Source organism: Candidatus Hydrogenedentota bacterium, from assembly GCA_013359265.1.
Classification (GTDB): Bacteria; Hydrogenedentota; Hydrogenedentia; order Hydrogenedentales; family SLHB01; genus JABWCD01.
This window is the reverse complement of record JABWCD010000011.1, coordinates 114897-172567: the sequence shown is the minus strand read 5'-3', so window position 1 is coordinate 172567 and position 57671 is coordinate 114897. Positions and strand designations below refer to the sequence as shown.

50 protein-coding genes (2 of these 50 cut by a window edge) are annotated in these 57671 nt (G+C 60.2%); 29 read left to right on the top strand and 21 right to left on the bottom strand.

What is annotated here, in order from left to right; translation table 11 throughout:
• From HUU46_12115 to HUU46_12105, 3 genes are all read right to left on the bottom strand, one after another.
• A protein-coding gene (locus HUU46_12115) for a hypothetical protein (protein ID NUM54383.1) crosses the window boundary here: on the bottom strand, positions 1-2959 show its 5' portion. 509 nt of this gene lie to the left of the window's left edge; only the first 2959 of its 3468 coding nucleotides appear in the window; its start codon is at positions 2957-2959; its stop codon lies beyond the left edge, outside the window.
• Positions 2956-3672, bottom strand: coding sequence for a hypothetical protein (locus tag HUU46_12110; GenBank protein ID NUM54382.1), 717 nt, complete (start codon positions 3670-3672; stop codon positions 2956-2958). The genes HUU46_12115 and HUU46_12110 overlap by 4 nt, the downstream gene beginning before the upstream one ends.
• 81 nt (positions 3673-3753) lie before the next feature.
• Positions 3754-5166 carry an Hsp70 family protein gene (locus HUU46_12105; protein ID NUM54381.1) on the bottom strand — a complete coding sequence of 471 codons (1413 nt, stop codon included), beginning with the start codon at positions 5164-5166 and terminating at the stop codon, positions 3754-3756.
• A 604-nt stretch (positions 5167-5770) separates the two neighbouring features.
• On the opposite strand from HUU46_12105, the gene HUU46_12100 reads away from it, so the two are divergent.
• The 4 genes from HUU46_12100 (at position 5771) to HUU46_12085 (ending at position 11478) form a co-directional block, all read left to right on the top strand.
• A complete protein-coding gene (locus HUU46_12100) occupies positions 5771-6550 on the top strand; it encodes a hypothetical protein (protein NUM54380.1) in 780 nt (259 codons plus the stop codon).
• A gap of 396 nt (positions 6551-6946) precedes the next feature.
• Entirely contained in the window at positions 6947-9850 is a 2904-nt protein-coding gene (locus tag HUU46_12095) for a ribonucleoside-diphosphate reductase subunit alpha (GenBank protein ID NUM54379.1), read from the top strand.
• 45 nt (positions 9851-9895) lie between these two features.
• Positions 9896-10318 (top strand): hypothetical protein, encoded by a 423-nt coding sequence (locus HUU46_12090; protein NUM54378.1) that lies wholly within the window; start codon positions 9896-9898, stop codon positions 10316-10318.
• Between the two features lie 122 nt (positions 10319-10440).
• A complete protein-coding gene (locus tag HUU46_12085; GenBank protein NUM54377.1) occupies positions 10441-11478 on the top strand; it encodes a ribonucleotide-diphosphate reductase subunit beta in 1038 nt (345 codons plus the stop codon).
• A gap of 183 nt (positions 11479-11661) precedes the next feature.
• On the opposite strand, the gene HUU46_12080 is transcribed toward HUU46_12085, so the two are convergent.
• The 3 genes from HUU46_12080 to HUU46_12070 form a co-directional block, all read right to left on the bottom strand.
• Complete coding sequence (locus tag HUU46_12080) at positions 11662-12867, bottom strand: HYR domain-containing protein (GenBank protein NUM54376.1); 1206 nt, start codon at positions 12865-12867, stop codon at positions 11662-11664.
• 770 nt (positions 12868-13637) lie between these two features.
• The gene (locus HUU46_12075) at positions 13638-13862 is read right to left on the bottom strand and encodes a hypothetical protein (GenBank protein ID NUM54375.1); all 225 of its coding nucleotides are present in this window, start codon (positions 13860-13862) and stop codon (positions 13638-13640) included.
• Positions 13843-14127 (bottom strand): BrnT family toxin, encoded by a 285-nt coding sequence (locus HUU46_12070; protein ID NUM54374.1) that lies wholly within the window; start codon positions 14125-14127, stop codon positions 13843-13845. Before HUU46_12070 ends, HUU46_12075 begins: the two co-directional genes overlap by 20 nt.
• 150 nt (positions 14128-14277) lie before the next feature.
• Between HUU46_12070 and HUU46_12065 the strand changes: the two genes are divergently transcribed.
• A complete protein-coding gene (locus HUU46_12065) occupies positions 14278-14460 on the top strand; it encodes a hypothetical protein (protein ID NUM54373.1) in 183 nt (60 codons plus the stop codon).
• Here the strand turns inward: HUU46_12065 and HUU46_12060 are convergent.
• Both HUU46_12060 and HUU46_12055 read right to left on the bottom strand, forming a co-directional pair.
• The gene (locus tag HUU46_12060) at positions 14435-14656 is read right to left on the bottom strand and encodes a hypothetical protein (protein ID NUM54372.1); all 222 of its coding nucleotides are present in this window, start codon (positions 14654-14656) and stop codon (positions 14435-14437) included. The genes HUU46_12065 and HUU46_12060 overlap by 26 nt on opposite strands.
• Positions 14657-14672: 16 nt before the next feature.
• Positions 14673-14960: a BrnT family toxin gene (locus HUU46_12055; GenBank protein NUM54371.1), complete on the bottom strand. Its 288-nt coding sequence runs from the start codon at positions 14958-14960 to the stop codon at positions 14673-14675.
• A 177-nt stretch (positions 14961-15137) separates the two neighbouring features.
• Here HUU46_12055 and HUU46_12050 point away from each other — a divergent pair, with 177 nt between their 5' ends.
• From HUU46_12050 to HUU46_12000, 11 genes are all read left to right on the top strand, one after another.
• Positions 15138-15545, top strand: a complete 408-nt coding sequence (locus HUU46_12050; GenBank protein ID NUM54370.1) for a hypothetical protein — start codon at positions 15138-15140, stop codon at positions 15543-15545.
• Positions 15546-15743: 198 nt separating this feature from the next.
• Positions 15744-16793 carry a phage major capsid protein gene (locus HUU46_12045; GenBank protein ID NUM54369.1) on the top strand — a complete coding sequence of 350 codons (1050 nt, stop codon included), beginning with the start codon at positions 15744-15746 and terminating at the stop codon, positions 16791-16793.
• Between the two features lie 154 nt (positions 16794-16947).
• Positions 16948-17364 (top strand): hypothetical protein, encoded by a 417-nt coding sequence (locus tag HUU46_12040; GenBank protein ID NUM54368.1) that lies wholly within the window; start codon positions 16948-16950, stop codon positions 17362-17364.
• Between the two features lie 2 nt (positions 17365-17366).
• Positions 17367-18053: a phage tail family protein gene (locus HUU46_12035; GenBank protein NUM54367.1), complete on the top strand. Its 687-nt coding sequence runs from the start codon at positions 17367-17369 to the stop codon at positions 18051-18053.
• Between the two features lie 4 nt (positions 18054-18057).
• Positions 18058-19797: a hypothetical protein gene (locus tag HUU46_12030; protein ID NUM54366.1), complete on the top strand. Its 1740-nt coding sequence runs from the start codon at positions 18058-18060 to the stop codon at positions 19795-19797.
• Positions 19798-19807: 10 nt separating this feature from the next.
• A complete protein-coding gene (locus HUU46_12025) occupies positions 19808-20329 on the top strand; it encodes a hypothetical protein (protein NUM54365.1) in 522 nt (173 codons plus the stop codon).
• 54 nt (positions 20330-20383) lie between these two features.
• The gene (locus HUU46_12020; GenBank protein NUM54364.1) at positions 20384-20743 is read left to right on the top strand and encodes a hypothetical protein; all 360 of its coding nucleotides are present in this window, start codon (positions 20384-20386) and stop codon (positions 20741-20743) included.
• Positions 20744-21106: 363 nt separating this feature from the next.
• A complete protein-coding gene (locus HUU46_12015) occupies positions 21107-22894 on the top strand; it encodes a glycosyltransferase family 39 protein (protein ID NUM54363.1) in 1788 nt (595 codons plus the stop codon).
• Positions 22878-24521: a polysaccharide biosynthesis C-terminal domain-containing protein gene (locus tag HUU46_12010; protein NUM54362.1), complete on the top strand. Its 1644-nt coding sequence runs from the start codon at positions 22878-22880 to the stop codon at positions 24519-24521. Before HUU46_12015 ends, HUU46_12010 begins: the two co-directional genes overlap by 17 nt.
• A complete protein-coding gene (locus HUU46_12005) occupies positions 24518-25483 on the top strand; it encodes a glycosyltransferase family 2 protein (GenBank protein ID NUM54361.1) in 966 nt (321 codons plus the stop codon). The genes HUU46_12010 and HUU46_12005 overlap by 4 nt, the downstream gene beginning before the upstream one ends.
• Positions 25480-27318, top strand: coding sequence for a hypothetical protein (locus HUU46_12000; protein ID NUM54360.1), 1839 nt, complete (start codon positions 25480-25482; stop codon positions 27316-27318). The genes HUU46_12005 and HUU46_12000 overlap by 4 nt, the downstream gene beginning before the upstream one ends.
• A 6-nt stretch (positions 27319-27324) precedes the next feature.
• On the opposite strand, the gene HUU46_11995 is transcribed toward HUU46_12000, so the two are convergent.
• Positions 27325-28281 carry an SGNH/GDSL hydrolase family protein gene (locus HUU46_11995; protein NUM54359.1) on the bottom strand — a complete coding sequence of 319 codons (957 nt, stop codon included), beginning with the start codon at positions 28279-28281 and terminating at the stop codon, positions 27325-27327.
• 167 nt (positions 28282-28448) lie between these two features.
• Here HUU46_11995 and HUU46_11990 point away from each other — a divergent pair, with 167 nt between their 5' ends.
• From HUU46_11990 to HUU46_11975, 4 genes are all read left to right on the top strand, one after another.
• A complete protein-coding gene (locus HUU46_11990) occupies positions 28449-29792 on the top strand; it encodes an MFS transporter (protein ID NUM54358.1) in 1344 nt (447 codons plus the stop codon).
• Between the two features lie 20 nt (positions 29793-29812).
• Entirely contained in the window at positions 29813-32209 is a 2397-nt protein-coding gene (locus HUU46_11985; protein ID NUM54357.1) for a hypothetical protein, read from the top strand.
• A gap of 66 nt (positions 32210-32275) precedes the next feature.
• Positions 32276-33370, top strand: coding sequence for an AAA family ATPase (locus tag HUU46_11980; protein ID NUM54356.1), 1095 nt, complete (start codon positions 32276-32278; stop codon positions 33368-33370).
• Positions 33367-34041, top strand: a complete 675-nt coding sequence (locus tag HUU46_11975) for a DUF4276 family protein (GenBank protein NUM54355.1) — start codon at positions 33367-33369, stop codon at positions 34039-34041. Before HUU46_11980 ends, HUU46_11975 begins: the two co-directional genes overlap by 4 nt.
• 72 nt (positions 34042-34113) lie before the next feature.
• Here the strand turns inward: HUU46_11975 and HUU46_11970 are convergent, their stop codons facing one another.
• The gene (locus tag HUU46_11970; GenBank protein NUM54354.1) at positions 34114-35829 is read right to left on the bottom strand and encodes a DEAD/DEAH box helicase; all 1716 of its coding nucleotides are present in this window, start codon (positions 35827-35829) and stop codon (positions 34114-34116) included.
• Between the two features lie 351 nt (positions 35830-36180).
• Here HUU46_11970 and mdh point away from each other — a divergent pair, with 351 nt between their 5' ends.
• From mdh to HUU46_11940, 6 genes are all read left to right on the top strand, one after another.
• The gene (gene mdh, locus HUU46_11965) at positions 36181-37131 is read left to right on the top strand and encodes a malate dehydrogenase (protein NUM54353.1); all 951 of its coding nucleotides are present in this window, start codon (positions 36181-36183) and stop codon (positions 37129-37131) included.
• Positions 37131-37973, top strand: coding sequence for a BON domain-containing protein (locus HUU46_11960; GenBank protein NUM54352.1), 843 nt, complete (start codon positions 37131-37133; stop codon positions 37971-37973). Before mdh ends, HUU46_11960 begins: the two co-directional genes overlap by 1 nt.
• Positions 37974-38030: 57 nt before the next feature.
• Positions 38031-38396 carry a type II toxin-antitoxin system RelE/ParE family toxin gene (locus HUU46_11955; GenBank protein NUM54351.1) on the top strand — a complete coding sequence of 122 codons (366 nt, stop codon included), beginning with the start codon at positions 38031-38033 and terminating at the stop codon, positions 38394-38396.
• A 2-nt stretch (positions 38397-38398) separates the two neighbouring features.
• Positions 38399-38728 (top strand): helix-turn-helix transcriptional regulator, encoded by a 330-nt coding sequence (locus HUU46_11950; protein ID NUM54350.1) that lies wholly within the window; start codon positions 38399-38401, stop codon positions 38726-38728.
• Between the two features lie 21 nt (positions 38729-38749).
• Positions 38750-40036 carry a glycosyltransferase gene (locus tag HUU46_11945; protein ID NUM54349.1) on the top strand — a complete coding sequence of 429 codons (1287 nt, stop codon included), beginning with the start codon at positions 38750-38752 and terminating at the stop codon, positions 40034-40036.
• 98 nt (positions 40037-40134) lie between these two features.
• On the top strand, positions 40135-41544 hold the full coding sequence (locus tag HUU46_11940) for a BNR-4 repeat-containing protein (protein NUM54348.1): 1410 nt from the start codon (positions 40135-40137) through the stop codon (positions 41542-41544).
• 135 nt (positions 41545-41679) lie between these two features.
• On the opposite strand, the gene HUU46_11935 is transcribed toward HUU46_11940, so the two are convergent.
• The gene (locus HUU46_11935; protein NUM54347.1) at positions 41680-42615 is read right to left on the bottom strand and encodes a metallophosphoesterase; all 936 of its coding nucleotides are present in this window, start codon (positions 42613-42615) and stop codon (positions 41680-41682) included.
• A gap of 334 nt (positions 42616-42949) precedes the next feature.
• On the opposite strand from HUU46_11935, the gene HUU46_11930 reads away from it, so the two are divergent.
• Together HUU46_11930 and HUU46_11925 are read left to right on the top strand one after the other, a co-directional pair.
• Complete coding sequence (locus tag HUU46_11930; protein ID NUM54346.1) at positions 42950-45409, top strand: protein kinase; 2460 nt, start codon at positions 42950-42952, stop codon at positions 45407-45409.
• A 241-nt stretch (positions 45410-45650) separates the two neighbouring features.
• Positions 45651-47585: an acyl-CoA dehydrogenase family protein gene (locus HUU46_11925; GenBank protein ID NUM54345.1), complete on the top strand. Its 1935-nt coding sequence runs from the start codon at positions 45651-45653 to the stop codon at positions 47583-47585.
• A gap of 144 nt (positions 47586-47729) precedes the next feature.
• Here the strand turns inward: HUU46_11925 and HUU46_11920 are convergent, their stop codons facing one another.
• The 10 genes from HUU46_11920 to HUU46_11875 form a co-directional block, all read right to left on the bottom strand.
• A complete protein-coding gene (locus HUU46_11920; protein NUM54344.1) occupies positions 47730-48812 on the bottom strand; it encodes an NAD-dependent epimerase/dehydratase family protein in 1083 nt (360 codons plus the stop codon).
• Positions 48813-48833: 21 nt separating this feature from the next.
• Complete coding sequence (locus HUU46_11915; GenBank protein NUM54343.1) at positions 48834-49067, bottom strand: hypothetical protein; 234 nt, start codon at positions 49065-49067, stop codon at positions 48834-48836.
• Between the two features lie 33 nt (positions 49068-49100).
• Positions 49101-49571, bottom strand: coding sequence for a hypothetical protein (locus tag HUU46_11910; protein NUM54342.1), 471 nt, complete (start codon positions 49569-49571; stop codon positions 49101-49103).
• Positions 49547-50590 (bottom strand): FAD:protein FMN transferase, encoded by a 1044-nt coding sequence (locus HUU46_11905; protein ID NUM54341.1) that lies wholly within the window; start codon positions 50588-50590, stop codon positions 49547-49549. Before HUU46_11905 ends, HUU46_11910 begins: the two co-directional genes overlap by 25 nt.
• A 173-nt stretch (positions 50591-50763) precedes the next feature.
• A complete protein-coding gene (locus HUU46_11900) occupies positions 50764-51999 on the bottom strand; it encodes an NADH:ubiquinone reductase (Na(+)-transporting) subunit F (GenBank protein NUM54340.1) in 1236 nt (411 codons plus the stop codon).
• Positions 52000-52027: 28 nt separating this feature from the next.
• Positions 52028-52645 carry an NADH:ubiquinone reductase (Na(+)-transporting) subunit E gene (gene nqrE / locus HUU46_11895; protein ID NUM54339.1) on the bottom strand — a complete coding sequence of 206 codons (618 nt, stop codon included), beginning with the start codon at positions 52643-52645 and terminating at the stop codon, positions 52028-52030.
• A 2-nt stretch (positions 52646-52647) separates the two neighbouring features.
• A complete protein-coding gene (locus HUU46_11890) occupies positions 52648-53283 on the bottom strand; it encodes an NADH:ubiquinone reductase (Na(+)-transporting) subunit D (GenBank protein NUM54338.1) in 636 nt (211 codons plus the stop codon).
• A gap of 2 nt (positions 53284-53285) precedes the next feature.
• Complete coding sequence (locus HUU46_11885) at positions 53286-54068, bottom strand: Na(+)-translocating NADH-quinone reductase subunit C (GenBank protein ID NUM54337.1); 783 nt, start codon at positions 54066-54068, stop codon at positions 53286-53288.
• Positions 54058-55293: an NADH:ubiquinone reductase (Na(+)-transporting) subunit B gene (locus HUU46_11880; protein ID NUM54336.1), complete on the bottom strand. Its 1236-nt coding sequence runs from the start codon at positions 55291-55293 to the stop codon at positions 54058-54060. The genes HUU46_11885 and HUU46_11880 overlap by 11 nt, the downstream gene beginning before the upstream one ends.
• Complete coding sequence (locus HUU46_11875) at positions 55293-56660, bottom strand: Na(+)-translocating NADH-quinone reductase subunit A (GenBank protein NUM54335.1); 1368 nt, start codon at positions 56658-56660, stop codon at positions 55293-55295. The genes HUU46_11880 and HUU46_11875 overlap by 1 nt, the downstream gene beginning before the upstream one ends.
• 672 nt (positions 56661-57332) lie before the next feature.
• Between HUU46_11875 and HUU46_11870 the strand changes: the two genes are divergently transcribed.
• On the top strand, positions 57333-57671 hold the 5' portion of the coding sequence (locus HUU46_11870; GenBank protein NUM54334.1) for a ribosome maturation factor RimP. 117 nt of this gene lie beyond the right edge of the window; only the first 339 of its 456 coding nucleotides appear in the window; it begins with the start codon at positions 57333-57335; its stop codon lies beyond the right edge, outside the window.

Here is a 57671-nt window from a genome sequence, read left to right as displayed (position 1 = left end):
GCATGGCGCGTTTCAGCAAAGGGAGCGCGTCCATGTCTTCGAATCGCGCGGCGAGCGCAGCCAAGAGACCCAGTTCCTTATCGCGCACACCGGAATCCTGCGAGAGACCGACTGCACTGTCGAGCGCGCTGCGTACGACCGGAATGACATTGGCCGTGCGGGATTTGGACATACCGGCTATCGCCGTTTCGACTTCATCGGGAAGCTTCCCGGCAGAGGCTGACGAAAATCTCCGCCACGTTTGCAGCAGCCATTCGGGATCGGACGGGTCTGTCGTCAGTTTCACGGCGAGTTGCTTCGTTTCGCCGTCCCGAAGCGAGATCGACACGAGCCGACGGTCGACATGGTATGTGCCCACCGCAAACGCGTGAGTGCCGGGGGCAACGCGATCGATGCGGAATTGCCCGTCCTGGCCGGTTACCCCAATCTTGCGTACTTCGGTGTTGTCGTGGCCGTGTTCCCAGGCCAGTTCCGCGACGCAGATTGGAACGTTCGCGGCGGGTTCGCCCGCGGCATCGAGCACGCTGAATTCGATGGTACACGCGGGGCGCAGTACGACGTCGCGAACGGGGTCGGCGTCACTCGTCCACTCGGGCATGCCCGATACCCGGCCCATGCCTTCCGCCCAAATAACCCAGCCGTAAGAATTGCCCCCGAACGCCACGTCCAACGTCTTGTACGTGCCGTTCTCGCTGGACAGCTTCGTAGGGGTTACTGACTTCATCGGCAAGTATGCCGCCATTTCCGGAGTGTGCAGGCTATTTACAGGCAGCGCGAAAATCTGCTTGATGGGCCCGCCTTGCGCATCGACGACGCGCAGCGGACGTGTGTACGAGGGCTGCGGCATTGGCGCGTCGGCGGGCGGTTCCTTCCGCGGGATCGCAATGCGGTAGTACTGTTGTTCGTTCTTACGAACGTATCCGGAAAACGGCATCGCTTCGACCTCGGCGTCGGTGGCGGGCCTTCCGGTGACAGAGGACCACACTGATTCGCCGATTGCGAAGGGCCCCGCATCAAGCGAGATTCTCAGCGGCCCGATTTCCGGCGCCATGTTCGCATCGATTACCACGACGCGCGGCTTGAAGCCTTGTTCCATCGCCTCGACGATGAACGGCGGGTCGGGCGTACGCGGGAAGTTGAAGTAACCGCCCGTGTCGGTGTGGCCGTATTCGGATTTCTCGCCGTTGTGGATTAGCCGCACTTGCGCGGACAGACCGTTACCGGAAGAGTCCGTAACCTGCCCCTGCAACACGCCGACGCCCTGCTTCACAAGGACAATTTCGATCTCGGAATCCTTGGAGGCGTCGAGATCGAAAGTCTCGTTGCCGACGACCTTGAAGAACTCCTGCGTGCTGTATCGGTTGCCTTGCCGTTCGACGTACACGGACGTAGACGCGCTGATCTTCATCCGCCCGCTATTAATGACTTCTACCGAGAATCGTCCCGCGTCATCGGTTACCGGCCAGTTGGGGACGGGCTTGCCGCGATGGTCTTCGTACGTGAGCATGACCTTCACGTTGGCGATAGGCTCGCCATTCGGCGCGCGCACCGTGCCGCGCAGGAGATGCGGCTCGACCGGCGCGGGAAGAACGAGTTCAACGCCTTCGCGCAGTTCGCCGTTCTTTAGCGGGCCAACTTCAACCGTGGCTTCCCGGCGGAATTCGTCGTACACCGAAAGGCGGAACGGCGTGCCCAGATTCTCGAGGTTGCCGATCGTGAAACGCCCATCGTCGCGGGTTTGTGCGGGAGGGAAGAATTTTCGTCCGGGAGTGACTTGGACCCATGTCTTGCCGACAGGCTTGCCGTCGGCGGTGACGACGCGGCCCCGAATGGCGCACCCTTCGGCTGCTTTGAGCACGACGCCATCCACCGAGCCTTTCGATGCGTCGACAGCTACGGGACCATCGACAACGTAGAGCAGCGGGTTCACGGGCAGCGCGGAAATCCAGTGCGTGCCGTAGACGTTATTGTCGATCAGGAATGCGCCCTGTTGGTCGGTCGCACCGGGATTGGAGTCGGGGTTGTGTTGTGAGTAGCCCATAAACATCTGCGCGGTGACCGGCTTGCCCGTGTCGGCGCGGACGACCTTGCCCGTGATGGTGCGCTTGTCGGCCGGAGACGCGGGTGGGCGTTCCTTTAAGACAATTCTGAGCGTTGCCGGCGGCTCGGCGCCGAGGGCCAGCTCGAGATTCCCCGCAAGGTGGCGTTGCGGTTCTTCGCGGTAATGGTTGGCGCTCAATTGAAGTTGCGAATTGGCCGGAATACCGTAGACGCGAAACGTGCCGTCGCCGGCTGAGACACTGGATTCGTTTCGCCCCGAGATATAGATATTCGCATTCGCCAGGGGCGTTTCGTCCGGGCCGAGCGCGACACCATCAATGTTGAATCCTTTTTTAAGGACCACATCGACTGTCTTCATATCGTCGCGCGGGCTTTCGCTGAGCCAAGCGTAGCCAACTTTGTAGAAACCGAACGAGTGCGAAGAACCGATTCCGATATTGGGCACGGCGTAGGCGCCGCCTGTGTCGGTCTCGACTGCGGCCAGGCAGCCGTCGACGGATACCAGCACACCGGCGATCGGTTCTCCCTGTTCGTCCTTCACGACGCCGCGCACCGTGCGGCCAAGGCCGACGGTGACAGTACCCACGGTACCCTGCGCTTGCGAATCATGAATGCGGAACCAGCCGCCGAGCTTTCCGTGGACGACGCGCGCAAAGGCCTGGCCCCGGAATTTGTTCTGAAACGAGGCGTTTCCTTGCGCGTCGGTCTTGCCCTGCTCGTCCGGCTGCAACGGCGTCGCGCGCGGACCGTAATGCCAACTCACGCAGTGCACCGTCGCGTCCGGAATGGGCGCGCCCGATTCGTCGAACACGGTGATGTGGACATCGGCCAATGGGTACTGCGCGAAGGCCGCGGCGCAGCATGCAAGAATCCAGTACGCGGTGCGTAGCGCGGTCATGGCTGTTTCTCCTTGCCGCGTTCGGCGTCGAGGATACGCTGCATGGGTTCGTCGGCGCGGAGGCGCGTTTCGTAGTTCGTTAATGCGCTGCCGATGATCTGTCTTTCTTTTTCGTCCGTGGACGAATCACGTATGGCGCGCAGGCGAGTTGCGCACGCGGCCGCCTGGGTGTCGTTCAAAAGGTCAGCCGTGAACACATACAGCAAAGGCTTTCGCGCTTCCGCGCCCGCGCCGGGAAAAACTTCGTCGAACAATTCGCGAAACCGGACTGCGTTCACGCGGCGCAATTGGTGCAGCGCGTTTTGGAGCGCGTTGCCATCCGGCGTTTGCGCGGTTGGCGTTTCCAGCGCGTTGCGCGCCCTGGTCTCGAAATAGTCGAGCGCTTCTTCCGATACAACCTCCTGCATAAGCGATTCGATGTCGGGGCGAAACGCCGCCCACGCCGGGTCCTCTGCCAGGGCTTTCAAGACACCAAACGCGTTCGGGCCCCAGGACGCGATGATTTCCTTGCGCGACTTCGCGCTTTCCTCGCCATAGCCCGGTTGCGCGTACACGATCTCGTACTCGATCGGTGGGTCGAACCCGGGTGTAATTCGCGTCTCCCACCCGATAGGCGCAGCGCGTTGCACCGGAACGGGAGGAGAAAGGGCCTGAACGCCGCCCACGCCAAATCCCAACATGAAAATAGATGCGACCGGAACAAGTCGACGCACGTTTGGTCCTCCCGGTAACTCCCATAATTCCCGAACCAGCGTACGGGTTGCCTGAAACAAGTCTAGATCGCGGCAATGGAATTAGACGAATTGGCTGACAACGGCGAGACCCGTGGCGACGGAGGTGAAGGTGTCGCGTTCGAGGAGTTTTTCCTGGCCGAAGCGCTGGGCGAGCATGGCGCGCACGGCGGGGATAAGGCTGGTGCCGCCGGTGGTGAGGACGTAGTCGATTTCCGGCGATTTCACCTGCGCCACCTTTTCGGCTTCGTCGATGCTCGCGAACATGTCGTCGAGCGTGGGTTCGATGATGTGGGTGAACTCGTCGCGGTCGAGCCGCTCGCAAATGTTGAGCGCCTCTTTCTGGATTTCGAGCATGGCTTCGAGTTCGTAGGAGAGCAATTTCTTTGCGGCCTCGACTTTCCGCACGAGCGGATATCCGAAGTTTCGCTGAATCAAGCACCGCAGCGATCGGATCGCCTCCGGGTGGGTCGAACTCGCTTCGGTCGCGATCAGCCAGTTGATGGTTTCTTCGGTGTTGAGCTTGTACAGGTTTTGCCAATCGATGATCGCGTTGTACACGTACATCGGCATGGGCAACTGCGAGGGGCCGTACCGCGACCGGCTGCCGAGACAGGGGAACACCTTCGCGCGGATGATTTCCTTGTCGATCGCGTCGCCGGCGATCGGGACACCGGCAACGCCGAGGATTTTGCTTTCCGCGAGGCGTTCGGCGGCGCCGTGGCCGCCGCCGAATTCCATGATGCAGATGTCGCAGGTGCCGCCGCCGATGTCGACGACCATCAACCGTTGGCGGCGGTCGGTCAACACGGCGTATTCGACGCAGGCCGCGACCGGTTCGTAGAAAAACGTTACGTCCTTAAACCCGGCCAAACTTGCGGCGCGGCGGAGCCGGCCTTCTGCGACGTCGTCCTCGCCCGGGGTCATCGAGAAATGTACCGGCCGGCCGAATACCGCCGTCTCGACGGGCGCGCCCGCTTCCGCGTCGACCGCCTCTTTGATCCGGCCCAGGATCATGGCGGTCAGTTCTTCGATCTGGTACTGCGTGCCGAAGACCTCGGTGCCCTTGAAGTCGCGGTACCGGAGACTGCTCTTGATGGATTGGAACAGGCGGCCGGGGGAATTCACCTCGACGGTGGCGTGGGCGCGCAGGGCCTCACGCTTCTGCTCGCGGTCATCGCGAGGACGGTAGCCCTCGGACTTGTCCGGCTCGGAGCCGACGTACCCTTCGATTTCGATGCCGAGATCGACCTGTTTTAGGATGACCTCGCGATCGACGTTGCGCTCGATAAACGCGTTGGCTGCGGACCGGCCGACCAGCACGTCACCCTCGCGCGCCATATATAGGAGGGAGGGCAGGGATCGCGGGCTGTCGTTTTCCGAATCCAATTCAAGCACGCGAACGCCGTTCTCGTCGGCGACCGCAACGCTGGAATTGGTCGTGCCGAAATCAATGCCACAATGTAACTTAGGCATGTGGACGCCAGTCATCCTCACCCGTAACAGCCAATATGACGAATGACGCTACCGGGTCGCCTTCAGGACCTGGCAGCGTCGTACAGACAAAAGGTGAACCACACCCCTCGCGGGCGTGGCTATCTAGGCATACGATATCACAACACGGCTTCACGTGACTACCATTTCCTTTCCTGGGCATTGGTGTGAAACGCCGAAGTAACCACCCAATTACTAGGCCCAGTCTGTTGCACTGCGGGTGACCAAAGAAGACACGCACGACACGAAAGGGGATTTTGCAAAACGAGGGGTAGACTATTGACGCGGTGTTGTGTAAGTGGCTTGGACACAGGAAGATGGGCGCCTTGACGTTTCGGGCGTGTTGCGTTGCGCTTCCAGCGCGCGATGAGCTTGGGCGGGCTGGTTTCCAGGGGCGACTGCCCCTGGCTAGGGTTGCGGTGCGCCTACGGCGCGGAGATGGGTATGTGGTCCCGGAGACTGCACGTTTTTACAATTTCCTCACCAATCGACAGATGTTGCGAGCTACAATTGGGTGTCGCGATGAAGTAGCGTGGGAATCGTTGTGCACCTGTAAGCGGGCATTCGCGGCAGGAGGGAGGACCCGATGCGCGTACCAACCTTTACGAACGTAATGCTTCCGAGCTTGATCATTTGTTTGTCCGCGGTGGGCGCGGACGTTTCGACGACGCCCGAAAATGTTTCGAACGGTACCGCGGTCACGCAGTTCGGGCCGATTACGGACGCCGAGCTTCGGGAGGGACTTTCGGATTCGGAGCTTGCCCGATTGGAAGAACTCATCCCGCACGGCAAAGAGCACAACGCGCGATTCGACCTGACCGAAGACGAACTGAGCCGCGCTACAAGCGCCCAACTGGTCCAACATTACCTGACAAGCCCGATGCCCGTTGCATTCGGATTGTATAGCAAGAGCGAGATCGGCCTTTACCGGGCGTACCGCGAATCGGCAACGTTGACCGAGCTCCTCGAACGAGATGACTTCGTCGATGGCTTCATCGCGTTTTACGCGAATACCAAGAAAGCGATCACCAACCCGGACAGCACGCAGAGAACGTCGGGAGCAATCTCCCTGTCCTTAATGCACGCGGACCATTTGCTCTTGTACGCTCCGCTTTTCAAGCGAACGGCGGGGCATGAGAGGCGCCTGCTTGCGGAGTTGGTCGATCTGTGCCGAACGATTGCCGACCTGAACGCCAAGAACCGCGCGCGGACCGGCGAGGACCTTTACAACAATCCTATCCATTTGTGTCTCCACTTGCTCAAGCGAATCGATCCCGATGGGTTTTCGCGCTGGGACGCCGATGCTGCCTTCATCAAGGACGAACACGCGTTCCTTGAATATGTAGCGCTGCAAGTCAATACGTAGGCATCCCAATCGGAAATGGGGCGCACACGCGGTTTCATGCGTCCCGCTCACCCTTCGTCAGGCGGATAGCCGATCAGTCTAACAAACGGCTAACAGTTGACGAACCGTCATCAAATAACGGGTAAACTAGAGTGGAAAGCCGGAGTTATCTCGAAAACCCATAACCGCTAAATTTAGTATTGACAATTCGAGACACCACAGTATATTGTGTGTTTTACGCCGCAGTGGCTGGTCAATCGGTCGCTGATGACGCTGGGAAGTTGGGGCCGATCCGGCAGGGGTGGCTGGGCTCGGGCGGCTCCTGCAACCTCTTTTCTATGACCATTTGAAAATACGCCTGCGCTAGCTCCGTCTCTACTCGGCGGTTTGGCGTGGGTGGCGGCGGGACGTTTGTCGATTGTACGGGTCGGTCCCCTAGCGGAGGGGCGGACCCGAGACCGTTGCGGAAGGAGGAATTCGGGAGTGATCGAGGCACAGGCGGCACAGACGGTTACCAAGCGGGACGGGCGGACGGTCTCGTTCGATGGGGAGCGCATCCTTCGCGCGATCGAGAAGGCATTCAAGGCGGACCTGTCGCTCGAGCCGAACGACCGGCTCGATGAAGTGACGGCTATTCGTGCTACGGAGATTTCGAATGCCGTGATCGAGGACGCGCTGAACCGCGCGGCGGGCGGGGAAGACCTCGATGTCGAGTCGATTCAGGACTCGGTCGAGCGGCACCTGATGAAGGCGGGCTACTACACGGTTGCGCGCCGGTACATCGTCTATCGCGAAGACCGCAAAAAGGCACGCGCGCTGCGGGGCGACACGACGCTGGGCGGGTTGCCGCAGGCGGAATATCACGTCACCGCGCCGGACGGTTCGCGCGAGCGCCTTCAACCCAACCGCATCCGCCGCAAATTGATCGAGGCGTCGCAGGGGTACGAGGCCCTGGTCGCCGTCGAGCAGATGAATGACGAGGTCATTCAGTCGCTGTACGACGGGATATCGCCGAACGAGATAGCGAAGGCGTGCATTTTCGCGGCGAAGGCGCGGATCGAGCGCGATCCGGCGTACACCTACGTCGCGGCGCGATTGTTGCTCAATGTCATTTATTCGGAAGTATTGCCGTCGGGTGTGGAAGTCGGCTCGGTCGAGGCGGTACACCGTTCGCAATTCAAGCATTATCTCGCCGAGGGCGTGAAGTTGGAACGCCTGAGTCCGGCGCTGCTGGAGTTCGATATCGAGCGCATCGCGGGGGCGCTCGATATCGAACGCGATTTGCAGTTCACGTACATGGGTTTGCAGACGCTGTACGACCGCTATCTCATTCACAACCGCGGGCGGCGCATCGAGACGCCGCAGTATTTCTGGATGCGCGTGGCGATGGGGCTTGCGATCAACGAAGGCGCGCAGAAAGAAGACCGCGCGATCGAATTCTACGAGGTGCTGTCGCGCTTCCTGTTCACATCGAGCACGCCGACGCTGTTCAACAGCGGGACGCTGCATCCGCAACTCAGTTCGTGCTACTTGTCGACGATCGAGGACGATCTCGAGCACATCTTCAAGGTGATTTCCGACGATGCGCGGTTGTCGAAATGGGCCGGCGGCCTCGGGAACGATTGGACCAACGTGCGCGCGACCGGGGGCTATATCAAGGGGACGAACGGGCAGAGCCAGGGCGTGATTCCGTTCCTGAAAGTCGCGAACGACACGGCGGTTGCGGTGAACCAGGGGGGCAAGCGCAAGGGCGCGATGTGCGCGTACATCGAGACGTGGCACCTCGATATCGAGGACTTCCTCGAACTGCGCAAGAACACCGGCGACGAGCGGCGCCGCACGCACGACATGCACACGGCGAACTGGATTCCCGATCTGTTCATGAAGCGCGTTGCCGCGGAATCGCACTGGACGCTGTTCAATCCGTACGAGACGCCGGACTTGCATCACTTGTACGGCGCGGCGTTCGAACAGCGCTACCTCGAATACGAGGCGATGGCCGAGCGCGGGGAAATGCGCCAGCACAAGCGCGTTGAAGCGTTGACGCTGTGGCGCAAGATGCTGTCGATGCTGTTCGAGACGGGGCATCCGTGGATCACGTTCAAGGACCCTTCGAACATTCGTTCGCCGCAGGACCATGCGGGTGTGGTGCATTGCTCGAACCTGTGCACGGAGATTCTGCTGAATACGTCCGCGGACGAGACGGCGGTGTGCAACCTCGGTTCGATCAACCTCGGCGCGCACACGACGGCGAACGGACTGGATGAAGAACTGCTTGCGGGCACTGTGCGCACGGCGGTGCGCATGCTCGACAACGTCATCGACATCAACTACTACCCGACGGCGGAAGCGCGAAACGCGAACCTGAAGCACCGGCCCATCGGCCTCGGCATCATGGGCTTCCAGGACGCGTTGTACCACCAGGACATCAGCTACGCGAGCGAAGCGGCGGTCGAGTTTGCTGACCGCAGCATGGAGATGATCTCGTACTACGCGATCCTCGCGTCGACGGAACTGGCCGCGGAGCGCGGGAAGTATCCGAGCTACGAGGGATCGAAGTGGAGCCGCGGGCTGTTGCCGATAGACACGGTCGCGTTGCTGGCGCGGGAGCGCGGCGGCGACGTAGATGTTGATACCTCCGCGGCGATGGACTGGGCAGTGGTGCGCGCGGCCATTGCGAAGAACGGCATGCGCAACAGCAACACAATGGCGATCGCGCCGACGGCGACGATCTCGAACATCACCGGCGTGACGCAGTCAATCGAGCCGATGTACCGTCACCTTTTCGCGAAGTCGAACCTCAGCGGCGAGTTCACATGGGTGAATACGTATTTGGTGAACGACCTGAAAACGCTCGGTTTGTGGGACGCGGAAATGGTCGAGGACCTGAAGTATTTCGACGGGAGCCTGTCGGAAATCGAGCGCGTGCCGGAGCACATCAAACAGAAATACGTGACGGCGTTCGAGATGGATTCGATGTGGCTGGTCGAGTGTGCGAGCCGGCGGCAGAAGTGGATCGACATGGGCCAGTCGCTGAACCTCTACCTGGCGACGCCGAGCGGCAAGAAATTGAACGAGATGTATTTGCTGGCGTGGCGCAAGGGCCTGAAAACGACGTACTACCTGCGCAGCCTCGGCGCGACACAGGTGGAGAAGTCGACGCTGGACATAAACAAGCGCGGCATTCAGCCCCGTTGGATGAAGAGCAAGTCGGCGTCGTCGAATATTGCCGTGCAGCGGGACGACAACGATGCGCCCGCGCAGGCGTCCGCGCCGAAGGTGTGCAGCATTTTGGATCCGGATTGCGAGGCGTGCCAATAAGGGGCCGGACCGCGGATCGCACGGATCGCGCGGATCGGTACGAAGATGGAAAAGCAGTTGACGGCAGTACAACGGATTGTTGTGGCGACGTGTGTTCTGGTTATTGTGGCGACGTTGCCGGGTTGTCCGCTGGCGAACGGGTTCTTCGTTCGGATCGAGAACAAGGCGGCGGACATCGCAGTGACGGTTGTGAAGCTGCGCGATTTTGACGCGCAGGAGAACGTCGGCGGGAACGTCTTGTTGATACCGGTACAGCCGGGGCATACGCAGTTGAATTTTGTGTCGATGGACAGGGTCGGGAGCGCGGACGCGGTGAAAGTGCGGGTCGAAGGGACCAACCCGCAGCAGCCGATCGGGTTCGCGGTGACGCGCGTGATCGACGGCGGGTTCGAAGCGGGAAAGACCGTGGTCGTTACGGTGGAAGGAAGTCCGACGCAGAGTGTGGATATTGAGATCGAGCCGTCGTAGCAATAATTCGAGTACGAGTACGACGACGAGCAGGAGCACGAGCACGGGGTCTCGTGAAACTTGTAAAGCGGTTTAGCGCAAGGAGAACATTGACGATGTCAGCATGTTGTACAGCGACAGGGATGGCGCCGCAGCCCTACGATTTGACGAAGCGGATCAACGCCGAGGACAAGCGTCTGCTGAACTGCAAGCAGGTGGACGTGAACCAGCTCATGCCGCTGAAGTATCACTGGGCGTGGGAGCATTACCTGAACGGCTGCAACAACAACTGGCTGCCGAGCGAAGTGCCGATGCAGCGGGACATCGAGTTGTGGAAGTCAGACGCGTTGAGCGACGCCGAGCGCCAAGTGATTATGCGCAACCTCGGGTTCTTCAGCACGGGCGAGAGCCTGGTGGGGAACAACATCGTGCTGGCCATCTTCAAGCACATCACGAACCCCGAGGCGCGGCAGTATCTCCTGCGGCAGGCATTCGAGGAGGCCGTGCACACCCACACGTTCCATTACATCGTCGAATCGCTCGGCCTGGACGAGCGCGAAGTGTTCAACATGTACCACGAAGTGGACTCGATCGAGGGCAAGGACCAGTTCGTGATGAAACTGACGGCGGACGTGCTGCGCGACGGGTTTTCGACGGAAACGACGGAGGGCATCCAGCAGTTTTTGAAGAACCTCGTCGGGTTCTATGTGATCATGGAGGGGATCTTTTTTTACAGCGGGTTCGTGATGATCCTTTCGTTCCTCCGGCAGAACCGCATGACGGGCATCGGCGAGCAGTTCCAGTACATCCTGCGGGACGAGACGATTCACCTGAACTTCGGCGTCGATCTCATCAACACGATCAAGGAAGAGAATCCGGGCGTTTGGACGCCGCAGTTGCAGGAAGAAATCTGCGAGATGATCCGCGAAGCTGTGGGATACGAAATTAAATATGCGGAGGATTGCCTGCCGAAAGGTATTTTGGGCTTGAATGCGAACCTGTTCCGCGAGTATGTTCAACACATCGCCGATCGCCGGCTTGAGCGGATCGGGTTACGTGCGATTTACGGATCGCGCAATCCGTTCCCGTGGATGAGCGAGACGATCGACCTGAGCAAAGAGAAGAATTTCTTCGAGACGCGCGTGACGGAGTACCAGACGGCGGCGAGTCTCGAATGGTAGAGATTCCGGAAATCGCGTAGGAGGCGAGGACGGATATGGGGCCCCGGCGGCGACGCCGGGGCCTTTCGTTCTTTCGGGTTTTCTAAAGCGGTCCAGGCTTGGGTGCTTCGCTCCGGAGAGCAGTCTACATCTGACAAGAGAACGAAAAGCGTGATATGGCGATACACTCTGCTTTGACGCGCTCTAATTGGGGTCACGAATTCTGAAGGCCTCGGCGCTCTGTCCAAACACGGACGGAACCTCCAGCGAAGAAACCCTGGTTTTGAATCCTCGGCCTGTTGGCAGCGAATCGGAGACATTCCAACGCAATTTGCCGTCGTTCGGGGTTGATTCCCTTATGGTGGCCACAAACTCTCCGTTGCGATAGAGATCGATCTTCACTCGATCGCCGAGATTTCCGACAGCGTTCCAACGGATACTCGTCCGAAATCCCTGAAACACGTCGCCTCCGCTGGGTCTCTTCACGTTGATGGAGGCCTCGACCGTCACGTTGAAGGTGCAGGTTGAATCGGGCGAGTTGGGAGAGGCATCCGACGCAGTGGTTGTGACTGTCGTCGTGCCAATTGGGAAGAGCGAACCGGACGGCGGGTCGGACACGACCATTACGCCGGCGCAGTTGTCGGTTAAAATCGGTGGCACGAATTCGACCACGGCGCCGGCGACGCCCACGTCGTTCAAAGTCACGATGTCAGCCGGGCACTCGAGAACGGGCGCCTCTGTGTCACGTACGGTGACCGTGAAATTGCACGTTGACGTATTTCCGGTCACATCGGTCGCCGTAGCGGTAACAGTCGTTGTGCCGATGGGAAAACTGCTTCCCGATTCGAAATCTGTCGTCACGATTGCGCCGGGGCAGTTGTCGGTAACTATCGGGGGACCGAAATCTACAATCGCGCTACACTCGCCGGGATCGGTGGACTTTGTGATATTTGCGGAGCAGATTATCGTCGGCGGCTGGGTATCGTTGACCGTAACCGTGAACGAGCAACTTGCCGTATTTCCGGCGTCATCGGTGCCAACGGCTGTCACCGTTGTCGTGCCGACGGGGAAGGTGCTGCCGGAGGCAGGCGATGTAGTCAAAAAGAGGAAGCCCGGGCAGTTGTCCGATATCGACGGTGCCGGATAATTCACGATCGCACCGCATGCGTTTGGAGCGCTCGATGTGGTTATGTTTGCGGGGCACGCAATGGTTGGCGGCTGCGTGTCCACAACGGTAATGTCGAAGGAACATTGGGCCCCGGTACCAGTGGTACACGTCACCGTCGTTGTCCCGACGGGAAAAAACGAGCCCGAGGCGGGAGAGCAGGTAACACCGCGGCAAGCCGCGGTAATCAACGGCGATGGGTACGTGACAACCGCACCGCACTGATTAAGATCGTTGGAACGCACAATATCATCTGGGCAGCGCAGGAGGCACAGGTTGATTCCATCTGGATCAATAGGGGTTCGTAGGCTCGAGTCGGAAGTAACGGCTGCTACCGCAAGGATTGACGGCAATACGATCCACACATTTCGCTTGACGTTCATCGAAGCACCCTCCGCGCCGAGCGCGGCCCGCAACGCCGCGTAACGCGAGTACCCCTGCGATATTCAAAGGTTCCAGGATGTGACCGAAAATACGCAACTCGATAATAACGCGCATTTCGCGTTATTGCAAGAGGCGAAATGCAGTCGACCGGCCTCACGACTTCATTTCCCATCGTTCGGATGTTCGCGTCGCCGTCCGAGTTGAACTATGTGCGCCGAGCGACCCGAGGCGATTTGCAGGGGCCTTCAGCATATCCATACGAGTGCAGCGCGATGGACGCAGGACATGCAAGATCATTTCGCTGAGTGCGTGGCGGCGGCGTGCTCGAGAGGCAGGAGTTCCGGAAATCGCGTAGGAGGCGAGGACGGATATGGGGCCCCGGCGTCGCCGCCGGGGCCTTCTGCGTTTATGAACGCACAATACCGCATGCGAAGCGGAGCTTCCGGCGCGCGTGCGTTCCCAAGCAGGGAGCTTGGGAACGAGTTGATGACGCCACGTGCTCCTGCTTCGTCATCGTACTCGATCTTTTCGAGTATCGAGTGCGAGTACGATGACGAGGCAGGAGCACGAGCACGAAACAGGCGATGTGCTCAAACTGGAATTGCTCCAGGTTGGCACCGCGGTATGACGGTTACCTTGCTTTAGGCTTCACGGCGGAAATGACCGAACGCAGGAGTTTGTTCACCGATTCCGCGTTCTTGAAGACCGCGGCGACATCCGGTTCGAGGACTACCGCGATTGTCCCCGATTCCATTTTCTTTGCGAAACGATTCGATTTGGATTTCGAATAGTCGAATCGATACTCGTCACGCATTTCCGCGGACGCGGGCTTCTTCTTACGAGCGGTGTTCTTCATAGTCCAATCGTTCCCTTTTTGTCGTCTTCCGCGCGCTCACGATTCTGACCCTGTCGCCGCGAGCGGCGAAGCAAACAAGGAGTAGGCGGCGCCGACTCGAGTAGCCGACGATGATCTCGCGGTGCTCGTTTGCCGAATGGTCGAGATCGTCGTGAATCCGCGCCAATCCGTCCGAGAAAACCGTCAGGGACTCCTCGAAACGCACTCCATGTTTTGATTCGTTCGAGTCTGCCTTGTCCGGGTCCCATTCGAATCGCAATGCCACGGTAGCGGGACCCTCCAACCATCCATACAGCGATTCTGCGCTTCCAATCGCGACCATCGTAGTCGATCGAAAGCCAATAACCAAGCGTATTTCGGAGTCGATTCGATGGTCGCCCAGGCGGCACAGGAGTGCAACGCCGTGGGCTAGGAAGTGAAAGGCCGATTCGCCGACTTCGTGGCGGCGGCAAGGACAACCTACGAGGAGATTGACGCTACGGCGTATGGAGACGTTGGCGGGGCGGTGACGGAGTTGGTGATGAGGTGCAAGACGCCGAGCGGCACGGTCAGTTTCATATTTCCGATAACCGTCAGCGTTGTTGCAGGTATGACCTGAGAGCCTTGTTCACTGCGTCGGAATCGGGGAATTGATCGCGGAGATCCGGGTCCAGCATGACTGCGCCATCCTGCAGCGTGAAATGTAGTTCTTCAACGACACCGCTTTCTTTGGCGATCCGGACGCGATGTCCTTCCCGGTACGCGCGATAATGTTTACCGCGAACGCCGTTGGAGAAGTCGTACTCCTCCTGCATGTCGTCTTTGCTCTCGTCAGAATTGTTCATTTTCATAGTACCTGCGTTCGGCATTCGTTGCCATGCGGCAGCCAATAATCCGAATGTGATCCTGTCGTTCAGTATACCAGACAACCAAGAGCCGTTCCCTATCCGAAATCCCTATGTCCAGCCAGCGTTCTTCGCCGCTGGAGTGGCCGAAATCCGGTATTGTGAGCGCGAACTTGTCGTTAAACACCGATTTCGCTTCGTCGAATCCAACGCCGTGCTTCAGCACGTTTGACCGCGCCTTTACCTCGTCCCATTCGAAGACCAGTTCAGACATTGCCACTCCTTGCGGCGTTCCGCGCCAACGAGTTACGAGCGTGGAACATTGCGTGCCATGCGGCAACTAATGCGTAAATATCCGTCAAAAAAGTGCAACGCCGTGGGCTAGGAAGTGAAAGGCCGATTCGCCGAATTCGTGGCGGCGGCAAGGACAACCTACGAGGAGATTGACGCTATGGCGTATGGAGATGTCGGCGGTGCAGTGACGGAGTTGGTGGTTACGTGCAGGACGCCCGCGAGCGGCGCCGTGAACATTGCCGCGGGCGACGCGGTGAAGTTGACGGGCGCGTACACGGTGGACAACGCGACGGCGGACGAAGACGCCGTGTTCGGCCAGGCGCTGGCGGACGCGGATGCAAACAACGTGGCGATTCCCGTGAAGGTGCGGGGCATCTGCGTGTTCAGCTACGCGGGCACGGCGCCGACGGTGGACGGCGTGAAGGGCATTGTCGCGTCGGCGACGGACGGAAAGGTGAAGACGCCGGCGAGCGGCAACGGCCAGGGCGTGAACGTGAAGGTGGATACCGGCGCGGCGCAGGTGCACGGGTCTGTCGTGCGCAAAGCAATTGCTGGATGGACGTAATGAACTCAATGGACTTGATGGACAGCATTGACGCGGTGAATCCGGGTTTTAGATTGCGGTGCACTCTGAATTGTCGACGAGCGGCACTGCGAAGAAGGCGTCGTGAATTCTCGACGGACCCGAGACCCGTCAGACCCGACAGACCCGAGACCCGGAACCGAAGACAACGAACAAAACAATAAACAGGAGTCAATTTCCATGACATACGGAGATCACATGGTTAAGGCGCGCGTCGCGTTCTTGAGTCAGGAACCCGATCGGCTGCGGGCGGTGAAGGGCCGCACGCTGTACGAAACGCTGGGTTCGCTGGGGTTGACGCATGCGCAGTACTTCCGCGCGCTGGGCACGAATGTGTCGGACTATTGCGCGCAGGAGTTTGGAATCGACCTGCACAAGATCACGGTCGATCGGTTTTTTCAAAGCGATCCAAACGCGAAGTGGCTGTTTCCCGACATGGTGCGCGAGGCGGTCGTCGCGGGGTTGAAGCGGCGTCCGGCGTATCCGGAGCTGATCATCCGCGACGAACCGATCGCTAGCACGGCGTTTGACGTGCCGTACGTGGAGGAGACCGCGGCGGAAGAGGAGCTGCGCACCGTCGCGGAAGGCGCGGCGATCCCGGAATCGGAGATCGTCTACGGCGACCGCATCGTTCGGTTGGACAAGAAAGGCCGCGGGATCATCGCGTCGTACGAGGTGATCCGGCGCATGTCCGTGGACATGTTGCGCGTGCACTTGCAGCGCATCGGCGAGCGGCTCGGCCGCAACCTGGACGCGCGGCTGGCGACCGTGCTGGTGAGCGGGGATTCGTCCGGCGCGGGCACGGCGGCGACGACGGTGAACACGGCCTCCGCGGGCACATGGACCTACGCGGACATCGTGAAGGGATACATGACGCTGACGCTCGACCATTACTTCACGCCGACACACATGCTCGCGAACTCGGCACTGGCGCAGACGATTCTCAACCTCGCGGAGTTCAAGGACGCGGCGTTGTTCGATTTCGCGAAGACCGGTAATCCGGTGACGCCGCTTGGCGTGAAACTGATTCCGATGGTCGATCAACCCGCGAACAAGCTGACGATTCTCGATTCGGGCTACGCCGTCGAGAAGTTGACGGAACAGGACGTGCTCGTCGAGAACGAAAAGCTGATCAACCAGCAGTGGGACCGCACGTACCTTACCGTTGTGACGGACTTTGCGGTCATCTATCAGAAGGCGCGCGTGGTCGTCCAGAGCGACTGGACGTAGCGGGCGCTGCGGCGGGGGCGCGCTCGGGCGCCTCCGCCGCCGAGATTTCCAGATTTTCGGCACCTATCCGTGCTCGTGCCCGTATGTCGTCACCTGACGTGCGAGAGCACGAGCACGGCAATGGAGCGAAAAGAATTCCTCTAAGGAGTAAACAATGCCGAACTTCGCTACAGAATCCGACGTGCGCTTGCGGTTTCAGTTGAACGACGCGGCACTCGTGCCCGCGGATTTGATTGAGGCGTGCATCGACGACGCGCACAGAGAGATTGAGCGGTTTCTCGATCCGGAGGTGGACGCCGACCCGCCCGACCAGGAACTGGTAACAGGCGAGACGCTGCTTGCGGGCGCGTACCTGTACCGCGCGCTGGCGGCGAAGGACGCGTTTTGCCAGCGCAACGTGACCATTGGCGGGCAGCGCATCGAGGAGGGCGAGCGGTTCCGCGCGCTGATGGCTATCGCGGCGCTAACCGAGAAACAGGCGTGGTTCGTGCTGGAACCGTATCTCGCGGCGCAACCCGTGCGGCTCGTCGTGGAATGCACCGAATCGGCTCCAGTGCTGGGAGACGCGTAACAATGGCCGTGACGCTGGGCGCAATCATCTTCGACCCCGATTCGACGGCCGTGCGCGAAACGCACGACGAAGTCGGCGGACGGCGCGAACGTGTTATCGAGATTTCCGGAATCGTCGCGGGCGTATCGGACGCGACCGCGATACACGACGCACTGGACACCATCCTGAATGCGGCGTCGGTCGACGATTACGGCGCGGAGCTGTCGGTGCGACCGGGCCGGCGGATGTTCGTGCGGCGGTCGGAATTTGTCCGGAACGTGGCCGCGCGTCCGCTGACCGGGGCGTTTGTATTGAAGCTGGCCGCGCGCGATCCGTTCGAGGAGTCGACCGCGCTGCACAGCGTCGCATGGCCGATCACGGCGTCGGGCGCGACACTCGAGTTGACGACTGCGGGCAACGCGCCCGCGCGTCCAGTCATTCGGCTTACCGCAACGGACACGATAGTAAACCCGGCATTCTCCGACGGCACGCGCATTTTGTCGTACAGCGGAACGCTCTCCGCGGGCGATGAACTCGTCTTCGATGGCGCATCCGCATCGGCAACTTTGAACGGCGGCGATGTATTGCCGTACGTCTCCGGCGAATTCCCTGAATTGAGTCCGGGGGGAACAACGCTGACGTACTCGGACGACGCAACCAGCACGCACAACGCCAGCGTGACGGTCGAATACCGCGATCGGTGGTGGTAGCGCGATGACGTACCGATTAGAGATTCTCGACACTTTTGGGCGCCGCATCGCGTCGTTCGACGACGTGCCGCTTGTCGAGGCGGTCCGCCGCTCGCCCGATCAGCGCGACAGCGTGCGCGGAATTCTGTCGGCACGCTTCGGCAATCTCAGTCCGGGGTACCGAATCAAGGTCTTTGTCGAGGGCCGGTTGTTTTGCGATGTCCGCGTGACGGAGGTTGTCCCGCGTTGGAGCGACACGCGAAAACTGATCCTCGACCGGTACGTGCGGTTTCACGAGGCCGTCGAGTTTCTCGCGGAAAGCGAAACCGCCGCGGGCAATTCGATTGTGTCGCGCGCGTACGCGAACCAAAGCATCAGCGCGATCGTGAAGGACGCGATCAACCGCGCGTTGGGATCGATTCATTACACCGTGGCGCACAGCGCGTATCCGCAGGGCGCGGAGCGGGAGTACTTGAAATTTCTCGCGCGTAAGACGCCGGAGAACGAACTGCAGATCGGCGGCATCGCGACCGGTCAATGGGTTGGAGGCGTGCGCGTGGACACGAGCGCGGCATATGCGAAAGACGGCGACACGATCGCCGGGATCGTCGTGGACGGCGCGGCGTGGCCGGACCTGCGCATGCTGATGATCGATTGCGAAGAGTCGTCGCGCAACAGCCACGCGATTACGCGGCACCCGGAGGTTGCCGATTGGACGAACGCGCAGTACGACGCGAGCGGGTACAAGCTGCGGGCGGACGCCGCCACGGCGTCGCTGCAATCGCTCATCGATACGCACGGCATCGACTACATCGAGTTGAATCCGCACAAAAACGCGCTGGGCGAGTACGACGATCGCGTGGATGCATTCGGGCGATACATTGGCATGGTGTACGGCAACGGGCAGTGTTTCAACGCGGCGCAAGTCGAATTGGGCCATGCGGACGTGTACCTGTACCAAGATGGCCTTTACCACGACCCAGACATGGCGTTAAAGGATTTCTATTCGTATCGCGGTACGTCCGCCGATTCGATTGAGGACGCGCCGACAGCGTTGATCGCGTTGGACACATCGGTCGGCATACTCGAGGCGCTGACGGCGCTGGCATATGCGGCGGGCGGCTACGTGTGGTCGGTCGACGAAGAAATGGCGGTGCAGTTCTACAAGGCCGTGCGGCCGGCGCGGGTGTGGTACTTCGACCCCGTGCGCATCGGCGTGGCCTACGGCGCCAATCGGACGGAACTTGCGAACGCCATCTATTTCGACGGCAACCCCGTTTCCGGCGCCGTGAGCAAGACCTACGCGCGCGGTGAGAGCATCGACGAGTATGGCTTCGCCGCGCGGTCGCTCGAGTACTTCGGCATCTCGCGCGAGGAGGACGCGGACAAGCTGGCGGCCGGGCTGCTGGACGACCTGTCGTACCCCGAGCGCGTGGGCAGTGTCGAATTCTTTCACGGCAACGCGGAGGTGGCGGCCGGCGATCTAATCGAGGTGCGCGGCGGGCCGTTGCAGCGGAGCGATCGCGAACTGGAACACGAGTTCGGCGGCCGTTTCGCGGGAAAGTTGATCGCCCGCGTGAGGGAAGTTGTGCACCGGTTCTCCGGAGCGCACGTTTCGACGCGCGTCGAGCTCACGTCGCCGCTGCGCAGCGTGGCGGCGCCGCTGAGCTTCATGGTGCGCAGCCAGCCGATCGGTTCCGCGGTATTTCAGTTCCGGCTCGACGACGCAGGCGTCGCGCTCGACGGCGTACATCACTTGGACTAGGAGACAACGAATGGCCATCAAAGGTTTGGGATACACGAAGACCACGTGGTCGTTTGAAGAGCGGCCTGTGTCGTCCGCGAAGTTGAACACATGGGACAACCGGATCGAGTTGGCGCTCGAACTCGCTTTCTATTTGTTGAGCCACGCGTGGGGCGGCGGCGACGGCGTGATTCGCAAGGCCACAGCGGACGATCTGAAAGTCGTCGCGAACGCAACGCCGAACCTGTCCGTCGTGGTGAAGCCGGGCTACGCGTTTATCTCGAAGTTTCCGTACAAGCTCGCCGCCGACGCGTCGACGGCAGACGTGGTCCCGCCGGTAACGCAGCCGCGGATCGATCTCGTGCAGGCGCGGCTCAACACGTGGGACGTGAGCATCGTGACGGGGACGGAGGCGGCGTCTCCGAGCGCACCGGCTGCGCAGTCGGACTGCATTCCGCTGGCGAGTCTCTATCTGCGCCCGGGCATGACGTCGATCAAGAACACCGACGACGCGACGAACGGATACATCGTGGACGCACGAAACTTTATCTAAGAGGACCTATTGAAACGACGAAATACAACCAAGTAAGGAGGAGTTATGAACGACATGAGTCAATTGGTTTCGGAGCCGGCGCTGACGACGTTGGGCGCGGTCCTGGGCGGATTGTGGGCCTTCTTCAAGGCGAGCGATTGGTATCAGCGCGCGCGTGACAACCGGTTTGCCGAGGCGTTAAACGCACTCGAGGCCGGCGTGCAACAGACGTACGACGTCTACGTGCGCGCGGTGAAAGAGGCGAGCGCGGACGGAAAGTTGTCGAGCGAGGAACGCCGCCGGGCCCGCGAACTCGCGCGCGACGCTGCGATTGCGTTCGGCCGCACGCGTGGCGTGGATGTCATCGGATCGATCGGACACGACTACATCGACCTGTGGATCACGAAGTTGGTGAAGCAGCGGAAGGCGGCGTAGTACGGGGCAGAAACTCGATTACGATTGTGAATTGTTATGGAGCCTTGCTTCACCCGAAGTCGATGCGAATTGCAGAGATGACACTTTCGTGATCGTGCTCCTGCTCGCCACGCGTAATCGATACTCGATAATCGAGAAACGAGCCACGAGTACTATGGCGACGCACGAGCACGAGCACGAGTAGTCGGGAAAGTGGGGATTTGCAGGGTAGCACGAGTGTACCGTCGCTCGAAAAACTCGATTTACAGAGCCTCACACCCCACCTCTCCCCAACCCCGGAAGGGACGCTTCGGCGTCCCTTCTCCGTTTTTCTTGGTCGAAAAGATTATGATGGCGCGTTTGCATTCGGGGATTGCCGGGGTCGTGATAAGTCTGTCCATTACATCCGTCGTGATTGCGTGGGCGCTACTGCGCGTCCTTGCGTTGCCGCGCACGCTGGAATCCTATATTGCCGCTACGTTGGCCGGGTTGTGCATTCAGAGCGCGGGTTTACTCGCCATCGGCTCCGTCAACTTGGTGGCCGCGCAATTGGCGACCCTGCTCGTTGCGCTGGGCGGAATTGCGTTTGCCGTGTATCGGCTGCTTCACGGCCAATCTCTCCTCGTGCCGGTCCCGTTTCGTCCCGCGCGCGGATTTATTGGCGTCGCGAGCATAGTGGCGATGGGTGCGGCGTTTGCCGCGATAGTCGTTTCGGCGCGCGCGCCGGCGACAAGTTGGGACGCGGGCGTCGCGCATCTCGCTCTTCCCGCGGAATACGCGCGGGCGGGCCGCATTGTTGCCGTGCCGGGCAACAACTATTCGGCGTATCCGCAGTTGGTCCATACCTTGTTCGCCGCGGCCCCTGGTTCGTTGGAGAAAGAGTCTGCGCAGCTTGCGTGGTTTTTCGGCCTGTTGCTTTGCGGCGGCGCATCGTTTCTGGCGCTGCGCATCGGCGGGGAACGCTGCGCGGTCGTCGCGCCCGCAATCATTTCAACGACGCCACTCTTTCTCGAACAATGCCCGGCGCCGGGAATCGATGTGCCGTACACCGCGACGGTCATCGGTGCGCTCGGTGCGCTCGCGGCGTGGAAGAACGACCGGCGCACGGGCTGGCTCCTGCTCGCGGGAATTCTTGCGGGCAGCGGGTGCGGAATCCGGCACACGGCGTATCTCGTTAACGCGATGCTCCTTTTCGGTGTCCTGCTGCTCTCTGACCGCAGGCGGCTGCGCGACAGCGCGATCTTCTCCGGCACGATGGTGGTGTGCGCGGCGCCGTGGCTGGTTCGCACCGCTGTCGTCAGCGGAAATCCGGTGTACCCATTCTTCTCATCTGTGCTGGGCGCAAACGCCGCGCCGGACGTGGATGTAGCGGCAATCGGTGCGCACAGCTCGATTCAGGGCAGCGGACTCCTGCAGTTGCTCGCCTTCCCCTGGTCGTTGACGATGAATCCGGCGCACTACGGCGGGTGGAGCACGTCGCCCGGCGCGTTGTGGCTTGTGCTGGGCGTGATCGGCGTTATTGTGGGCGGACGCGCGGCGCATTTGCTGGGTGCGTTCGGCGTGGCGGGCTTGATCGCGATTTTTTTCTTCCAACGGTTCGCGCGGTACGCGTTCCCTTTTCTTGCGCCGCTCATGGTGGTCGCATCGTTGCCCGTCGAGAAACTGCCCGCGTTGCGGCGCGTGACCGGCGCGGCGCTTGTTGTTTCGTATGCGCTCGGTCTTGCGCCGTCGCTGGCGGGCGCGGCACTGAAGCTGCCTGTGGCGCTGGGAATCGAGCCGCGGGAGGCCTATCTCGCCGCGCGCGTCGAGCGCTTCCCGGCGATGGCCTGGGCGGCGGCAACTTTCCCGAAGGATGCGGTCGTGCTCTCGCTCGATCCGCGCGGCTATTATTTGGATCGGAGTGCCCACACTAACTTCGAGGCACTCAAGGGAATCGCATCGGGCGATGCCGAGTCACAGCGCGCGTGGTTGCGCGAGAACCGGATTGGGTATCTCCTTTATCCGAACAAGTACGTGACCGACTCGCCCGCGTTTCGGGAGACGGGCGTCGGCGCAATGGTTGACGCCTGGCGCGCGGACATGGCGCACTTCACATTGATCAAAGAATTCGAGTTGCCCAACCCGCGCGACGGCGGGACGGAGCGCGTGGAGTTTTATGAGTTCAAGCCCTGACAGCAACCACGAAGAGTTGACGCCGCCGCCCGTGCAGCGCGTGATCGCGCGCAACACGCTGTGGAACGTGGCGGGCCGCGCGTGGGACGCGATCAGCGTGCTGGTGCTGACGCCGTACATCGTGTGGCGCATTGGATTGACCGATTACGGCGTATGGGGCCTTGTTGCGTCGTTCTCCGGTTACGTCATGCTGTTCGATCTCGGGTTGTGCAGCGGATACGCGAAGTTTATTGCCGAATACGCGGCGCGCGGCGAACGCGAGCGCATATCGCGGTTGTTGTCCACGGCGGTGTTTGTGTACGCGGCCTTGGGAATCGCGCTCGCTGCGATCGGGTTTCCCGCGCTTGGAATTGCGACCGACTGGTTCGCGACCTTCATGGGTATCGCCACGGAAGACCGGGCTACGCTCGTGTTGCTCGTTCAGTTTGCATTCACGTTGTTCCTTGTGAACAACTGCGTCGTTCCGCTCACCGCCGTGCAGCCGGGGCTTCAGCGGATGGACCTGTCGAACGCGATCGGCTTCGGTGTGTCCGTTGTGAAGATGATCGCGACGTTCGCGCTGCTCGAAGCCGGATACGGATTGATTGGCCTGATGTACACTTCCGGTTTTGTCGCGGCGATCTTTGCGCTAACCAGTCTCGTCATCGCCTACAGGCTGGTGCCGGGGCTCAAACTTTCCCCCATACAATTCGACCGCGACGAGTTTCGCGCGATGTTCAGCTACGGGTGGCGCGCGCAAATTGCGCGGCTCTCGAATTTAGTGACCTTCGAGACCGATCTCGTTATTGTCAGTTTTCTGTATCGAACGCTCGGGCTCGTAGGCATGTACAAAGTCGGCCTGGAACTAGCGAATAAGGTTCGGCAGATTCCGCTGATGTTCATCGGCGCACTGCTACCCGCGGCTTCTGAACTTGACGCGCGCGAAGACGAAGCTCGGCTGCGGCGCCTGTATCTGATCAGCACCAAGTACATATCCGCGATCACGGTCCCGCTCTCGATTTTTTGCGCCGCGTTCGGCGGCGTGATCATGCAAGCGTGGATGGGCAGCGGTCTGGGCGATGCCGCGTGGGTGTTTCGCATACTCATCGTCGGCTACGCGGCGAACATTCTTCAGGGACCGGGAACGAGCATTGCGCTGGGCAGGGGCAGGCCCGACGTGCAGATGAAACTTGGCCTGATTTCGATGTTCTCGAATATCGCGCTGACTATCGCGCTCGCCATCGCGATTGGCTATTTTGGCATCGCCATCGCGACCGCCGCATCCATGTTCGTGAGCATGTTCTGGTTCTTACGGGCGATGCGTGGCGTCGCGGGCGCGGGCGGCGCGCGGGTGTGGCGCGACGCGATCCTGTGGCCGTTGTTGGCGTCACTGCCCGGCGCGCTGGCGTGTGTCGCGATCGAAATCCTCTTTGCCAGCGGCGCAACCCGGATGACGAGCGTTGCGCTGCTCGGCGCCGGCGCCGTGGTCTTCGGACTCACGTACCTGGCGCTGATTCGCTATCTGCCTTTTCTCGATGCGTTCGACGCGCATTTTCTCGAACACACCCTTAAGCTTGAGCGTGTGCCGGGATTCTCCCTGGTCACGCGCCGCGCACGGCGCCGCACGGCGCACGCACCGGCCGAATGAACGCCGCGCTTACGGTCGTCGTGCCGACGTTCAATCGCGTGGACCTGTTGCGCGAGTGTCTCCAATCGATCCGAGAGCAATCCATGCGCCCTGCCGAGACAATTGTCGTCGACGACGGTTCTACAGAGGACGTCGCCGGGTTCATCTCGCGCGAGTTTTCCGAGGTGCGCCTGGTGCGAATGGACAAGAATGGCGGGTTCTGCCGCGCGGCGAACGCGGGGTTTCGCGCGGCGACTTCTGAATTCATATTTCTTCTGAACAACGACATGACGCTCGACCACGACTGTATCGAGCACCTGATGCGTGGCGCCGACGCGCGGACGCTCCGTACGCCGCTCGTGCTCTTCAAGTCCGATCCGGACACGATTTACTGCGCGGGCGACCGCATTTTGACGAATGGCCGGCCGGAACCGATAGGGTTTCGCAAACCTCTGGCGGGTTCCACGATGCCAGCTCGCGTGTTTGGCGTGACCTTCGGCGCCGCGCTGATCCCACACGCGGCGCTTCGCCGCGTTGGATATCTTGACGAAAAGTTCGTCGCGTACTTCGAGGACGCGGATTTCTGCATGCGCGCGCGATGGGCGGGACTTGACTGCATGCTCGTGCCCGAGGCCGTCGCGTATCACGTCGGCTCCGCAAGTCTTGGTGGCAAGACATCGCGGCGCTCGATGCTCTGCTACCGCAATCACGCGCTGCTCGTGGCGAAGAACTTTCCACTTGCCGTAATCCTGCGCTTTCTTCCCGCGCTAGTCCTCGAGCGATGGCACCAGGCGGGCATGATGCTTTCGTCCGCGCGCGCGGAGCGCGGGGCAATCGGCGCGTTGGCGGTGTTGCTTGCGGGGACGAACAGCCTGCTGGCGACGATGGCGCACGCGATTCGCGGGCGTTCGCACTTGCGGTCCAGGGCGATAACCAATCGCGAGTTCATTGCGCTGCTGACGCGCCCGGACGAGCGGCAATGAATTGGGTGCGCACTACGCCGCGCCGCGTGTGGATCATCTGCGCGCTTTTCGCGCTGCTGCAACCGTTGACGCACGCGCTTGTCATCTACTGCGCGCCGGACGATGTAATTCCGACGGGATTGCACAAACCGGACAGCGCAATCTTCGTTCATACAATGCGCATGTTCGAGACGGGGTTCTACTCACCGTACGTCACGTGCCGGTCGGAGTTGGGCGATCATTCGTGGCGGCTTTTCACGACGCCGTTTTTCTTGTTGTACGGCATCGCCGGAGCGCTGGGTTCGCTCGCGGATATAGGCGCGTTTACGATGCTGGGCCTCGCAAACGGGTTCTGCGCGGCGTGTTATCTGCTCGCGGTGTACCATTTCATGCGGACGATTCTGCCGAAACACGCGGACCGGGCATTCGTGCTGTTTACATTCAGCGGCGGCCTTGGCGGCGTGACGTATGCCGCATGCGCCGTGTTTGGCGTCGCGGACACGCCGGCGTTTTCGCAGTGGTTCTACCGGTTCGCCATCTACGACCTTGTCGAAGGCACCAACCTTGCGCCGTACCTGCTGATGCCCCGGTTGTATTACACGCTTCCGCTCGCGCTCGGGTTTGCCGGACTCACCTCGCTGTTGGTGTCGTGGCGCATACAATGTCCCGTGCATCTCGCCTATTCGCAGGCGCTCTTGTTTGTTTGCGTGCTGCTTAACGCGCGGCTGGGTCCGCCGCTGGGCGGGATCGCCCTTCTGTATTTGGCGCACGAACGGTCATTTGCGTGGCGACGCCTGGCGCACGCCGCGCTGCCGATCGCGCTTGGCGTTGCATGCGCGTCCGGGATTATGCGGCTCAATCCGTCATTTGTCGCAAACGTTCACTCGGTGGTGCGCCAGCAGATGTGGTTCACGTCGTTTGTCAGCGCGGGCTTTCCGCTCCTCATGTTTGCGTGCCCGTTAATCGTGCGCGACGCCCGCGCGCTTACCGGGGCGCTGCGCGCCGTGACGTTTGGCGGACTGGGTTTTCTCGGCGTGTTCACGGCGCTGTTCTTCTTCTACCAGTTCTACTACGGCACGGTGCTTACCGGCGCGGACCACGCCGCATCGGTGAGCGTGTCCGACATCGCGTTAACGGGCGTTGCGCTCGGTCTGGTGTGGAGCGCCCTGGGACCACGCGCGCACGGGCGGCCGGAGCACGGCTGGCTCATCGCGTGGGCGGTATTGTTTACGGCGGTGGCGGTGTCCGCGTTCGGACAGGGATGGTTCCTGCGATTTTCGCCGCAACGGTTGATGGTCTTTCTTGGGGTCCCGCTGTCGTTACTCGCGGCGGAGGCGATTCGTTGCGTCGAGACCGTGCGGCCACGCCTGGCGACGGCGTGCGTTGCTTTCGTAATCGGTATAGGGGTCCCGGCGATCGCGGTTTCGTCGCTTGTGTTTCAGGGTCCGCTCGGCATGCGGCCGGGGCTGGCGTCGGACATCGGAATGCATACCGCGTACCTTCGCGAGGAAGACGCGGAATGTCTGGCGGAACTCGGACCGGGCGTGGTCGCCGCGCCGTGGCCGTACAACGACATCCTATCGACGCGCGACGGCGTGCGCGTACTCGGTGGATACGGCGCGGCGGACTTGTCGGGCGAGGATGCCGGCGAACTGGCCGCGCAGGTCGCGGAGTTTTTCACGCCGGGCACAAATGCTGTAAAGCGCGGCGAGTTCCTCGAGAGGTGGTGCGTGAACCATGTGTACCTGCCGTCGGACGCGAAGGCGCGGGATATTCTGGAAGTAGAATTGGATCGGTTACAGGCGATCCATCGAATCTACTCGATCGATGGCGCGGTGCTATACGCGGTCAACTGAGCCGCGCTACTTCGCGGCGCCAATCTCGGACTTGATTCGCGCCGTGATTTCCTCGCGCTTCGCGCGCGCCTCATCCATCGGCACGCCGGGCGGCACGTAGGGATGGTTGTGCCCCGTGTACGTCAGCCAAGCATCGCGCATGAGCGACATGCGTTCGCTGATAACGGGCAGCAGCGGCGCGTGCTGTCCAAGCAATTCCTGCACGGACCGCAATGACGCGGCTTTCGCGTCGCCACAATACGCGATGAACTGTTGCGCCATGAACCAGTGGCCGTCGTCCCCGGGGTGTACGCCGTCCTGGGCGAAGGTGAACTTGGGGTCGCGTTCGCGCCGGCGCTGCACCTCATTCGCCATGGGACCGTGAAGATCGATCACCTCCCAGCCGCCGGCGCGCTTCGACAACAGCCATTCGCCGTACCGCGCCAACACCGCGTCGTACGCCGCGACGTGCGACGAGGCGTACTCCGCGTCGTAGACCGGCGGGGTCACGTGAACAACGCGCGCGCCGCGCTTCACTACGGTGTCGTGCAACGTCGTAATCCCGTCGCGGTAGCGCGCAAAACGGTCCTCGTCGAACGGCTTGTAAACGCCACAGTTCATTCCGTAACACGCGAAAACGAGATCGGGGTCCGTCTTCTCGAGCACACTTTCGAGTCGATCCATAAGATAAGGGCGGTCGAACTTGCCGTCGGCGTGGCCTTCTTCGGTGAGACCGGAGACCGTTTCGCTCGACAGCCCGACATCGATCACTTCGATATCGCGTTCCGAATATCGCGTGAGCAGCCACGACTCGAAATTCGTCACGTAGCGGCCGTCGTAGGTAATGCTGTCGCCGAGGAACAGAATGCGTTGGACGTTGCCCTGCGCCAGTTCGTCCGCGATTGATTTGGGTTGCGCAGTGGCGCACGCCGCCGTCAGGGCGAGCGCAGCCAGCGAAGTTGCCGATATTTTCGGTCGTAGCATGCTCTATTGCTTTCCTGTGTTGTGGTTGCCGATTGCGACCGTGGAGCGAAAGACGCCCATTGTACGCGAAGTGTACGCGATTACGAACCCCGCGATTGGACTTCGCGGAGCAACACGCTACACTCTCCTCCGGTCTGGGTAATGCGACTTGGGGTCAAGAGGGCCGAATCGTGTATGGATGGTTTGCACCTGCGCCGCACATCGAGCGCCTTCCCGAAGAGGAAGTGAAGCGGCGCTATCCGCTGTTCCGCTGGCAGATTCTCGAAGCGACCTTCATCGGGTACGCGACGTATTACCTCGTGCGGAACAACGTCGGCGTCGTCGCGAAGGACATGAAGGCCGCGCTGAACTACGACGACGCGATGCTCGGCAACATTCTCGCCGCAACGGCGATCAGCTACGGCGTCGGCAAATTCCTTATGGGTGCGCTGTCGGACAGAAGCAATCCACGCGTGTTCATGAGCGTGGGCCTGATGCTGACCGCGATCTGCAATTTCGCATTCGGCGCAACGGCGGATTACAGCACGCATTTTTACCTTTGGGTTCTCAACGGTCTGTTTCAAGGCATGGGGTGGTCGCCGTGCGGAAGGTCGATGGGGCATTGGTTCAGCGAAAAGGAGCGCGGACTGACCTTCAGCATTTGGAACACGTCGCACAACGTCGGCGGCGGGATTGCGGGCGTGATTGCGGCGGAGGCCGCGGTCCGGCTTGGCGGATGGCAATACGCGTTCTTCGTTCCGGGTGTGTTGGCGGTGATCGGTTCGGCGTACCTGTTGCTGCGGCTGCGCGACACGCCGCAGTCCGTGGGTCTTCCACCGGTTGAGGAGTATCGCGACGATTACACGGAGTACGAGCGCGTTCACGGTGTGAACGAGCGCGAGCTGTCGTTTTACGACCTGTTTGTCCACAATGTGCTGTTGCACAAATGGATTTGGCTCCTCGCCATCGCGAACTTCTTCGCGTACATCACACGCTACGCGATGATCGATTGGGGTCCGCTCTACCTCCAGGAAGTGAAGGGCGCGACCGTCTCGAAGGGCGGCATCGCGGTGCTGCTGCTCGAATGGGGCGGCATTCCCTCGACCATCTTCCTCGGCTGGATATCGGACAGACTGGGCGGGCGCCGCGGGATGATCGCCGCGCTGGCGATGATTCCCATTATCGCGGCGTACGCGATGATTCTGGTAATCCCGCCGGGGTATCTCGCGATCGACATGGCCATGCTCGTCGTCATCGGGTTCTGCATCTATCCAGTGATCAATCTCATTACGATCATCGCGTTAGACTTGACGTCAAAGAAGGCCATCGGTACCGCGGCGGGATTCATTGGTCTATTGGGATACCTGGGCCGAACGACCCACGCGAAAGGGTTTGGCGCGCTGCTGAAGCACTACAAAGAAGTGTACGACGTGCCGACGGCGTGGAACTTTGTGATCGCGCTGACGCTCGCGTCAACGGTGATTTCGTTTGTATTGTTGCTATTCACATGGAAGGTAAAGCCGCGCGCGTGATGGTAGGAAAGGAAGCCACGATGAACAACGGTGTACTTCGAGCCTATGTCTTGGCGCTTACATTGATGACGCTTTCTTTGGCGGAGGGGCCAATCGATCTGACGGCGGCGACAATTCTCGTGGCAGAAGACGCGCCAACGCCGGAACGGAAAGCGGCGGACATGCTGGCGGACGAGATCGAGAAGCGGACGTATGTGCGGTTGCCAATCGTATACGAGTGGCCGAGCGATGCAGCGTCCGTCATCGCCGTAGGCACCAACAAACATCTTTATCCGTTTTTTCGCGGGCGTCTTGATCGACAGATGGGCCAGTTGCCAACCACGCCCGAAAGCTACGCGATCAAGCTCGTAAACGCGGACCCACCAACCGTTGTGGCGCTTGGCGCGGATTCGCGGGGTGCGTTGTTTGGCGTGGGCCGCCTGCTGCGCGAACTGCGCATGACGCGCGGATCGGTCACGTTGCCGGACGCGATCAATATCACCTCGTCGCCGAAGGTGGCGTTGCGCGGGCACCAGGTGGGATATCGCCCGAAGGTAAACACGTACGACGCGTGGACGCCGCAGATGTACGAGCAGTACATCCGCGACATGGTCGTGTTCGGCACGAACGCAATCGAACTTATCCCGCCGCGAAGCGACGATGCGCCGGACAGTCCGCACTTTACGCTGACGCAGATCGACATGTTGGCGCGCGTATCGCAAATTGCCGCGGACTACGGTATCGCGTTCTGGTTGTGGTATCCGGCGATGGACAAGGACTACGGCGACTCTGCAACGGTCGAGAAAGCCATTGCGGAGTGGGCGGGAGTGTTCGAGAAGATTCCGCACATCGACGCGCTGCTGGTGCCCGGCGGCGATCCGGGGCACACGGAACCGAAACACCTGATACCGCTGTTGGAGAAACAGACGGAGAACCTGCACAAGTTCCACCCGAACGCGCAGATGTGGGTATCGCCGCAGGGGTTCACGAAGGAATGGATGGACCAGTGGCTTGGCATCATGAACAACGAGCAGCCGAAATGGCTTACGGGCGTGGTGTTCGCGCCGCAGAACCGGCTCGGCCCGCAGGAGTTTCGCGCGGCGATTCCGAAGCAGTATCCGATTCGGCATTATCCCGACATCACGCATTCGTATTCGTGCCAATATCCCGTGCAGGACTGGGACATTGCGCTGAAGCTGACACACGATCGCGAGCAGATCAATCCGCGGCCGGTGGCCTATGCGGAAATCTTCCGCTGGAGCAATCCGTATAACGACGCGGGGTTCATCACGTACTCCGAAGGCGTGAACGACGACGCAAACAAGATGCTGTGGAGTGCGCTTGGCTGGGACCCGGACGCGGACATTCATCAGGTAATGCGCGAGTATGCGCGCTACTTCATCGGGCCGCAGTATGAAGAAACAATAGAAAAGGCGTTGTTCGGTTTGGAGCAAAACTGGGTCGGCCCGTTGCAGGAGAACAAATCAATTCCCGAGACGCTCGCGCTGGTGCAGTCGATCGAACAGGCAGGCGATCCGCATGTGCTGTTGAACTGGCGCTTCCAACAGATCGCCTATCGCGCGTATTTCGACGCCTACGTGCAGCAGCGCGATAATTACGAGTTCCATTTGGAACAAGAGGCGATGGGAGCGTTCGACCTGCTCAAACGCGTCGGGTCGAACGCCACGATGGACGCGGCGCAGAAAGTCCTTGATCGCGCTGCGACGGAGCGTGCCGCGCCCGAACTGCGCGAGCGCATCAGCAATCTCGCGGAGGCGTTGTACCAAAGTATCCGCATGCAGACGAGCGTGCCGCGGTTTATGGCGATCGATATTGGCCGCGGCGCGAGTTTCGACTTCGTGGATCGGCCCTTGAACAACAAGCTGTGGTTGGAATCGCGCTTCAAACAGATACGCGAAATGCCGGACGAACCGGATCGCGTCAAGGCCCTTGAAGAGATTGAAAACTGGACCGATCCGGGCCCGGGCGGGTTCTACGACGATCTCGGCGACGTGCGCAATCAGCCTCACCTCGTGCGCGAGGTGACGAAATACTTCGATCCGGAGAACCGAATCAACCCGCTGCTCGGTTATTATCCGCGTCCGTTCGACCGTCGTGTCTCGTGGTTCGACGACGCGGAGACGCGTTTCGAAGCGCCGCTCTACATGCGCTATGAAAACCTCGACGCGAACGCGGAATACAAGGTGCGCGCCGTCTACGCCGGCGACAAGTGGGACACACAGATGAAACTCGTCGCCGACGGAATCCTCGTGCACGATCTTATCGATAAGCCGAATCCCATCGCGCCGCTCGAATTCGATATCCCGAAGGATGCGACGCAGGACGGCGCGTTGACCCTCGAATGGACGCAGACTCCGGGCCGGGGAAGTTCTGGACGGGGTTGTCAAGTTGCGGAGGTGTGGCTAATTAAGAAGTAAAGGTTCTCTCCAGAAACTGAATTGTTCGCACCATGCCAAATCGGCAATAATTTGCTCGGTCATCCCATGCGCACACTCCAAAAGGTACGAATCAAGAACTTTAAGTCAATCCGAAGCCAAGAGCTGGCGCTCGGATCTCTGAACGTATTTATCGGCGGAAACGGAGCGGGTAAGTCGAATCTGATCGAAGTTTTCCGGTTTTTGCGCGAAATCACTACCCAAAATCTATCAGGCTACACCCAGCAAAAAGGCGGTGCCGAAACTCTGCTTTACCTCGGCCGAAAGAAGTCTTCTTTCATGGAGTTTTTTTTGGAGTTTGGCGAAGGGCACACTTCCAATGCATACGACGTTCAACTTCGCGCGACTGACCAAGATTCATTCATCGTGGCGCAAGAGATTGTTTATTACCACGACAAAAAGAATTACCCTTCTAAGCCGTACGACAAAACAGTCGCCTTGTCAGAGAAAGAGTCTCGACTCAAAACGATTAAACACATATGTGCGCGCCAGGTTGTAGCAGACCTTGACAGCTATCGTGTATACCATTTTCACGATACAAGCGACTCGGCGGCTGTGAAATTAACCTGTGACGTCAACGACAATCGGTACTTGAGACCACAGGCAGAGAATCTTGCTGCCTTCTTATATTGGCTGCAGGAGAAGAAACAAGACTATTTTGAGAACATCCAGGACACTACTCGTCAGATCGCGCCATTTTTCGATTCATTCCGCCTTGCCCCATCACGGTTAAATGAGAGAAGAATTCAGCTTGAGTGGAAGCACGTAGGCAGTGATTCGTACTTCAATACTTCGTCGCTCTCTGATGGCACGCTGCGCTTCATTTGCTTAGCAACGTTGCTTTTGCAGCCACAATTGCCAACTTTGGTCTTGCTCGATGAGCCGGAATTGGGACTTCACCCTGCAGCAATAACACTTTTGGCTCACCTTCTTGCGTCTGCCTCAACACGCACGCAAGTAATGGTTGCAACACAATCAGTAACGTTAGTAAACCAACTGGAACCAGAGGACGTGTGGACGGTAGATCGCAATGATGGTCAAAGTGTCTTCCGCCATCTCAGCCGGGCCGATATGTCTAACTGGCTGGATGACTATGCCCTCGGAGAACTGTGGGAGAAAAATATTCTGGGTGCAAGGCCGTGAGTAAGCGGGTATTGATTCTCGTCGAGGGGCAGACGGAAGAGCGTTTTGTCAAGGACATTTTGAGTCCAGCATTCTTTGATCTTGATTTGTATTTCCATGTGACGCTGTTGGTGACCAAACGAGTGAAGAGCGGGCCGAATTTCAAAGGAGGAATAACAACCTTCGGCAAATTCGAGAAAGATGCGAATCGGCTGTTGAATAGTGCCGGCGACGCCCTCGTAACGACTCTATTGGATTACTATGGGCTGCCCAATGACTTTCCAGGAATGAGGGATCGCTCTCAAGAACCAACCCCACTTCGACGCGTCAAACATGTCGAGCGAGCTATCCATCATCATTTTGGCGCGCCCTCCAATTTTTTACCATTTTTGGCGCTTCACGAATTTGAAGCGTGGTTATACTGTTCAGCGTCCGAACTCCCACGTATTTTGACTGAGCAGTCTAGACAACAAAGATTCGCGAAGATTTGTAATAGCGTCGCCTCACCCGAAGAGATCAATGAAAACCCCAATGCCGCACCATCAAAACGGATAAAGGATTTGTTTCCGGCATACAGAAAAGTCATCCACGGGCCCCTAACCGTCGCAAAGATCGGTTTAGAAGTTATACGTGAACAGTGCCCACATTTTGCCGAGTGGTTGACAAATCTGGAAGATTTTGCGAATTCATGAAAGGTACCCTCTTCAATTTCCAGCAAGCCACGGCACGACTTACCTTACTGCTTTAGATAGTTTTATCTCCCGTTAGCGGCGGCCGGAGCGGCCTTGATGCGCGCTTTTGCGCGCACCGTGGCGCTCTCCGTTGTTTCGCGCATCGTTGCCGCTGCGACGCGCGGGACGTTCGCTGCGTTCGTGTTTGCCTTCCGTGCGTTCGGCTTTCGCTTCGTGCGTGCCGAGGAAGTCGCCGGCGCGATTCTTCCGGAATACGCGGTCGAACTGCGTCGAGCCGGCGCGTTCCGCGCGCGAGTACGTGTCGCTTGAACGGCCGTTCCGGCTGTTCATGCGTTCATCGTCACGGTTGTTGGCGCCGTTGCCGTCGCGATGGCCGTTGTCGCGCGGCGCGCGGCGCGCATCGCCGTGCGCACGCTCGCGCGGCTCGTGGTTTCGCGCTGCACCGTGACGCGCATCGTTACGCCGTTCGCTGTCTGCGCCCTCGCGCGAGGCCGAGCGCTGGCGATTGTCCGAGTTTTCGCGCGCCTCGTAACTACGCGGGGCGCGCGCGCGATCGCGATCGCCGCCGCGGCTGGATCTGCCGCGTCCATTGCGGTCGCCGTGGCGCGAGGTTACATCGCGTTTGCGGTTGCCCCAACGTTCCTGCTGCGCGGGACCGTTGGTATCGATGTGGATGGCGCCGTCCCAGTCTTCGCGGGGGATTACGTTGCCGAGGTCGCGTTCGATCTCGCGCAGGGTGCGTCCTTCTTCGGGGCACACGAGCGTGTACGCGACGCCGCTGGCGTTGGCGCGGCCGGTGCGGCCGATGCGGTGGACGTAATCGTCCGAGCAGTTCGGCACGTCGAAGTTCACGACGTGGCTGATGCCCTGCACGTCGAGTCCGCGCGCGGCGACGTCCGTCGCGACGAGGACGTTGTAGTGTCCGGCGCGGAAGCCGTCGATGGCCTGCTGGCGCTGGCGCTGCGAGCGCCCGCCGTGAATCGCCTGCGCTTTGAAGCCTTCCTTGTGCAACGCTTTCGCGATCTTGTCGGTGCGGTGCTTGGTGCGGAGGAACACGAGCGCGGATGTCACCTCATCCTTGCGCAGGATATCGGCGAGCAAACCGAGTTTCTTGTCGCCGTGCACAGCGTATACGCCCTGCTTCACGTCCTTCGCGGGCTGCGCGGGCGCGCCGACCTGAATGCGGATGGCGTCGCGCTGCATGCTCTTCGTCAGTTCGGCGATTTCCTTCGGGAAGGTCGCGGAGAACATCATTGTCTGGCGTTCCTTCGGCACTTCCCGGAGAATGCGCTCGATGCTGGGCATGAAGCCCATGTCGAGCATGCGGTCGGCTTCGTCGAGCACGAGGATCGACAGGTGCTTGAAGTTCACGTTGCCGCGCTGCATGTGATCGATCAGGCGGCCCGGCGTCGCCACGATGATCGGCGTCCCGTTGCGCAGGGCCTGCGCCTGGCGCTCCATGCCGACGCCGCCGTATACGCACGCGGCGCGAAGGCCCAGCGCGCGCGCATGGGGATCCAGCACATCGTGCACCTGCTGCGCGAGTTCGCGCGTGGGCGCGAGGACAAGCATGCGCGTGCCGCGGACGTTTTCGCGCGCGAGGCGCGTGAGCGACGGCAGGCCGAAGGCAAGCGTCTTGCCGGTGCCGGTCTGGGCGATGGCGATCACGTCGCAGCCCTCGAGCGCGACAGGAATGGCCTGCGCCTGGACGGGGGTTGGGGTGGCGATCCGGTTCGCCTTCAACACACGGAGGCAACGCGGATCGATGTTCAGGTTGTCAAAAGACACAAAATACTCCCTATGGGTACTGCGGTGCATCGATTAGGCACACGTGACCCGTGAGGCCTTTTCAGCACGATTAAATCGGGGGATAACGCTCAGGCGGGAAACCCAGACTCTGGAATTGCGCTATGTAGGAGAAAAGACTGTGTTAATTTACCTGCGACCGATTCGGCAGGCCTACACTGGGGAGGAGTCTAGCAGGTTTGGAACCGGAAAGCAATTGGCTCCTTAACGTGGTTAGATTGAACGATTTATGCCTATTTTGGATTTTGGATTTTGGATTTTGGATTGAACGCGGAAAAGAGGGATATACTTTGACACTTCTGGGGATTAACTTGGGCGGAGGGTTTTTGAGTCATGGCATCGGGTAAGCGGTTCAAGATTGCGTGCATTGGCGCGGGCAACGTGGGCGCGGCGTGCGCGCAGTATTGTCTGGATATGGAATTGGGGGACGTTGTCCTGACCGACGTGGTCGAGGGCGTGCCGCAGGGCAAGGCGCTCGATTTGACGGAAGCCGGGCCGGTGCGCGGCTATAGCTGCGTGGCCACGGGCACAAACGATTACAAGGACATCGCGGGCGCGGACGTCTGCGTGGTGACGGCGGGGCTGCCGCGCAAGCCGGGCATGACGCGGCTCGACCTGCTCGAGAAGAACGGCCGGATCATCACCGACGTGTGCGAGAACATCAAGAAGCACGCGCCGAATTCGGTGGTGATCATCGTGACAAACCCGCTTGATGTGATGGCCTACGTCGCGTACAAGAAGCTCGGCTTTCCGGCGAGCCGCGTCATCGGCATGGCGGGAATCCTCGACAGCTCGCGCATGCGCGCGTTCGTGGCGATGGAACTCGGGTGCAGCATGAAGAACGTGGACACGATGGTGCTCGGTTCGCACGGCGACGACATGGTGCCGCTGCCGGAGTACACGACCGTGTCGGGTATTCCGATCACGAAGCTGATGCCGAGGGAGCGGGTGGACGCAATTGTCGAACGCACGCGCAAGGGTGGCGGCGAGATCGTCGCGCTGCTGAAGACAGGCAGCGCCTATTACGCGCCGGGCGCGAGCGCCGCGCGCATGGCGGAAGCGATCCTGCGCGACGAACAGCAAATCTTGCCGTGCGCCGCGTATCTCGATGGACTGTACGGATTGAAGGATGTATACGCGGGCGTGCCGTGCAAGATCGGCCACGCGGGCGTGATGGATATTATCGAGCTCGAACTGACCGCCGATCAGAAGGCCGCGCTGCACAAATCGTCGGATGAAGTGCGCAGCGGAATCGATGGGTTGAAGCAACTGGGAATCCTGTAATGCAGTGGTTGTCCAAAGCCGCGATACTATTCGGTATTGTCGGCGCGGCCCTTGCCGCCAACGCTCAAGGCGCGCTTGAAGGCACAAAGGAAGCAGTTACCGACACGGCGATTACCGCGCGCATCGAAACGCTGTTCGCGGTGAACGAGCACCTCAGTCCGTTCAATATCAATACGACAACGAACAATGGCGTTGTCACGCTGACCGGCACGGTGTCGGACGACGTGCAGAAGCAGCTCGCCACGGACCTCGCGAAGACCGTTGACGGCGTGACCGACGTGAAGAACGAACTGACGGTCGTGGGCACGGTCGTCTCCCAGCGGCCCCCAAAGACGTGGCGGCAGCGCATTGACGACGCGTCGCTCAAGGCGGCGATCCGATCGAACCTGCTCTGGAACCGAGAACTCAAGGGATTGAACATCGGCGTCGAATGCGACGGCGGCAGTGTGACAATCTTCGGCGTGGTCGGCAACGAGTTCGCGAAGCAAAGCATCGAAAAGATTGTGATGGACACGCGCGGCGTGAACGCAGTAACGAACAACATCACCGTGCACGCGGCGCAGTCCGTTGATCCCATCTCGACCGTGACGCGGGCGGTGTCCGACGACGTGGTCGCGGCGCGCGTGAAGAGCAATCTGCTGGTGAACCGGTACGTGACCACACGGAACCTGAACGTAAAGGTTGTCGATGGGCTGTGCATCCTCACCGGCACGGTCGACACCGAAGCGCAGCGCGAGGCCGCGGAGAAACTTGCGGCGAGCATCAGCGGGGTGACGCAGGTCCAGAACGATTTGAAGGTGTACGCGCCGCCCGCACCGACAGCGCCGCCCCCGGCGCCATAATCCGCCCCGTATACCGAAGTTGATATTTTCGCAAATTTGCGAAATCATTGAGGTGTCGTGCCGAAAACACGCGTCGTATTCTTCCGCGAATCGGATGGCACCGCGCCAGTGCTGGACTGGTTGCGCGGATTGAACGATAAGGCCAGGGACAAATGCGTCGTGCGCATCGAACGCCTTCGCGATCTGGGACACGAGTTGCGCCGGCCGGAGGCGGACTACCTTCGCGACGGTATTTACGAGTTGCGCAGTCACTATCAGACGATCAACTACAGGATTATGTATTTCTTTCACGGAAAGGACGCCGTCGTTCTTGCGCATGCACTCACGAAGGAACAACGAGTTCCCAGTGCTGATATTGAAATTGCGCCGAAACGCAAGCGGCGCTATGAAGCAGGCCCAGCGCGGCACACGTTGGAGGTTTAAGAATGGCCGCTCAAAAAAAGAAGCGTGACGCACTCGACATAATCCACCGGGAGTTCTATGCGGGGAAGCCGCAGCGCCTCGCGGCATTGGAGTCGGAACGTCAAAACGCAGCCATTGCGCGCCGGCTTTACGACCTGCGCAATCGAGCGGGCATAACTCAGGCGGAACTCGCCCGCCGCGTCGGCACGACTACCTCGGTTATCTCACGCCTCGAAAACGCCGACTACGAAGGGCATTCGCTCACAATGTTACGCCGCGTTGCCGCCGCACTCGATCGCACCGTCGCGGTAACTTTCCCGCGCCGCGCCGCCGCGAAGCACGTGTCACTTTAGTCGTCACAACGGGACGGCGTCATGCCCGCGCTAGGCATTGTCATGATCGTCAAGAACGAGGCGGACTGGCTTCCGCAATGCCTTGAGAGTGTCCGCGCGATTGCGGACGAAATTGTCGTTGGCGATACGGGTTCGACGGACAATTCGAAAGCGATTGCGGCCGGGTTTGGCGCGCGCGTGATCGACGTGCCGTGGAACGACGACTTTGCCGCCGCGCGAAACGCCGTGCTCGCCTCCGCGGCGGGCGATTGGCTGCTGCACATGGACGCGGACGAAACGCTCGACGAAGCCGGCGCGCAGGCGATTCGCGGTCTCGTGGACGCGGACGGCGACGGCGCGGATGCGATCGAGTTGACGCTCGCGAACTACAGCGACGACGTGCGCGCGTGGTTGTGGGTGCCCGTTGGCGCGGGCGATCCAAACGCGCGGGGAAAAGCGGGGTATATCGCGGTGCCGCTTTTGCGCCTGTTCCGTAATCGTCGCGGGTTCGAGTACCGCGAGCCGGTACACGAAAACATTACGGAAAGCGTGATCGAGCGCGGTGGAGTCGTACGCGCGGAACACGAGATCGTGATTCATCACCATGGGTTCGGAAGAGGCGGAAACGCCAAAGCGGAATTCTATTTGAAAATTGCGCGGCGAAAGACCGAGACACGTCCGGCCGATGCGAAAGCATGGCACGATCTGGGTGAACAGCTTGTCGCGCTGGGCCGGCCGGAGGAAGCGGAGCCGGCGCTGCGGAAAGCGCTTGCGCTGGACGCATCGCACTTGGGCGCCGCGACGACGCTGGCGAACCTGTTGCTAAATCGCGGCGAACTTGATAGGGCGGCGAAGGTGCTGGAACCATTCGCGCCGACGAACGCGCCCCACGTACTCGTCGCGCTCGCGGCGATTGCGTGCAAACAGGGTCGAATGGATGAAGCAAACGATTTGATCGAACGCGCGCTGGCTTTCGCCCCGCGGCATGTTCTCGCGCGGCTGATGGCGGCGCGGATCGCCGATATTCGCGGGTACGCGAAGGCGGCCCACATGCAATTGGAGGCGGCATACTCGTTCGCGCCCACAATCCCGGAAGTGCTCGCTCGGATCGATGCCATGCGCATGCGGGAGGAAGCGGATGCGCTGTTCGAGAAAGGCGATATGAAGGCCGCGCTGGCGATGCTCGTCGCCGCGCTGAAGCACGACGCGGAAGATCCGCTGATACATATACGTCTGGCCGAAGTGCTCGATCATATTGGTGACACCAGACGCGCCAAGGATTCGCGCGAACGGGCGCTGGCCCTCGCTCCAAATTTGAACTCTGCCTAGCGTTTCGCCCGGCGCGGAGACCGGGCGCTACGGGACTTTTGCCACGGGCTGCCAGCGAAGGAATAGGAATGCTACCTGTATACAAGCCGAATTTTTGGATGAGAATTCGCGCGGTGCTGTTTCTTTCAATCGCGTTTGCCGGCGCGTTTGCCGATCCGCTTCCAAAAGACGCCGGCTACCGCGGCATCTGGTATATGAATCAGCCGACGAAGGACCAGTACGCGTACAAGTACAGCGGCGGGCTGGGCACGTATCCGTCGAACCACATCCCCTTTGCGATATACGCACCCGCGGTGAACAAAACGTTTTTCGTCTACGGCGGCGCGAAGCCGGACAACAATCAGGCGCTGGTCGAGATGGTTGGTTACTACGATCACGCGACAGGCGAGGTGCCGCGCCCAACGATTCTGCTCGACAAAGAAACGGGCGACGCGCACGACAACCCCGTCATGGCGATCGACGACGCGGGATATATCTGGGTATTTGCGTCAGCACACGGCGCGTCGCGCCCTGCGTTCATTTTCAAGAGCGACGTGCCGTATTCGATCGATGGGTTCACGCAGATGGCGAACTTCAACTACTCCTATCCCGAACCGTGGCACATACCGAAACGTGGCTTCTTGTTTCTGCACACGGTGTACAAAGGCGGGCGCGGACTGAACTGGAGGACAAGCGCCGACGGCATCACGTGGAGCGAGCCGAAACTGCTGGCGCATATCGACGAAGGGCACTACCAAGTCAGTTGGCCGCACGGCGAGAAGGTCGGCACCGCGTTCAACTACCACCCCACGGCATTTCAGGGCGACACGGAAAAGAAGGGACTCAACTGGCGCACGAACCTCTACTACGTCGAGACGAACGACATGGGTGCGACGTGGCGAAATGCCGCGGGCGAAGCGGTAGCGACGCCAATTACCGAAACGAAGAACGCTGCGCTCGTACACGAATTCGAAGCGGAAGGTTTGTTGGTTTACATTTGCGATGTGAACTACGACGATGCGGGACGCCCGATCATCTTGTTTGTAACGTCGCGCAGTTGGAAGCCTGGTCCCGGCGAACGAGAGTGGCGCGTTGCACGATGGACCGGGAGGGAATGGCTGTTTCACATCGTGTGTCCCGCCGATCACAACTACGATATGGGCAGTCTGTATATCGAAAATGGCGCGTGGCGCATTCTCGCGACGTCTGCAGCAGGGCCGCAGGCGTACTGCACCGGCGGCGAAGTGCAACTATGGGAATCGCGCGACGAAGGGAAAACGTGGACGATGATGCGCGATGTTTCGAGGAACAGTAAGGTCGATCACACCTACGTGCGGCGTCCGCTCAATGCGCACGATGACTTCTATGCTTTCTGGGCGGATGGTAATCCGCTGGAGCCGTCGGCATCGCGTTTGTATTTCACGAACCGTGCGGGGGACAAGGTGTGGAAGTTGCCGGAGACCATTGCGGGCGAGTTTGCGAAGCCCGCGTTGTTCACTCATCCGACGTCACAACCGACATCCCCCTAAATCCCCCTTCAAAGGGGGACTTAATGCGGTGTACATGGCGTCGCACGACCACTCTTAAGTCCCCCTTTGAAGGGGGATTTAGGGGGATGTAACTGCGTCGCACGTCAGACGTGTGCAAATGAAAGACGAAGTCGACTACGTTTTCGCCACCCAGCCATAACTCACCAACTCAATCTCGCACGTCCCATCCTTGTACAAATCCACCAGCGCATACTTCGGATCGAATTCGTGGTACGAGCCTTTCCACCAGTTTCCGCTCACCGCGCCGCTGCACGCGTAGGCGACGCCGAGGTATTCGATCGCATCGACCATGTGCATGTGGCCCGACAGGCACAGCTTCACGTTCGCGTGCTTCTTGAACAACTCTTTGATGCGGTGGGCGTCGATGTGCGCCCACGAGCCGGGTATTTGCCAATCGCCGGTGGGCGGCTGTTCGACGCAGAGGTACGCGGATGCGGAGATAATCGGGATGTGGCTGACAACGCACACCGGCGTTTCGGGTTTGGTTTGTTGCAGCACCGCGGAGAGCCACTCGAATTGGCCATCGTCCAGCTTCGCAAGGTACCCATCGCCCACCGGAAACGTGCTGTCGAGAAACACAAAACGCCAGCCCGCGCGGTCGATTGTGTAGCACCGATCGGGCAGGGCATACGCGTCCACCGCCCATTTCTTCCCGTCCACAGGATGATTGCCCAGGACATCGTGATTGCCCACGCAGGCGGCGTGCGGAAGCGAACATTCCGATTGAAGCACGCTGCGCCACAGATCGAGCTGGACCTTCGCGCGCGCCGCGCCTTCCGCTCCGTCCACATTCATGACGTTGTCGCCGCCGAACACGATGAACTCCGGCGCGTCCTTCTGCTCCTGTGCGTGGCGCAGACACGCCGCCATCCCCTTCCCGGCGCCGCGCTCCGGCTGCACATGGATGTCGGTAAGGTGCGCGAAGCGCAGCGCACGGTTGCGTTTTGAGCGGCGCCGTGGCGCCGCTTCGGCAATTGTTGGCCCGAGCAACGCCGTTGCGGCGCCCGCCGCCAGTACTTCGCGGCGCGTGAAGTGGAATTCGCTTTGCATGTTTTCCGTCCCGTTTGTATGGTCTTTGCGAGTTTGGCGCCTGCGCGGGGAATACTATATCCGAGCCGGGAAATCCCGGGTGGCTCGCCGCATTTTCCAATCTCGGCGATATTTGCCGAGCACGATAGCATGCCCCGACCTGACATCGCGCGGCGATATCATGGGCCGCTGATTATTCCCATGAGTGGACCGCAATTACGTGCGCACTCGCAGACAAGATCGTAACCGATTCTCGCGCGATTACCGGGCGCCTTCCCCGCAAAGATACTGGAAAAAATCTGTCTTGCTGTTGTAGCATGATTGTCTCCCCCACAGACTGGCTTCGACGAGGCAGATGGTTACGACTGAACTACAGGCCGGGACCAACGTCGGGAAGTATCGGATCGAGCGGGAACTCGGGCGCGGCGGAATGGGTGTCGTGTACCTCGCGGAGGACACCTATCTTTCGCGCCGGATCGCGCTCAAAGTCCTTTACGGTACGCTGGCGAACGATGCGGCGTTCGTGTCGCGCTTCCGCCAGGAAGCGAAGATCGTCGCCGAAATTCTCCATCCAAATGTCGTCCGCATCAACAATCTCGAATCGACGGAGATCGGGTTCGTCATCGATATGGAATACGTCGCGGGCGGATCGCTCGCGCGCGTTCAGGAACGCAGCGTTTTCACGCCCGAGTTTGCGGTGCGCATCGCGCGCGATGTTCTCGAGGCGCTGCGCGTCTGCCACCAGCACGGTGTCATCCACCGCGACATCAAACCCAACAACATCCTGCTGAGCACTGACGGCGTCGCCAAACTGGCGGATTTCGGACTCGCCACCGCGTATTCCGTCCATCACGATTCGATTGCCGCCCGCACCGGGTCCACGGGCTTCTTCCTTGGCACGCCACGCTATGCGCCGCCGGAAGTCTGGGACGGCGAACGGCCCAAACCGGATTGGGACCTGTACTCGCTCGGTCTCGTGCTGTACGAAGGCCTGACGGGGAAGCCTGTGTACGAAGGCGCGACGCCGCTGGCGGTGTTGAAGCAAGTCCTGACGAAGCAGGTGGACACGAGCCGCGATGCGATTCCGCACGTCTCTCGCGAGTTCGCGGAAGTCATTGAAGCGCTGACTGCCCATGACAGCGCGAACCGGCTGAAGAGCGCCGCCGCCGCGCTCGAACAGTTGCGGTCGGCGCCGGAGTTTGCAGTCGCGATACAAGACGATTCGCCAACGGTACGGTCTCCGTTGCCGCCGCGTGAGGCCGTCTCGGTCGAAGAAAAGCCGGCGTCGAGGCCGGCCCGCACGTACTGGCCGGCCTTGGGCGTGGCCCTTCTGGTTTGCGTAGCCGGTTTCGCGTGGTACGTATCACCCGCACCCGGGCCGTCACAGTCGCCCACACCGGAACCTGAGCAAGCGCCGGCGGGGACGCCAGCGCGGATCGCCGGGGCCGCTGTTGACAACGGTTCGAACCCAAACGGATTTACACGCGCCGGCGATTACGTGTTCTTTGCCGCGGACGACGGCATTCACGGACGGGAGCTTTGGAGTATCGGATTCGGAAATACAGACGTGCCCCGGCGCATGAGCGAACTGGTTCCATCCTTCACCGCAAAATCGCCGCGCCATTTGTTTGCCGCGGATAAGACACTCTATTTCTGCGCCGAGACGCCAGACGAGGGCGGGGAACTGTACAAGTGCGTTTGGAACGCGGGAGAAGGACCCAACATTCAACGATTGCGCGACATCATGCCGGGGACAATGGGCAGCGAACCGCTTTGTATAGCATATCAGTATCCCTCCCTCCTCTTTCGCGCCCGAACGCGAAACGAAGGCCACGAACTCTGGTGTACGTTGGGCGGCAGAAGAGACACTGCGATCGTGCAAGACTTGAATCCTGGTCCCTCGGCGTCGCTGCCGGAAAGCCTGCCGTGGACGGCTGAGGGCGACGACGTGTTTTTTGCCGCGTATGTAGAAGGATTGCTGGGCCAACAATTGTGCCGGTACCGGTTTTCAAGAAATGCGATCCGCGTGCTGCACGATGTAAGCGAGGACATCTTCATGATCGGCATCCTCGGGCGCAACGTGCTTTACAGGCATACAGACGAGAAACATGGCACGGAGATCTGGATCGACAACCTCGACTCCGGGGAGTCCAGGCTGTTCGCCGACATGGTCCCGGGGCATGGCTCGTTTATTGTGCGGTCCGCCTGCAAACTCGGCGCGCAACTCATCTTGTCGGTCGAAACAGAGGAGCTTGGGACGGAATTGTGGGCCACGGACGGGACTGTGGAAGGCACACGGCTTTTGCGCGATATCCGCCCGGGGCCGGACGGCGGAAATCCGGGTCCACTGCTGCCATGTGGTTCTCACGTCATTTTTCGCGCTGACGATGGGGTGTATGGCCAGGAGTTGTGGGCGACCGACGGTACGCCGGAGGGGACAACGATGATCATCGATGCCCGTCCCGGCCCCGAGGGGTCCGGGCCATATAACGAAGTTCGTGGCGAGCGGTTCCTCGCGTTTTCCGCGAACGACGGCGAGCACGGCGAAGAACTATGGTTGGCTGAGTTCGTCGACGGCCAATGGTCGGCATGGCTCGCGAGCGATACCTTTCCGGGCCTGGTCGGCGGCGAACCGCACAGCCTCGTGTGGGTCAGTCCGACCCGCGCATACGCGAGTGTGTACCCGCCGGAGATCAGTCGGCCGCCGCTTGGGCGAGAGATGTGCCGCATCACGATCAATGAGGAAACAAAAGATACAACGATTGACTACTTCGACATATGTCTCGGGCCGGTACCTGCCGCGTCGACGCAGTAAAGGGGGGGATTCCGAACCTGTCCGCCGCCAGAAGGGGCGATACAGAATTTATTGAAAATAGCACTATGCTCGACAATTGCGGTGTGCTTGGGCGCCAAGGGGATCAGTTCACTCCGAAACCGGGGGGCTGCGGACGGTGCTGGACAAATGATAGGGTCTGGTGTATATTCAGAATGAATATACCTTACGGTAGGTAATATCGGTCTTCTTAAATTCTGGGCTACAACCGAGGTACGACATCATGGCGCAACACGACAACTCGGCAAAAGACAAGGCAATGGAACTGGCGGAAGACGCGCGCCAGTCCGAATGGAAGTTCCCCAGCTTTACCGCGGAGTTGTTCCGCGGCAGTTTTCGCTGGGACCTGATGCATCCGTATCCGTTGCAGGAGCCGGAAGACAAGAAGATCGGCGATGAGTACATCGCGAAGGTCGTTGAGGTGCTTGAGAAGCACGTTGATCCGATCAAAATCGACCGCGAAGGCCAATACCCCGAGGAGACGCTGAAGGCGCTCGCGGAGATTGGCATCTTCGGGATGAAGATTGCCAAGAAATACGGCGGCCTCGGTCTCTCGCAGACGAATTACAGCCGCGTGCTGTCCGTAATCGGTTCGTATTGCCAAAGCACCACGACGTGGGTATCGGCGCACCAGAGCATCGGCGTGCCGCAACCGTTGAAGATGTACGGCACGGAAGAACAGAAACAGAAGTACCTGCCGCGGCTCGCGAAAGGCGAAATCTCCGCGTTCGCATTGACGGAGCCGGACGTTGGTTCGGACCCGGCGAAGATGGAGACGACGGCGACGCCGTCGGAGGACGGATCGTATTACCTGATTAACGGCGAGAAGCTGTGGTGCACGAACGGTCCTGCGGCGGACATTCTCGTCGTGATGGCGAAGACGCCGCCGAAGATCGTGAACGGGAAAGAGCGCACGCAGATTTCCGCGTTCATTGTCGAGAAGAATATGCCGGGGTACACGACGGAGCACGTGTGCTCGTTCATGGGGCTGAGGGGCCTCTCGAACGGCCTGCTCCGGTTCAACAACGTGAAGGTGCCGAAGGAGAACATCATAGGCAAGCCGGGCGACGGTCTGCGGATCGCGCTGGGCACGCTGAACACCGGGCGCCTTGGCATCCCCGCGGCGTCCGCGGGAACGCTGAAGCGTTGCGTTACGATCGCGCAGCAGTGGTGCAACGACCGGGTGCAGTGGGGCGTGCCGATCGGCAAGCACCAGAGCATCGCGCGCAAGATTGCGAACCTCGCCGCGGACACCTTTGCGATGGACAGCGTCGTGTGGCTCGCGTGCTCCTATGCGGACCGCGAGAACGCGGACATCCGCCTCGAAGCCGCCATCGCAAAGTATTTCTGCACGGAGTACTGCTGGAAGAACCTAGACGAGTTCCTGCAGGTGCGCGGCGGGCGCGGATACGAATCGGCGTATTCGTTGTATCACCGCGGCGACGCGCCGGCGGCGGTCGAGCAGTGGATGCGCGACGCGCGCGTGGCCCGCATCTTCGAAGGATCGACCGAAATCATGCACTTGATCATGGCGCGCGAAGCGCTCGATACGCACTTCAGCCTCGCGATGCCGATCATGAAGCCGAAGCCCGGCCAAAAGGAATCGAAGTTTGCGCTGATTATGAAGGCGGCGAAGTTCTATGCGTCGTGGTATCCAAAGCAGTGGATGCCGTCGGGTATCGACTTCAACACGAAGCACCTCAACGGCGCGAACCAGGACCACCTGGCGTTTGTCGCGCGGACCTGCAAGAAGCTTGCGCGCGGCATCTTCCACACCATGGCGAAGTACGGGCCGAAGCTCGAGTTCGAACAGCTCATTTTGGCGAACTTCGTGGACATCGGCGTGGACCTGTTCTCGATGGCGTCGTCGCTCGCGTACGCGGAGGCCCACCTCGCGCGGAACCCGGGCGATCAAAGCCCGCAGGAACTCGCGGACCTGTATTGCAGCAACGCGCGCAAACGCATCGCCGATAACTTCCGCGCGGTGAAGAACAATCACAACCGCAAATTCAACAAGGTCGGCGACGGCGTCATGGAAGGCCGGTACCGCTGGTTGATCAAAGACATCATCGACGACTTCCCGCCCGCGTACCGCGACTACGCGAAGCAGAAGATCGAGATTCCAAGCGATATCGACCTGCCCGTACACGCGAAGTAAGCACCCAGCAATTCCCCCGAAGAAACGCTGATGCCAATACGAAGCGGCCCCGGAAACGGGGCCGTTTTTCGTTAGGGGCGGGATGGGACAAAAGGGAAGCAGACGACCTGACGCAGCGTACCGGTCGTATGAGTCGCATAGGCCCTATGCGTTCTCGATTGAGTTTTCAGTGGACCGCTCGACGAGCGCCCGGTAGATTTCTTCCATCGTCGTGCGGATGTCGCGGGTGATGTGCCATTCGGGGTAGTGCGACTGGAATTTTTGCATGCCGCTGATCCACCAGATGTGATCGCCGGTGCGGGGTTGTTCGCGGTACGTGGTTATCATTTTCTTGCCGGCGATCTCCTCGGCCAGGGCGATGGCTTCGAGGATGGACACGTTACTGTACACCCCGCCGCCGATGTTGTAGACCTCACCCGCGTGCGGCGATTGATAGAACTGCCAGAACGCGTCGATCAGATCGGCGCTGTGAATGTTGTCGCGCACCTGTTTGCCCTTGTAGCCGAGCACCTGATACTCGCGGCCGATCACGCAGCACTTCATTAGGTACGCGAGAAATCCGTGCAGCGCCGCGCCGGAATGTCCGGGGCCCGTCAGGCAGCCGCCGCGGAAGCAGACGGTCTTCATGCCGAAGTAACGTCCGTACTCCTGCACCATTATGTCCGCGGCCACCTTCGACGCGCCCATGATCGAGTGCGTGCACGCGTCGATTGGCATGGTTTCGGTGATACCGTTCGCGTACTCGTGCGCGAAGTCGACGGTCCACCGGTTCACGCTTTCGACGAGCGGAAGCTTGTTGGGCCGGTCGCCGTAGACCTTGTTGGTCGAGGTGAAAATGAATACCGCATCCGGACAATGCCGGCGCGCTGCTTCTAGCAGATTCAGCGTGCCGTTCGCGTTCACGGCAAAATCAGTGAGCGGTTCGCGCGCGGCCCAATCGTGCGAGGGTTGCGCCGCGGCGTGGATAATTAGCTTCGTATCGGTTGTGTATCCGGCTACGACGCGATCCAGGGCCGCGGCGTCGCGGATATCGACGTTATGATGTCGGTAATTTGAGATTTGAGATTTGAGATTCTCGACGGCCCACGCGGTGGAGGCTTCGTCGCCGAAAAAATACTTCCGCATGTCGTTGTCAACGCCGGCGACGGCGAATCCTTTTGCGGACAGGAAGCGGACGGCTTCGGACCCGACCAGTCCGCCGGAGCCGGTTACGATCGCGGTAGGCATGGGTCGTTCACGCCGATGAACTTAATGAACGGGAACGTTCTTGCGCGGGCAGGCATCGTCGTCGTCACACTCGCCGGCCTTGTGTTTGTCCTTGTTCGGGCACGTTGCGCACGTGAGGGGTTCGCCGTCGGGGCCGAACACAGGCGTGCCGCCGCAGGACCCGCGCAGGCAGCGTCCGCTGAACATGACGCCGACCGCCATCATGAGCATAGCGAGACCGAAGGCGGCGAAAACGAGTATGAGCGTGGGAAGCATGAATACATTATACCATTCGTAATCGCTGCGCTGTCACGCGGACTTCCGTCGTTTCAACGCGGGCAGCAGCCCATACAGCGTGAGCAGCAGCGCGATCATGATGGTGATCCCGCAGAGCATGAGAAGATTTGTCACTATAGCGTCTTCCGTGCCACGGGGCGGCGGAAATTTCTCGTTCAATGTCGGCATGAGTCTTGACGACGCTCCGATGAACGCGCCAGCGAGACCTGCGCCGCCATTCGTCCACGTGCCGATTTGGAGCGTGCCGAACCAGGCCCAGAGCGTCTTTGGGCCGAGCGCGAGTTCACGAGCGAGAAACGAAAACGCGATCAATAGAATGCCGTTCATCGCGAATTCGATGTGCGCCATCACGATGCCGCGAAACCACGGCACCACGGAGGGAGGAATGAAACCCACGACGCAGCCCACCGTGATTTGAAGTACGCCGAGGAACAGGGTCCATCGCCGTAGCGTTTCCTTCAGTGCTTCAACGTCTCTTGCCATGCGATCCGCTCCTTGAACGCGGTGGACTGCACTTCGTCAAAACCGCCCTGTTCGTTGCGCACAAGCAAGTAGACCGCAAGCCCCTTATCCTCCGCAAGCGCGAGTGCCTTCTCCGGACCGAGCACCATGAGCGCAGTGGCGTACGCGTCGGCGTACGCGCATTGTTCGGTGACTATGGTGGCGGAAGCGAGTTTGTGCTGCACCGGCCGCCCGGTGGCGGGGTCGATTTCGTGGGAGAGGCGGACGCCGTTTTCGACGCGGTAGTTGCGATAGTCGCCGGAGGTCGCAAGCGACATGTTGGACAACGGCACGACAAGTTGCGCGGTACGTTCGGGCGCGTCGGGGCGTTCGATGCCGATTTGCCAAGGTTGACCCGTGTCATTTTTTCCGCGCGTTCGGAACTCGCCGCTGATGTCGATCATGTAGTCTGAAATGCCGAGATCGTCAAGCGCCTTCGCTATCTGGTCCGCGGCATAGCCCTGTGCAATGCCGGAGAGATCGCAATAGATATCCGGGCGCTCCTTGCGGATCGTCGAAGACGCGGCATCTGCCGTGACCATCTTGTAGCCCACGCGCGGGAGGAGCGCCGCGATTTCGGCGTCCGTTGGCGGCGCGGTGTGCTTTTCCGGGCCGAAGCCCCACGCGTTTACGATTGGGCCAACGGTGATATCGAATGCGCCGTTGGTTGCGTCGCTCACCTCGCGCGCCGTTTGGAAGATTTCGATCATCTCGGGCGAGACGTTGAACGGCTCCGTGCTCTGGTGTTGGTTGAAGCGCGAAAGCTCGGAGCCGGGTTTGTAGGTCGACATCATGGAGTCGATGCGGTTGAGGATATCCGAGACGCTTTGCCTAGCCGATTCCACTGCCTCCTTAGATTCAACGCCTCGCACTTTTACCGTGTAATGCGTGCCCATGGTGGGGCCATCGAACGTCGCACCGTGCAAGGTCAATACGGCGACGCTGTCCTCGCGTTGGCAACCGGAAAGCGCGATCAGAAGTGGAATGACGACGAAACACACCAGACGGGCGGAGCCGAAGGATCGATTACGATTACGAGCACGAGCACGAGCACGAGCACGAGCACGAAAAGACAGGTGGTTGATCGTAAGGCGAGGAGAGGCTTTTGGCGTGGCGCCACATCCCCCTAAATCCCCCTTCAAAGGGGGACTTAAGTTTGGGCCGCGCGCGTGCATTAGCCGCCGAAGTCGTCGAACAGGATGTTTTCGTCTTCGACGCCGAGGTCGTGCAGCATCTTGATCACGGCGCTATTCATCATGGGCGGGCCGCAGATGTAATACTCGACGTCCTCGGGTGCGGGGTGGTTCTTGAGGTAGTTGTCGTAGAGGACCTGGTGGATGAAACCGACGTAGCCGGTCCAGTTGTCTTCCGGCAACGGTTCGGAAAGCGCGAGGTGCCACTTAAAGTTTTCGTTCTCGCGCTGGATCATGTCGAAGTCTTCGACGTAGAACGCTTCGCGAAGGCTGCGCGCTCCGTACCAGTAGCTGACCTTGCGTTTGGTGTGCAGGCGCTTGAACTGATCGAATATGTGCGAACGCATCGGCGCCATGCCCGCGCCGCCGCCGATAAAGATCATTTCGGCGTTGGTGTCCTTCGCGAAGAACTCGCCGAACGGTCCGGAGATTACGACCTCGTCGCCGGGCTTTCGGCTGAAGATGTAGGAGGACATGATGCCGGGGGGCGTGCCTTCGGGCGCGCGGGGCGGCGGCGTCGCGATGCGGATGTTGAGCATAATGATGCCCTTCTCTTCCGGATAGTTCGCCATCGAGTACGCGCGCTCGACTTTTTCGGTCACAACGGACTTGAGTTTCCAGAGGTTGAACTTGTCCCAATCGCCGCGGTATTCGTCCTCGACGACGATGTCCTTGAAGTCCGCGGTGTGGGGCGGACACTCGATCTGGATATACCCGCCTGCGCGGAAGGGTACAGACTCGCCAGCCGGCAGCTCGAGCACAAACTCCTTAATAAACGTGGCCACGTTGTGGTTCGATCGCACCTTGCAGGTCCACCGCTTGACATGGAAGACCTCCGCGGGGATTTCGATCTTCATGTCTTGTTTAACTTTGATCTGGCACGACAGGCGGCAGCCTTCTTTCGCTTCGCCGCGGGAGATGTGGTTCAGTTCGGTCGGCAGCATTTCGCCGCCGCCTTCCTTCACGATCACTTTGCAGACGCCGCAACTCCCCTTGCCGCCGCACGCGGAGGGAATGAAAATCTTCTGGTTGGCGAGCGTGCCAAGCAGGGTGCTTCCCGCGGGCACGGAAATCGCCGCGGCTGCGTCGTCGTTGATGATTATGTTCACGTTGCCCGTCGCCACGAGCTTTGCCTTTGCGAAGAGTAACACCGCGACGAGCAGAAGTATGACGACGGTGAACATCAACACGCCGGATACGATGATGACGACTTCCATGTGCGGGCCTTTCTATTCTCGCGCCGGCCTACAACTGAATGCCCGAGAACGCCATGAACGCGATGGCCATAAGTCCGGCCGTGATAAACGTAATACCAAGTCCACGCAGGCCGTGGGGCACGTTGCTGTAGCGCATCTTTTCGCGAATGCCGGCGAGCGCGACGATCGCCAGCAGCCAGCCGAAGCCGGAACCGACGCCAAATACGACGCTCTCCGGAAATGTGTAATCGCGCTCCTGCATGAACAACGAACCGCCGAGAATCGCGCAATTCACGGCAATAAGCGGCAGGAACACGCCGAGGGTCGCATACAGTTTCGGGGCAAATCGATCGCATGCCATTTCCACGATCTGGGTCATTGCGGCGATGGTGCTGATAAACAGAATAAACGCGAGAAAGTCGAGTTTCACATGGGCGAGGCTCGGGTGTATCCATCCGAGCGCGCCTTCGGCCAGAAGGTAGTGCATGATGAGGTTGTTCATCGGCACGGTCATGACTTGAACGAAGATGACCGCAACGCCAAGGCCCAGCGCAGTCTCGACCTTACGCGAGCACGCGAGGAACGAGCACATACCCAGGAAGAACGCAAGGGCCATATTCTCGATAAAGATCGATTTGACGGCGAGGTTGAGGAAGTGCTCGGCCATGACTACTCGGCCTCCTGCTGTTCAGGCTTCCACGTGCGGACGGCCCAGATGAAGCAAGCGATGATGAAGAACGCTGCCGGCGCCAAAAGCATCAACCCGTTTGGCACGTACCAGCCGCCGTCGGTCACAAGATTGAGGACGGGATAGCCAAAGAGCTTGCCGGAGCCGGTGAGTTCACGCACGATACCGAGAATGATCAATACGACGCTATACCCGAGGCCGTTGCCAATGCCGTCGATGAAGCTGATCCACGGCGGGTTCTGCATCGCGTAACCCTCCGCCCGGCCCATGACGATGCAGTTCGTGATGATGAGGCCGGTGAATACGGAGAGTTGCAGACTTACCTCGAAGAGGTACGCCTTCAGAATCTGGTCGACCACAATGACAAGGGACGCTATGACGGCAAGCTGCACGATAATGCGGATGCTCGAAGGCGTGTAGTTGCGTACGCAGCTAATTACAAGGTTCGAGAAGGCCGTCACCGTCGTCAGGCTGATCGCCATGACTATGGCCTTGTCGAGCTTCGTCGTGACTGCAAGCGCGGAGCATATTCCGAGCACCTGCAGGCCGATCGGGTTATTGTCGAATACGGGCCCGAGCAGCGCGGCCCTTTCGTTCTTACCGAACCAGGCTGCCATGTCTAAGCACTCCCTTGTTCGCGGAACTTGTGAAGAAACGGCCCGTAGCCGGCTTCGCCTAGCCAGAAATCCATCATGTGCGTGACGCCATTGCTGGTAATCGTCGCGCCGGACATGCCGTCGATTTCGTGTGGCGCCTCGTCGACGCTGCCTGCCTTCCCCTTAATCACTCTAATTGCGGGCTTGCCATCATCGTCGAACCCTTTGCGTCCGGGCCACAATGCCTTCCACTTCGGGTTGTCAACTTCGCCGCCGAGACCCGGCGTCTCTTTGTGATCGTAGTACGTAATGCCGCGGATCGTGTTGCCGTCGTGTTCGAGGGCAAGATAGCCGTAAAGCGTACCCCACAGCCCGTACCCTTCGATCGGGACCACGACTGCGTCGACCTTGCCTTCCTTCATGACATGGAAAACCAGCCCCTTGTTCGGAACACGCTTGATGCTCGAGCTGTTCTCGGGCGCGGGGTGGCTCTGCGCGGGATCGTCTCGCGCCGCGAGTTGATTGTACGACGCGGGATCGCCGTCCTCGACGTATTCGCCAGTCTTCAAATCGACGAGCTTCATTTCGGTGTTCTCGTCGAACAGTTTGACGACATCCTGGTTCGATACCTTTTCGCCGTCCTTGATAATCCCCGCAGCCATCAGAACATTGCGCTGCTTGTAGACCTTTCGGTTCAGTTCTTGGCGTTCGGCGAGGGCCACGGCCGAAACGGCGACCATGATCGAGCAGGCAATACAGACGATCGCCGCGAACATGATCGTGTATTTGACGGAATTAAGCTGCATTGCGCGCCAACCTCTTCTTGATGTTCGCCTTGACCACGTAGTGGTCGACCAGCGGCGCGAGCATGTTCATAAACAGAATCGACAACATCATCGCCTCGGGATACGCCGGGTTCACAACGCGCACGAGCACGACGAACGCGCCAATCATGAAGCCGTAGATCAGCTTTCCGGTGTTGGTGAAGGCGGATGAAACAGGGTCGGTCGCCATAAACACGGTGCCGAAGGCCCAGCCACCCATCACCATGTGCCAGTAGAACGGGATCTCGAACGACCCGTTCGTGGTCGAGTGGACCATGTTCATCAGCAGCGACATGACAATAGTGCCGACCGCGACGCCCGACATCGTGCGCCACGAGCCGACTCCCGTCGCAATCAGGATGACCGCGCCGATGAAACACATCAGCGCCGACGTTTCGCCCATCGATCCCAGCTCGACGCCGGAAAACGCCTTCCACCACGAGTAGCTGTGCTCGGAGGCGGCGTGGTTAAAGCCTTCTAAACGCGTTATACCGAGGATCGTCGCACCGCTGTAGCCGTCTACACGGGCGGCTTGGTCCGCGGCGACCCACACCTGATCTCCGGTAATTTGGCCGGGATACGCGAAAAAGAGAAATGCGCGCGCCACCAATGCGGGATTGAGGAAGTTCATGCCGGTTCCGCCGAATACTTCCTTGCCGAACACAATGCCAAAGCTGGTGCCGATAGCGACCTGCCACAAGGGGATCGTCGGCGGGAGCGTGAGTGGAATGAGCAGGCTCGTGACAAGGAACCCTTCGTTCACCTCGTGCTTGCGGACAATCGCGAATATGACTTCCCAAAACCCGCCGGCAAGAATGGTCACGACGTAGACGGGCAGGAAATACAGCGCGCCATGAAGGAAGCACGCGATCGGGTTGCTCGCGTTGTATCCGATACCGAGTGCCTGAATCACCGCGTTTTGAAACCCGGTAAGGCTCTCGATTTTCGCGGGGTCGATGGCGAGGTTCGCCTGATACCCGACGTTCCACATCGCGAAGACCGTACACGGAATGAGCGCGACCACGACGGTGATCATCATGCGCTTCAGGTCGAGTCCATCGCGCACGTGCGATGCGGTCCGCGTCACGGAATCCGGCGTGAACAGAAACGTGTCGTTCGCCTCGAACAAGGGGTACAGCTTTTCGAAGCGGCCGCCCCTCTCGAAGTTTTTCTTGACGCGGTTATTGAGATCGAGCAGGAATTTCATCAGCCTTCCTTGTCAATCTTGTTCAGCATCTCGCGCAGGTGCACGCCAAAGTCGTGCTTGCCCGGGCATACGAAGGTGCACAGCGCGAGGTCTTCTTCGTCGAGTTCGAGCACGCCGAGTTTTTCCGCTTCTTCCATGTCGCCGATCAACAGCGACCGAAGCAAGTACGTAGGCACAATGTCCATGGGCATGACCTTTTCGTACATGCCGATGGGGACCATCGCGCGCGGAGAACCGTTGGTATTCGTCGTAAACTCGAACTTGCCGCCGAACAGTTTCGAGGCGAATACGGGGATGATCGAAAACTTCTTCATGCCCGGCGCCGCCCATCCGAGGAATTCGCGGTCGCGCCCCTCGCGCAATACGGAAATCTGGTGGTGATACCGGCCAAGATAGCCGAAGATATCGCCGGCCGCGGCGCGACCCGACAATACAGAGCCGCTGACGACGCGCTGCTCGCCTTCCTTCAATTCGCCCTCGACGAGGTCCGAAGTTGATGCGCCGAGCCGCGTGCGTACCAAGCGCGGTCTCTTGACCGATGGGCCCGCCAGCGAAATAACGCGTTCAACGAAGAGTTTCCCGCTGCCGAAAAGCTTCCCGATGGCGATAATGTCCTGATAGTTCACGTGCCACACGGACTTCTTATGGCTGACCGGCGCCAGCCGGTTGATATGCACACCGACGGTGCCCGCGGGATGCACGCCCTCGAACTCTTCGATCTGAATGCCGGTGTTCGGGTTCGCGGGGATCGAGGCGCCGCGCGCTTTGCAGAGATACGTGCGCCCCTCAGTCAATTTGGCGACACAAATCAGTCCGCGCTCGAAGTCCTTTTCGTGTCCCTTGATGACCAGTTCAGGGTTTGGCGCGTGCGGGTTCGTGTCGGTCGCGGTGGCGAAGATCGCGAAAGGCGTCGTGTCCGGTGCGGGAACTTTGCTGAACGGGCGCGTACGCAGCGCGGCCCACAATCCGGACTCGACAAGCAGCGCTTTAATCTGATCGCGGCTGAGTCCCGCGGGATCGTTGCCGGTGAAGTTCGCGAACGCGGCCTGTTCGCCTTCGCCTTTCCGTTCGGCGGCGTCGAGTTCGACGACCACGGACTGAAACGCGCGCTTCTCGCCACGGTTGATGGCGACAATCGTGCCCGCGCCGGGCGATGTGTAGATAACGCCCGGGTTCTTCTTGTCCTCGAAAAGCGGTTGCCCGCGTTTGACGGAATCGCCGGCCTGCACAAGCATCGTGGGCCGCATACCGATATAGTCATCCGCCAGCAACGCGACACGCGTGATGCCACGGCCGGCGTCAATAACCTGCTCGGGGTCCCCCGCGATGGGCAGATTGAGGCCCTTCTTGATGGTGTGGACTGCCATTGTGCTAAATCACCTGTAAGTGACTACTTACCAGCTATTTACAGCCTAGCCGCCGCCTTAACCCAGCCTGGGCGCGTCGGCCGCACGCGCGTAACCGTATGGTCACCGCCAAATCCGGCAAACAGGCGATATTTTGCCACAATCTCCGCACCAAGGCAATTGTCGCTAATCGGCATCCAGTGCCGAACTACGGCCTTTATTTAATGCAAAATTGTGCGCTATATAGACTGTGTACTAGCTCTAATATCTTGAATTGTTGCGGATTAAATCGCACTTTTTTTCACGATTTCGGCGGGGCGTCCCAACACTCGTATTCAGGGCGATGGCGCCCATGCATCCTCAGGCCAATTCATGCGCCGCAGGACGTCCCCTAACCGGAACCTAACACGCGAGATTCTGTACCGATCGGATTCAGTCGAAGCCGCGTCGGCGAAGGAGATCGCCCGGGACGGACCGTCGTTTGGTTGCGGCCACCTCCGGGCTGTGCGATCCGGGTAATTACTTGCCGTCACTGTGCTTTGTGAGGTAACGGCGGCCCAACTGCCCGCCGTGTGGTTGCACCTCGTTCCCATTGTATGCTAAGCTAGCCCTTGTAATTGCGCGTCCTTGACACAAGAGTGGGTCGATCCCACTCTTTTTACTTGGTGCCCATGTGGGCCGAAAGGGGCTTACGTGGATACGCGGGAGCTGGTTCGGCGCGCCTGGCGCGAGATCGAGCCGCACCTGCTCGAACAGGGATTCGAGTTGGTGGAGCTGGAGTTCGCGGGGCAGGGCGGGCGCGGTATTTTGCGCCTGTACGTGGACCGCGAAGGCGGTGTCACGCTCGACGACTGTGTAGCGGTATCGCAGGTGTTGGGCCCGGTGCTGGACGCGGCGGAGTTTCTTACGGACAGCTATGTGCTGGAAGTGTCTTCGCCGGGTGTGGACCGGCCGGTGCGCAAGCCGGAAGATTTCGAGCGGTTCGCCGGCGAGCGGGTCACGCTGAAGAGCGCGATGCCGGTGGACGGGCGC

Excerpts from the sequence above, each read along its gene's own strand:
- HUU46_11940 (NUM54348.1), top strand. The coding sequence starts at position 40,135 with ATGAGAATTCGCGCGGTGCTGTTTCTTTCAATCGCGTTTGCCGGCGCG.
- HUU46_12105 (NUM54381.1), bottom strand. The coding sequence starts at position 5,166 with ATGCCTAAGTTACATTGTGGCATTGATTTCGGCACGACCAATTCCAGC.
- HUU46_12045 (NUM54369.1), top strand. The coding sequence starts at position 15,744 with ATGACATACGGAGATCACATGGTTAAGGCGCGCGTCGCGTTCTTGAGT.
- HUU46_11885 (NUM54337.1), bottom strand. The coding sequence starts at position 54,068 with ATGCAGCTTAATTCCGTCAAATACACGATCATGTTCGCGGCGATCGTC.
- HUU46_11880 (NUM54336.1), bottom strand. The coding sequence starts at position 55,293 with ATGAAATTCCTGCTCGATCTCAATAACCGCGTCAAGAAAAACTTCGAG.
- HUU46_12055 (NUM54371.1), bottom strand. The coding sequence starts at position 14,960 with ATGTCTGAACTGGTCTTCGAATGGGACGAGGTAAAGGCGCGGTCAAAC.
- HUU46_11980 (NUM54356.1), top strand. The coding sequence starts at position 32,276 with ATGCGCACACTCCAAAAGGTACGAATCAAGAACTTTAAGTCAATCCGA.
- HUU46_12020 (NUM54364.1), top strand. The coding sequence starts at position 20,384 with ATGAGTCAATTGGTTTCGGAGCCGGCGCTGACGACGTTGGGCGCGGTC.
- HUU46_12075 (NUM54375.1), bottom strand. The coding sequence starts at position 13,862 with ATGAAGAACACCGCTCGTAAGAAGAAGCCCGCGTCCGCGGAAATGCGT.
- HUU46_11935 (NUM54347.1), bottom strand. The coding sequence starts at position 42,615 with ATGCAAAGCGAATTCCACTTCACGCGCCGCGAAGTACTGGCGGCGGGC.
- HUU46_12090 (NUM54378.1), top strand. The coding sequence starts at position 9,896 with ATGGAAAAGCAGTTGACGGCAGTACAACGGATTGTTGTGGCGACGTGT.
- HUU46_12030 (NUM54366.1), top strand. The coding sequence starts at position 18,058 with ATGACGTACCGATTAGAGATTCTCGACACTTTTGGGCGCCGCATCGCG.
- mdh (NUM54353.1), top strand. The coding sequence starts at position 36,181 with ATGGCATCGGGTAAGCGGTTCAAGATTGCGTGCATTGGCGCGGGCAAC.
- HUU46_12060 (NUM54372.1), bottom strand. The coding sequence starts at position 14,656 with ATGCAGGAGGAGTACGACTTCTCCAACGGCGTTCGCGGTAAACATTAT.
- HUU46_11950 (NUM54350.1), top strand. The coding sequence starts at position 38,399 with ATGGCCGCTCAAAAAAAGAAGCGTGACGCACTCGACATAATCCACCGG.
- HUU46_11915 (NUM54343.1), bottom strand. The coding sequence starts at position 49,067 with ATGCTTCCCACGCTCATACTCGTTTTCGCCGCCTTCGGTCTCGCTATG.
- HUU46_11930 (NUM54346.1), top strand. The coding sequence starts at position 42,950 with ATGGTTACGACTGAACTACAGGCCGGGACCAACGTCGGGAAGTATCGG.
- HUU46_12025 (NUM54365.1), top strand. The coding sequence starts at position 19,808 with ATGGCCATCAAAGGTTTGGGATACACGAAGACCACGTGGTCGTTTGAA.
- HUU46_12085 (NUM54377.1), top strand. The coding sequence starts at position 10,441 with ATGGCGCCGCAGCCCTACGATTTGACGAAGCGGATCAACGCCGAGGAC.
- HUU46_11945 (NUM54349.1), top strand. The coding sequence starts at position 38,750 with ATGCCCGCGCTAGGCATTGTCATGATCGTCAAGAACGAGGCGGACTGG.
- HUU46_12000 (NUM54360.1), top strand. The coding sequence starts at position 25,480 with ATGAATTGGGTGCGCACTACGCCGCGCCGCGTGTGGATCATCTGCGCG.
- HUU46_11995 (NUM54359.1), bottom strand. The coding sequence starts at position 28,281 with ATGCTACGACCGAAAATATCGGCAACTTCGCTGGCTGCGCTCGCCCTG.
- HUU46_12035 (NUM54367.1), top strand. The coding sequence starts at position 17,367 with ATGGCCGTGACGCTGGGCGCAATCATCTTCGACCCCGATTCGACGGCC.
- HUU46_11900 (NUM54340.1), bottom strand. The coding sequence starts at position 51,999 with ATGGAAGTCGTCATCATCGTATCCGGCGTGTTGATGTTCACCGTCGTC.
- HUU46_12040 (NUM54368.1), top strand. The coding sequence starts at position 16,948 with ATGCCGAACTTCGCTACAGAATCCGACGTGCGCTTGCGGTTTCAGTTG.
- HUU46_11910 (NUM54342.1), bottom strand. The coding sequence starts at position 49,571 with ATGGCAAGAGACGTTGAAGCACTGAAGGAAACGCTACGGCGATGGACC.
- HUU46_11890 (NUM54338.1), bottom strand. The coding sequence starts at position 53,283 with ATGGCAGCCTGGTTCGGTAAGAACGAAAGGGCCGCGCTGCTCGGGCCC.
- HUU46_11920 (NUM54344.1), bottom strand. The coding sequence starts at position 48,812 with ATGCCTACCGCGATCGTAACCGGCTCCGGCGGACTGGTCGGGTCCGAA.
- HUU46_12100 (NUM54380.1), top strand. The coding sequence starts at position 5,771 with ATGCGCGTACCAACCTTTACGAACGTAATGCTTCCGAGCTTGATCATT.
- nqrE (NUM54339.1), bottom strand. The coding sequence starts at position 52,645 with ATGGCCGAGCACTTCCTCAACCTCGCCGTCAAATCGATCTTTATCGAG.
- HUU46_12050 (NUM54370.1), top strand. The coding sequence starts at position 15,138 with ATGGCGTATGGAGATGTCGGCGGTGCAGTGACGGAGTTGGTGGTTACG.
- HUU46_12010 (NUM54362.1), top strand. The coding sequence starts at position 22,878 with ATGAGTTCAAGCCCTGACAGCAACCACGAAGAGTTGACGCCGCCGCCC.
- HUU46_11875 (NUM54335.1), bottom strand. The coding sequence starts at position 56,660 with ATGGCAGTCCACACCATCAAGAAGGGCCTCAATCTGCCCATCGCGGGG.
- HUU46_12005 (NUM54361.1), top strand. The coding sequence starts at position 24,518 with ATGAACGCCGCGCTTACGGTCGTCGTGCCGACGTTCAATCGCGTGGAC.
- HUU46_11925 (NUM54345.1), top strand. The coding sequence starts at position 45,651 with ATGGCGCAACACGACAACTCGGCAAAAGACAAGGCAATGGAACTGGCG.
- HUU46_11960 (NUM54352.1), top strand. The coding sequence starts at position 37,131 with ATGCAGTGGTTGTCCAAAGCCGCGATACTATTCGGTATTGTCGGCGCG.
- HUU46_11985 (NUM54357.1), top strand. The coding sequence starts at position 29,813 with ATGAACAACGGTGTACTTCGAGCCTATGTCTTGGCGCTTACATTGATG.